This is a genomic window from Fibrobacter sp. UWB3, from assembly GCF_002210405.1.
In the GTDB taxonomy this organism is placed as follows: Bacteria; Fibrobacterota; Fibrobacteria; order Fibrobacterales; family Fibrobacteraceae; genus Fibrobacter.
The window spans coordinates 112,809-170,479 of the sequence record NZ_MWQJ01000004.1 but is presented as its reverse complement, the minus strand read 5'-3'; the positions used below and the strand labels follow the sequence as shown (position 1 = coordinate 170,479).

The 57,671-nt window shown below is 48.2% G+C and carries 42 protein-coding genes and 4 tRNA genes (2 of these 46 cut by a window edge); 12 read left to right on the top strand and 34 right to left on the bottom strand.

Annotation, left to right across the window (positions count from 1 at the left end; translation table 11 throughout):
• The 6 genes from nhaA to B7991_RS06420 all read right to left on the bottom strand — a co-directional run.
• A protein-coding gene (gene nhaA, locus B7991_RS06445) for a Na+/H+ antiporter NhaA (protein WP_254917870.1) crosses the window boundary here: on the bottom strand, positions 1-231 show its beginning. It extends 1,056 nt beyond the left edge of the window; 231 of the gene's 1,287 nt are visible here — the first part of the coding sequence; the start codon lies at positions 229-231; its stop codon lies off the left edge, out of view.
• Between the two features lie 125 nt (positions 232-356).
• Entirely contained in the window at positions 357-3,383 is a 3,027-nt protein-coding gene (locus B7991_RS06440; RefSeq protein WP_088630094.1) for a response regulator, read from the bottom strand.
• Between the two features lie 7 nt (positions 3,384-3,390).
• On the bottom strand, positions 3,391-7,173 hold the full coding sequence (locus tag B7991_RS06435) for an ATP-binding protein (RefSeq protein ID WP_088630093.1): 3,783 nt from the start codon (positions 7,171-7,173) through the stop codon (positions 3,391-3,393).
• Between the two features lie 192 nt (positions 7,174-7,365).
• Positions 7,366-8,532 carry a ribose-phosphate pyrophosphokinase gene (locus tag B7991_RS06430; protein WP_014545977.1) on the bottom strand — a complete coding sequence of 389 codons (1,167 nt, stop codon included), beginning with the start codon at positions 8,530-8,532 and terminating at the stop codon, positions 7,366-7,368.
• 265 nt (positions 8,533-8,797) lie between these two features.
• Positions 8,798-10,213 carry a phosphopyruvate hydratase gene (gene eno, locus B7991_RS06425; protein WP_088630092.1) on the bottom strand — a complete coding sequence of 472 codons (1,416 nt, stop codon included), beginning with the start codon at positions 10,211-10,213 and terminating at the stop codon, positions 8,798-8,800.
• Positions 10,214-10,490: 277 nt separating this feature from the next.
• Positions 10,491-11,810, bottom strand: coding sequence for a GntR family transcriptional regulator (locus B7991_RS06420; RefSeq protein WP_088630091.1), 1,320 nt, complete (start codon positions 11,808-11,810; stop codon positions 10,491-10,493).
• Between the two features lie 173 nt (positions 11,811-11,983).
• On the opposite strand from B7991_RS06420, the gene B7991_RS06415 reads away from it, so the two are divergent.
• Positions 11,984-13,090, top strand: coding sequence for a glycoside hydrolase family 26 protein (locus B7991_RS06415; RefSeq protein ID WP_254917869.1), 1,107 nt, complete (start codon positions 11,984-11,986; stop codon positions 13,088-13,090).
• A gap of 72 nt (positions 13,091-13,162) precedes the next feature.
• Here the strand turns inward: B7991_RS06415 and B7991_RS06410 are convergent, their stop codons facing one another.
• From B7991_RS06410 to B7991_RS06330, 17 genes are all read right to left on the bottom strand, one after another.
• Positions 13,163-14,290, bottom strand: a complete 1,128-nt coding sequence (locus tag B7991_RS06410) for an ATP-binding protein (protein ID WP_088630089.1) — start codon at positions 14,288-14,290, stop codon at positions 13,163-13,165.
• Positions 14,291-14,486: 196 nt separating this feature from the next.
• Positions 14,487-14,963 carry a 30S ribosomal protein S7 gene (gene rpsG / locus B7991_RS06405; RefSeq protein WP_073424720.1) on the bottom strand — a complete coding sequence of 159 codons (477 nt, stop codon included), beginning with the start codon at positions 14,961-14,963 and terminating at the stop codon, positions 14,487-14,489.
• Positions 14,964-14,974: 11 nt separating this feature from the next.
• On the bottom strand, positions 14,975-15,364 hold the full coding sequence (rpsL, locus tag B7991_RS06400) for a 30S ribosomal protein S12 (protein ID WP_015731968.1): 390 nt from the start codon (positions 15,362-15,364) through the stop codon (positions 14,975-14,977).
• A gap of 67 nt (positions 15,365-15,431) precedes the next feature.
• Positions 15,432-19,871 (bottom strand): DNA-directed RNA polymerase subunit beta', encoded by a 4,440-nt coding sequence (gene rpoC / locus B7991_RS06395; RefSeq protein WP_088630088.1) that lies wholly within the window; start codon positions 19,869-19,871, stop codon positions 15,432-15,434.
• Positions 19,872-19,873: 2 nt separating this feature from the next.
• Positions 19,874-24,163, bottom strand: a complete 4,290-nt coding sequence (gene rpoB, locus B7991_RS06390; RefSeq protein WP_088630087.1) for a DNA-directed RNA polymerase subunit beta — start codon at positions 24,161-24,163, stop codon at positions 19,874-19,876.
• Between the two features lie 105 nt (positions 24,164-24,268).
• Positions 24,269-24,643: a 50S ribosomal protein L7/L12 gene (gene rplL / locus B7991_RS06385; RefSeq protein WP_015731969.1), complete on the bottom strand. Its 375-nt coding sequence runs from the start codon at positions 24,641-24,643 to the stop codon at positions 24,269-24,271.
• Positions 24,644-24,694: 51 nt separating this feature from the next.
• Positions 24,695-25,228 carry a 50S ribosomal protein L10 gene (gene rplJ, locus B7991_RS06380; RefSeq protein WP_014545988.1) on the bottom strand — a complete coding sequence of 178 codons (534 nt, stop codon included), beginning with the start codon at positions 25,226-25,228 and terminating at the stop codon, positions 24,695-24,697.
• 8 nt (positions 25,229-25,236) lie between these two features.
• Positions 25,237-25,923, bottom strand: coding sequence for a 50S ribosomal protein L1 (rplA, locus tag B7991_RS06375; protein ID WP_014545989.1), 687 nt, complete (start codon positions 25,921-25,923; stop codon positions 25,237-25,239).
• Positions 25,924-25,963: 40 nt separating this feature from the next.
• On the bottom strand, positions 25,964-26,389 hold the full coding sequence (rplK, locus tag B7991_RS06370) for a 50S ribosomal protein L11 (RefSeq protein WP_014545990.1): 426 nt from the start codon (positions 26,387-26,389) through the stop codon (positions 25,964-25,966).
• Between the two features lie 32 nt (positions 26,390-26,421).
• On the bottom strand, positions 26,422-26,961 hold the full coding sequence (gene nusG, locus B7991_RS06365; protein WP_088630086.1) for a transcription termination/antitermination protein NusG: 540 nt from the start codon (positions 26,959-26,961) through the stop codon (positions 26,422-26,424).
• 3 nt (positions 26,962-26,964) lie between these two features.
• Positions 26,965-27,153, bottom strand: coding sequence for a preprotein translocase subunit SecE (gene secE, locus B7991_RS06360; RefSeq protein ID WP_014545992.1), 189 nt, complete (start codon positions 27,151-27,153; stop codon positions 26,965-26,967).
• A gap of 19 nt (positions 27,154-27,172) precedes the next feature.
• Positions 27,173-27,245, bottom strand: a tRNA-Trp gene (locus tag B7991_RS06355).
• 12 nt (positions 27,246-27,257) lie between these two features.
• Positions 27,258-27,410 carry a 50S ribosomal protein L33 gene (gene rpmG, locus B7991_RS06350; RefSeq protein WP_014545993.1) on the bottom strand — a complete coding sequence of 51 codons (153 nt, stop codon included), beginning with the start codon at positions 27,408-27,410 and terminating at the stop codon, positions 27,258-27,260.
• Between the two features lie 12 nt (positions 27,411-27,422).
• Positions 27,423-28,607 (bottom strand): elongation factor Tu, encoded by a 1,185-nt coding sequence (tuf, locus tag B7991_RS06345; RefSeq protein ID WP_085491737.1) that lies wholly within the window; start codon positions 28,605-28,607, stop codon positions 27,423-27,425.
• Positions 28,608-28,630: 23 nt separating this feature from the next.
• Positions 28,631-28,702, bottom strand: a tRNA-Thr gene (locus B7991_RS06340).
• A 42-nt stretch (positions 28,703-28,744) separates the two neighbouring features.
• Positions 28,745-28,827: transfer RNA gene (locus B7991_RS06335), tRNA-Tyr, on the bottom strand.
• A gap of 9 nt (positions 28,828-28,836) precedes the next feature.
• Positions 28,837-28,909, bottom strand: a tRNA-Thr gene (locus tag B7991_RS06330).
• A gap of 339 nt (positions 28,910-29,248) precedes the next feature.
• On the opposite strand from B7991_RS06330, the gene B7991_RS06325 reads away from it, so the two are divergent.
• The 4 genes from B7991_RS06325 to ahcY all read left to right on the top strand — a co-directional run bounded on the left by B7991_RS06325 (position 29,249) and on the right by ahcY (position 34,230).
• The gene (locus tag B7991_RS06325) at positions 29,249-29,662 is read left to right on the top strand and encodes a thioesterase family protein (protein WP_088630085.1); all 414 of its coding nucleotides are present in this window, start codon (positions 29,249-29,251) and stop codon (positions 29,660-29,662) included.
• Between the two features lie 18 nt (positions 29,663-29,680).
• Entirely contained in the window at positions 29,681-30,976 is a 1,296-nt protein-coding gene (locus B7991_RS06320) for a replication-associated recombination protein A (RefSeq protein ID WP_088630084.1), read from the top strand.
• Between the two features lie 43 nt (positions 30,977-31,019).
• Positions 31,020-32,645, top strand: a complete 1,626-nt coding sequence (locus tag B7991_RS06315) for a DUF4153 domain-containing protein (protein ID WP_176421769.1) — start codon at positions 31,020-31,022, stop codon at positions 32,643-32,645.
• 124 nt (positions 32,646-32,769) lie between these two features.
• Positions 32,770-34,230 (top strand): adenosylhomocysteinase, encoded by a 1,461-nt coding sequence (ahcY, locus tag B7991_RS06310; protein ID WP_088630082.1) that lies wholly within the window; start codon positions 32,770-32,772, stop codon positions 34,228-34,230.
• Positions 34,231-34,359: 129 nt separating this feature from the next.
• On the opposite strand, the gene B7991_RS06305 is transcribed toward ahcY, so the two are convergent.
• Genes B7991_RS06305 through B7991_RS06290 form a run of 4 tightly spaced genes read right to left on the bottom strand, consistent with a single transcriptional unit; the run spans position 34,360 to position 35,983 of the window.
• Positions 34,360-34,572, bottom strand: coding sequence for a hypothetical protein (locus tag B7991_RS06305; protein WP_085491741.1), 213 nt, complete (start codon positions 34,570-34,572; stop codon positions 34,360-34,362).
• Position 34,573: 1 nt separating this feature from the next.
• Complete coding sequence (locus tag B7991_RS06300) at positions 34,574-34,978, bottom strand: hypothetical protein (RefSeq protein WP_088630081.1); 405 nt, start codon at positions 34,976-34,978, stop codon at positions 34,574-34,576.
• Between the two features lies 1 nt (position 34,979).
• A complete protein-coding gene (locus B7991_RS06295) occupies positions 34,980-35,564 on the bottom strand; it encodes a hypothetical protein (RefSeq protein WP_088630080.1) in 585 nt (194 codons plus the stop codon).
• Positions 35,565-35,572: 8 nt separating this feature from the next.
• A complete protein-coding gene (locus B7991_RS06290) occupies positions 35,573-35,983 on the bottom strand; it encodes a hypothetical protein (RefSeq protein WP_088630079.1) in 411 nt (136 codons plus the stop codon).
• Between the two features lie 495 nt (positions 35,984-36,478).
• On the opposite strand from B7991_RS06290, the gene B7991_RS06285 reads away from it, so the two are divergent.
• The 3 genes from B7991_RS06285 to B7991_RS15105 are packed head-to-tail and all read left to right on the top strand — an operon-like array spanning position 36,479 to position 41,196.
• Entirely contained in the window at positions 36,479-37,522 is a 1,044-nt protein-coding gene (locus tag B7991_RS06285) for an ATP-binding protein (protein ID WP_088630078.1), read from the top strand.
• A complete protein-coding gene (locus B7991_RS06280) occupies positions 37,519-39,747 on the top strand; it encodes a S8 family peptidase (protein ID WP_088630077.1) in 2,229 nt (742 codons plus the stop codon). The genes B7991_RS06285 and B7991_RS06280 overlap by 4 nt, the downstream gene beginning before the upstream one ends.
• Positions 39,748-39,753: 6 nt before the next feature.
• Complete coding sequence (locus B7991_RS15105; RefSeq protein WP_176421768.1) at positions 39,754-41,196, top strand: SEC-C metal-binding domain-containing protein; 1,443 nt, start codon at positions 39,754-39,756, stop codon at positions 41,194-41,196.
• Between the two features lie 14 nt (positions 41,197-41,210).
• Here the strand turns inward: B7991_RS15105 and B7991_RS06270 are convergent, their stop codons facing one another.
• The 5 genes from B7991_RS06270 to B7991_RS06250 form a co-directional block, all read right to left on the bottom strand.
• The gene (locus tag B7991_RS06270; RefSeq protein ID WP_088630075.1) at positions 41,211-42,305 is read right to left on the bottom strand and encodes a hypothetical protein; all 1,095 of its coding nucleotides are present in this window, start codon (positions 42,303-42,305) and stop codon (positions 41,211-41,213) included.
• Positions 42,298-44,523: an AAA family ATPase gene (locus B7991_RS06265; RefSeq protein ID WP_088630074.1), complete on the bottom strand. Its 2,226-nt coding sequence runs from the start codon at positions 44,521-44,523 to the stop codon at positions 42,298-42,300. The genes B7991_RS06270 and B7991_RS06265 overlap by 8 nt, the downstream gene beginning before the upstream one ends.
• Before the next feature lie 30 nt (positions 44,524-44,553).
• The gene (locus B7991_RS06260; RefSeq protein WP_088630073.1) at positions 44,554-45,828 is read right to left on the bottom strand and encodes a restriction endonuclease subunit S; all 1,275 of its coding nucleotides are present in this window, start codon (positions 45,826-45,828) and stop codon (positions 44,554-44,556) included.
• 97 nt (positions 45,829-45,925) lie between these two features.
• Positions 45,926-47,575, bottom strand: coding sequence for a class I SAM-dependent DNA methyltransferase (locus tag B7991_RS06255; RefSeq protein WP_088630072.1), 1,650 nt, complete (start codon positions 47,573-47,575; stop codon positions 45,926-45,928).
• Positions 47,576-50,752 (bottom strand): type I restriction endonuclease subunit R, encoded by a 3,177-nt coding sequence (locus B7991_RS06250; protein WP_088630071.1) that lies wholly within the window; start codon positions 50,750-50,752, stop codon positions 47,576-47,578. It abuts the gene before it with no gap.
• A 224-nt stretch (positions 50,753-50,976) separates the two neighbouring features.
• Between B7991_RS06250 and B7991_RS14825 the strand changes: the two genes are divergently transcribed.
• Positions 50,977-51,141 carry a hypothetical protein gene (locus B7991_RS14825; RefSeq protein ID WP_176421767.1) on the top strand — a complete coding sequence of 55 codons (165 nt, stop codon included), beginning with the start codon at positions 50,977-50,979 and terminating at the stop codon, positions 51,139-51,141.
• 214 nt (positions 51,142-51,355) lie between these two features.
• Here the strand turns inward: B7991_RS14825 and B7991_RS06245 are convergent, their stop codons facing one another.
• Positions 51,356-53,068 (bottom strand): hypothetical protein, encoded by a 1,713-nt coding sequence (locus B7991_RS06245; RefSeq protein WP_088630070.1) that lies wholly within the window; start codon positions 53,066-53,068, stop codon positions 51,356-51,358.
• A 150-nt stretch (positions 53,069-53,218) separates the two neighbouring features.
• Between B7991_RS06245 and B7991_RS06240 the strand changes: the two genes are divergently transcribed.
• Positions 53,219-54,409, top strand: coding sequence for an SGNH/GDSL hydrolase family protein (locus B7991_RS06240; RefSeq protein ID WP_088630069.1), 1,191 nt, complete (start codon positions 53,219-53,221; stop codon positions 54,407-54,409).
• 83 nt (positions 54,410-54,492) lie between these two features.
• Complete coding sequence (locus B7991_RS06235; RefSeq protein WP_088630068.1) at positions 54,493-55,461, top strand: ImmA/IrrE family metallo-endopeptidase; 969 nt, start codon at positions 54,493-54,495, stop codon at positions 55,459-55,461.
• Positions 55,462-55,564: 103 nt separating this feature from the next.
• Here B7991_RS06235 and B7991_RS06230 read toward each other — a convergent pair whose 3' ends face one another.
• Positions 55,565-56,134: a hypothetical protein gene (locus tag B7991_RS06230; RefSeq protein ID WP_088630067.1), complete on the bottom strand. Its 570-nt coding sequence runs from the start codon at positions 56,132-56,134 to the stop codon at positions 55,565-55,567.
• A 29-nt stretch (positions 56,135-56,163) separates the two neighbouring features.
• Between B7991_RS06230 and murJ the strand changes: the two genes are divergently transcribed.
• Positions 56,164-57,671: the 5' portion of a murein biosynthesis integral membrane protein MurJ gene (gene murJ / locus B7991_RS06225; RefSeq protein ID WP_088630066.1), read on the top strand. It continues 85 nt past the right edge of the window; only the first 1,508 of its 1,593 coding nucleotides appear in the window; the start codon lies at positions 56,164-56,166; the stop codon falls past the right edge of the window.

Genomic DNA, 57,671 nt, shown 5'->3' with positions numbered 1-57,671 from the left:
CGTCATCAACGCATCGTTGATGAACCAGTGCAAGTCGCCAGTGCCCACCCAGCTGCCTATCGTCACCACGAACGGCAAATGCCAAAAGTGCTCGTACGATGACGGACTCAGGTTCGCCCAGATGAGAGCCGCAAGCGTCATAATGATAAGCACTATGCCGCCCGTCGTCTCCACCTTCATCAGGCGCTCGATTGGGGTGATAATCTTACGTACCGGGGTTTCCGGAAACATATCTTCAATTTTATCGCTGCTTGTTACTCGTGCTGACATATGTTTTCAATATAGATAACTTTTTACATTTTTTTGGAGCCGTACCGCCGTTGTAACAGATAAATAGGAATAAAACTACAAGTCCGTTACAAGAACATCGCAAGCACGTCCTTCAGTTTTTCAATACTGACCGGCTTTGCAATATGCTCGTTCATGCCCGCCTCGAAAGAAGCCTTGCGGTCTTCGTCAAATGCGTTAGCGGTCATGGCGATAATCGGGATTTCGGCAACATCCTTGTTTTCGAACGCGCGGATGCGCTTTGTCGCCTCGTAACCGTCCATCACCGGCATGCGAACGTCCATCAAAACGACGTCAAACGGCCTCGATTTTGCCTTTGCAAGCATTTTCACGGCAATATCGCCATCTTCCACCGCCGTCACGATAAAACCATTGTCCTGGAGGATTTCCATCGTGATTTCGCGGTTGAGGATATTGTCTTCGACAAGGAGAATTCTCTTTCCTGCAAATCCGGAGTTGGCAGTATCATTGCTTTCGTCGTTTTTCTTCGACTGCACGAGCTTGAACTCGAACGTCATCGTGACTTCGGTACCGACATTCAAGCGGCTCGCAATTTCAATCTGGCCACCCATCATCTCGACGGAGTTCTTCGTGATGGCAAGTCCAAGGCCCATGCCGCGGACATCTCTCGACACTGCAGATTCTCTCGTAAACGGTTCATAGACCGTCTTGAGGAACTCTTCGCTCATGCCGATACCGTTATCCTTGATGCGGAACTCGTAGGCCGCATAGCTAGACTTCGTGAGCGGAGTTTCCTTGACGCTCATCGAGACAGAGCCACCTTCCTTCGTAAACTTGATCGCGTTCGAAAGCACCTTGAGGAGCACCTGGCGCAAGCGTTCCTTGTCGCAAACGACTTCGTCATCATTGATGCCGACGCAATCCAGCTCAAACTTGAGGTCCTTCGCCTGCAAGTCATTGCGGATATCGCGTTCCACCTCATGAACGACTTCAAACAAGTGCATCGGAGCTTCCTTGAGGTCGAACTTGCCCGATTCAATACGGCTCATGTCGAGAATGTCGTTGATAATCGAAAGCAGGCGATCGGAGCTCTGGTCAATTTTCACAAGGCAATCCTTGACGCGTTCGCTATCCCCCAAATGCGCAGACGCAATCGAGGTAAGGCCGATAACGGCATTGAGCGGCGTACGGATTTCATGACTTATGCTATTGAGGAATTCCTTCTTGGCACTGTTTGCGGCCTGTGCTGCCGAGAGCGCCTGTTTCAAAGCCTCAGCCTGCGTTTCGAGCTGTTCCTTCTGCTCCAGCTGCAAACGAGTGGATTCATCGACACTGATAAAGCCCGCCACGATCTGGTTCTGCGCATCAGGAGCCTTACCCGCCATCACAAACTTGAGCTGCCAATATTCAACCACACCATTGATAATCATGCGGTAGTTGACATAATAGGCGCCCTTCGCCGCAAGCTTTTCACTCACAACTTCGCTAGACGTCATTTCCATAAACATCTTGCGGTCATCGGGATGCACAAGCGTATTTGCAATCAGCTTTAAGCGGTCCTCAAAATTTCCAACTTTTTTCCAGTTCGGATTATCCGCCCAGTTATTCTTCTTGACGTAATAAAGATGATCTTCACGTGTAGAGGGATTGATAAAGCTCACGAGCGTAAAGTCTTCCGAAAGGCCCTTGATTACCGAAAGTCTTTCACGTTCGGCTTCGATAGCGACCTTTTCGTCGTTCACGTCTTCAACACCAATAAGCACATAGCCATCGCCCTTACCATCAGCAAGGCCAATCAGCGTATGACGCAGCCACACCCAGTTGCCATTGATGAACCAGCGCATGTCCACCACTTTTCTAGACTCATTCGGGCCCATCATCTCCAGGAAAGCGTCCTTGTTGAACACGCTATGGCAAAGTTCCAAATCATCCTTGTGGATTTTCGTGAGCTCATCATTGTTCATGATGTCGTACAGCGAAACGTTACAGTCAAACCGGCTGAGGATTTCCTTGTACAGATCGTTCATGGCACTCGGGTAAACAACATACGATCCCGATTCCGGATTCACGTAGTAAATGTGAATAAAGTTCTTGGACAAAAGACCGAGAAGTTTCATCTGCATGTAGCGCACCTTGCCCACTTCGTCTTGTTTCATACGTTCAGTCTCGTTCACAATGCTTCGGATGGCCACACGGCGGAGCAACACAAAATAAGCCGCAAAAAACACGAGCACTACAATGCCAAAGCAAAGAAGGATAAAGCGGACTTTATGGATTGCCGACATCGCCACCTTTTCAGGAGACGAAATCACAATACTCCAGTGATTCACTGCCAAAGGCTTGTAATAGAAACAGTTCGATTCTTCCCAGTAGTTTTCGAAGCAGGCTTCACCAGAAGCGCCAGCAAGGACGCTATCCACAAGGGCAGAGAACAAGCCCTTTTCATTATCCATCTCGTTCTTGTAATCATGGACGCTCTTCAGCGAATCGTGCTTGGTATCTGCAATCAGGCGGCCATCGTCGCGATTGATGACGTACACGTACATTTTACGGTCATAGCGCTTGTCCTTGCGCAAGTATTGATGGATCAAGCCCAAACTGAAATTCCAGTAGGCCACAGCAACCGTATGACCATGACTTTTAATCGGCACAAAATGGTACAAGAGCTTTTCTTCTTGCTTATCGCTTTCAAGGCGCACCGTCACATGCGGATTCGGCGTTGCCTCCTGTTCAAAGGACAACTTCATTTTCGAGGAACTCGTTACCACGCCATCTGGCAAAATCACCGTATCGCCCGGCAAGAGAATGCTGATTTTCTGGTCGCGCAAAAACGGCTGCATTTCACCCAATTTCGGCTGCAGGCTATCCACAGAATAATCGCCACGGTCCCCCAAGGCATCCGCCACAAACTGGAGCGCTCCACCGTAATGCAGGTTATTCATTATAAATTCGTTCGACGCCACCTCGGCATATTCACGAAGTCTATTGAAGCAACCGTCTTCAACGATTTTCAAAACCTTTTGGCAGATAAACAAAAAAACAAAAGCCGTCACCACAAAAAGAATTACAGCAAAAACAAGGTGATCCTTATGCATCACCTTGTCATTATGGGTACCATCAATATTTTTCAGCATTCAGTCATCACTTCTTGAGGAATCTTGACAAAATATACTTCATTTTGTCAATGTCAATAGGTTTCGAAATGTGTTCATCCATGCCTGCATCAAGGGCCGCCTTGCGGTCTTCTTCAAAGGCATTTGCCGTCATGGCGACAATCGGTATGCGGGACTGATAACCTGCCGGAAGCATGCGGATTGCACGCGTTGCCGCAAAGCCATCCATTATAGGCATCTGCACATCCATGAGCACAAGATCGTACTGCCCGGGCTTTGCATTTTGCATAAGTTCCACAGCCTGTTTTCCATTTTCCGCCGTAAACACAATAAATCCGTTGTCGTCAAGAATATCGCATGCAATCTGGCGGTTCATTTCGTTATCTTCGACAAGCAAAATCTTTTTGCCCTTGAAGCTGAAATCACCGATCTGCATTTGGGAACCGACACTCTTTTTGCCATGCAACTTGAAGTCGATACTCAAGACAACTTCAGTACCTTTATTCTCTTCGCTAAAGATCTGAATGCTGCCGCCCATCATCTCGACAATGTTCTTCGTGATGGACATTCCAAGGCCAGTTCCTTGAATACCGCTCACCGTCGAAGAATTGGCGCGCGTAAACGGCTCGTAAATCGTCTTCAGGAATTTTTCGCTCATGCCCATGCCGTTATCGCGAATACGGATTTCAAATCGAGCCGAATTCGGCTTTTCCGATTCCCGTTCGTCCACCACCATTGTAACCGAGCCGCCCTCTTGCGTGTACTTGATAGCATTCGAAAGGACATTCAAAATCACCTGATTCAGTCGCAGCTTGTCGCACACGATTCCTGAATCATAGATATTCATATTCACATCAAACGAGAGTTTCTTCGTATCGACGTCGGCCTGCACAATGTCCTTGAGGGCGTTGATAATTTCAATCAGGTCTTCGTCTTTTTCCGAAAGCACAACCTTGCCCGATTCGATACGGCTCATGTCGAGCACATCGTTAATGAGCGAGAGCAAATGATTGGAACTCTGGCCAAGCTTGCGCAAGTAATCGAGAACCACTTCCTTTTCATCAATGTGTGCCATGGCAAGGCCCGTAAAGCCCACGATTGCATTCATCGGCGTACGGATATCATGGCTCATGTTCGAGAGGAACGTCGTCTTTGCACGATCCGAAGACTGCGCCATCGAAAGCGCCTTTTGCAACATGATCTGCTGCTTTTCAAGCAAGTCGTTCTGCTCGGCAATCTTTGCATCCAGTTCCAGTTTTTCAACCTGGTCATCGCTCAACAGCAAGAACGAAAGCACAAACGAGACAACCTCGCCATCGTCATTGCGTTCGATAGTCGTGAACTTTGCACGCAGCCATTCACCGCTTGCGATCTTGAATTCCAGTTCGCGCTGGTCGGTCCCCTTCAAGAACTTTTGCACATAGAACAGGTTCGACAGCTTCAGCCAATCCTGCTGGAATTCGTCTGAGACAATACTGCTGATTTGCTTGATTTCGGAAGAGTACGAACTGTACAGCGGGCGTTTCTCGACCCACGAGACATTCGAAGATTTAATGGTGCGGAACGAATTGTCTTCGACATTCACAAAGTAGATGGACACGTAATCATCGTACAGGATGTCGTTCACAAAGTCCTTGAGGATGAGGTCGTCCTTTTCGGCAAAGCCAAGCGCAACAGCCTTCGGCTTATCGAATTCATCGCCCACCTTCACGAACTTCATTTCGCAATAGTGCGGCCTGCCATCGACATTCCCGCGATACGTCGTGATAAAAGTCTTCTGCCGAACAAGTTGCTTTTTAATATTGTCAAGCGTTCCGGCCTCGTGCATCATCTGCCGATCACGTTCCCAAACAACACCATCGACATATTCTTCAAAGGCCTTGGAATACGAAACACCCGAACGGAAACGACGACCAAACAGCGACTCCGATTCCTTGTTCATCGAATACGGCGTAATCGCATCCTTTTCAAGATCAATGTAATAAACAGAAGAATATTCCGACGCCAAGACATCAATGATTTCCAGGTCCTGTTCAATCTTCTTCTGATGCATACGCACCGTGCGGATCTGTTCATCCTTGTCGGCAAAGCCAATCACAAAAGCTTTTTGCCCCTTGTTGACGGCAACGACCTTGCATTCGCAGAACTTGTCCAAATAGCTCACAAACTCAAAACTCGTGACGCCCTTCTTTTGCAAGAGCGAATTGAGACTTTTGGCCGAAAGTTTTTTCAGCACGGCATCCTGATATTCAGGAGCGACAACTTTATTGACGATATGATTAATCGCACCACTATAAGTAAATTCACCCAGAGAATCGCCAAGCATCTTCTGGATGTTCGCGTTCAGCTTGTGCGCTGTCACCAGGTCGTATTCCAGGTCGCAATAGAAAATACACGAGTAGTCCGACGCCAAGAGCGAAGTCACAGCGGCATCTTCGTCCATGCGCTTTCTGCGGTTGATTTCGTTTTCAGCAAAACTCGCGACGAGCTTGAGTACAGCAAAATTCTTCTGCGATTCCTTGGGGTTGTCTAAAACAAGGAAACTGTAACGCTGTTCATTCGAAGCAATCGTCGAAACGCTTATGCTCTTGATATCTAGAACCGGCAACGAGCTGTACAGCCTTTCCCAGACACCGTATTCATCATCCTGCGATTCGAGATAGACGGCGTCCATATCGCCCACGGATTCAATCCACGGATTGATCATCTCCAATGGAATATGCTGGAGCCCCGCCTTGTTGGGCCTCACGCCCTTGCGGCACCATTCATACGTGCTACTGAGGAATTCCCTTTCCTTGTCGCATTCCAGGATATACGCCCTGTCGGCATCGTAATAAGAGGCAAGCGTTGCAAGCAGTTCTTCGATAGCGTCCTTGGAACGATTTTCCTTATAGAGAACATCGATGCAGTCGCGAATTGCGGCATCCTGTTTCTGCTGTTCCGAGACGTTATAAGCGACCAACATCGCCTGGTATTCATTCAGGATTTCGTTCTTAGAAACGTAGCAGACAAAACGGCTGTAATGCCAGCCGATATGCGGCGAATAAAAACGGCAAGTGTATTCAGGGATGGAATCACCTTTCTTGACCTGGTCAATGAGCGACTTTGCCGAGAGGTGCTGCACAAAAGCCTTACGGTAATCCTTATCTACGAGCTGGTCTGCAATCTTCTCGATAATCGCATCGTAATGCGGGAAGTCTTCGCCAAACGAATCGCTCACATCGACGGACTTGCCTTCAATAATCTGGATAAAGGGGCGAGAGACTTTGCCCTCGGAAAGGTTAACCTTGAAATAGCTATACGCCTTGTCGAGAATCGCCTTTCCATAAAGTTTTTCGTTGAGGGCACTCTGCAAGCGTTCGCGCTTTGTATCAAGATCCATCGTCTTGATTTCGTCACGCAACTCTTCTTCGGTGGTCTTCTGGATTAGCGCAAGCTCAGTGATATCCTTGTGCCAGCCTTCAAGCCTCACACCTTTCTTATAGTGAAAATTACGGGTTCCACCACAACGGACAAAACGGACACGGCCATCGGGAGCATGCCAAGGGTACTGAATTTCAGGCGCCTCGCCTGCACTCATCTTGTCGACATACGCCTTGACTTCGGCAAAATGCTCCGGGTCGATATTATCAAACCAGGCATGGAAAATATCCTCGGCAGAGACACCCTCTTCAAGCCCAAGCAACTTGAGCATGGTCGGATTCGCAGTCATACGTGGAGCGCAGCCGTCATCAATTTCGACAGCCCAAAGCCCTATGCCTACCCCGTCCAAAATATTTGTCGTCAACGGTATCGAGTGTTCATCAGCCATAAATTGCTTCCCATATCCTATCTTATAAAAATAATACGTTTTATTATTAAAATTTCAAATCAGTGAAAATATTTATGTCAAGCTAAACAACACTTTCTCCGGACATTTAAACCACTTTTCCAGAAAAAAGTTCAAAAACAAAAATCCGGATGTCTTGCGGCATCCGGACTTTTTTTCCATATACAGACTCTATTAGAAGAATGCAGGCGGCCAACGCGGGTTCTTCGAGGACATATCGATCTTGTAGAAGTCCTTCTCGAAGCGGCCATCGTCCATGCCGTACATCTGCATCACGTGGCGAGCAATCCACTTGCCGAGCTTGAGCACGGTGAGCTTCTTACGGAGACGGCCCTGGCAGTCACGGTTCATGATATCCGGGAGCGTAGAGGTCGTGAGGATTTCGTCGATAGCCGGGCTGTTGAGCTTTTCGCGGGCTTCGGCACTGGTGTGGAAGTGCGTGACACCGAAGCAGACGCGGTTCGGGTTACCCTTCTTGATGTGTTCGCAGCACTGCACGATCGTCGTACCGGTACGGACCATGTCGTCGAACACGATCACGTCCTTGCCTTCGATTTCTTCGATGCTGATATCAGAGAGTTCCGGGTTGAAGGTCATGCTGATTTCACGTTCGCCAGTACGGACCTTGTCCATAACGACGCGCTTGCATTCCGGGAGCTGGAGAGCGTCGAACACGGCGTTCATGAACGGGCGTGCGCCCTTGTCCGGGGAGACGATCACGAGGTTGTTGCCGTCCTTACCGGTCTGAACAAAGTTGCTGTTCTTGATGTAGTGGGCGTAAACGTCCGTCGGGATCAAGTTGTGGAAGTTGCCTTCGAAAATTTCGTTGAAGAGGTTCTGCACCTTGATGCTGTGGTTGTGGCAAGTGACAACGGCATCGACACCAGCAGTCTTCAAAAGCTGAGCGTAAAGGAGGCTCGTGAATGCCTGGCCGTCGAACTTCTTGAGGTCGATGTCCGGGCGATCCTTTTCGAGTTCACCGATGCGGTGCGGGCCGCGATCCTGGGCGCTGTAGAAGAGGTCCGGTTCAACCAAGACGACCTGTTCTGCACCGTTGTCCTTGGCGGCGCGAGCGAGGATGCAGTTACGCATGGCGTAGTCGTTACGGCTACGTTCATGGTTAGAAACAGAGCAAATCAAGACAATCTTGCCTTCCAGGCGCTTGCCGATATGTTCCAAGTCGTCCATATCCAGCATGTAGCGGGGGCAGAATTCGGAGTTGGCGAAAGTCTTCAGGGAGACCACGTCGGAGATATCTTCACGGAGGCCGATGTACTGAGCCATGTCGATGGCAAACGGATCATCGGTAAAGTTGCCGGTCACGATAAAACGATCTGACATTTTCCTAGCCTTGATTTAAGGGTTGTTTTTTGTGTTATTGCCAAATATAGTTAGAATCTATCCACGTTTCAAGTTTAAGGGCGAGAAATTTGCCAAATGCAAAAAAGCCCCGGCTTAACGCCGAGGCTCTTTTTAGATACTTTGTTCTAAAAAGACGGTCGCAGTCGCGACGTTCGCCTTACTTAGCGTTGCGCTACTTCGTAGCGCAGTCCTAAGCGGCTCGGTCATGCCGGCAAGCAAGCTTGCCGTCGCGACTCTCGCCTGATTAGGCCTTCTTGCAGCCCTTCTTGCAAGCAGCCTTCTTAGCCGGAGCCTTGGCACCCTTGCGCGGATCGCCAGCGTAGACAGCAGCCTTGCCGAGTTCTTCTTCGATGCGGAGGAGGCGGTTGTACTTGCAGACGCGGTCCGTACGAGAGAGGGAACCAGTCTTGATCTGGCCAGCGGCAGTACCGACGGCGAGGTCAGCAATGAAGGTGTCTTCGGTTTCGCCAGAACGGTGAGAAACGATCGGAGCATAGCCTTCAACCTGAGCGCGCTTGATAGCAGCGAGGGTTTCAGAAACAGAACCGACCTGGTTCACCTTGATAAGGATAGCGTTAGCGATGCCAGCCTTGATGCCTTCGTCGAAGATGGTCGGGTTGGTAACGAACAGGTCGTCACCAACGAGGTTGATCTTGCCACCGAGCTTGTCGGTAAGAACCTTCCAACCTGCCCAGTCAGCTTCATCGAGACCGTCTTCAATGGAGAAGATGGAGTACTTGTCGATGAGCTTTTCATAGAGCTTGACCATTTCAGCAGACTTGAGGGTCTTCTTGGTGCTCTTCTTGAAGGTGTAGGTAACAGCCTTGGAGCCTTCCTTTTCAGTTTCCTTGTCGCAGAATTCGGAAGAAGCAACGTCAAGAGCGATCTTGATGTCCTTGCCGAAAACGTAACCAGCGTTTTCAGTAGCGGTCTTCAAAGCAGCGAGAGCCTTTTCGAGGGTCATCACGTCCTTGATTTCGTAACCGAACTTGTTCTTAGCCGGCTTGATAGCAACGCCAGGAGCAAAGCCACCTTCGTCACCAACCGTCGTGTCGAAACCACCCTTCTTGAGGACAGCCTTAAGAGCGTGGAAGATTTCGGTCACCATCTGGAGACCCTTGGAGAAAGTCTTAGCGCCAACCGGAGCGATCATGAATTCCTGGAAGTCGATCGGAGCGGAAGAGTGAGCACCACCGTTGATCACGTTGCACATCGGGCACGGGAGGGTGAGCTTTTCAGTGCCATGGAGCTTAGCGATGTACTGGTAAAGCGGAAGGCCAGCATCCTTAGCAGCAGCAACGCAGACAGCCATGGAAACGCCGAGGATAGCGTTTGCACCGAGCGTGTTCTTGAGCATGCGGTTGCCGTCGAGTTCGATCATAGCGTCATCAACTTCAGTCTGCTTGGACGGATCCATGCCAACGATCTTCTTAGCGATCTTGGTGTTGACGTTCTTCACGGCAGTGAGAGTGCCCTTGCCGAGATAGGTCTTCTTGTCGCCATCGCGGAGTTCGCAAGCTTCGCGTTCACCAGTGGAAGCACCACTCGGAACAGCTGCGTGACCAACGATACCGTTGTCAAGAGTGACATCGACTTCGAGAGACGGATTGCCACGGGAATCCAAAATCTGACGAGCCCAAACTTTAGCGATTTTAGCCATTTTATTAACCTTCTGTTAAAGTGAAAATTTTTTGTGCTTTAAATATAAAAAAGTGGTTAGTGATTCGTGGTTAGTGGTTAGAAAAAAATGTGAAGATTTAGTTATTAGAGGTTAGTAGGACGCTGGTTGGTAATTCTCACGAGCGCTCCCAAATCAATCCACAACAAAGCCTCTCGGGAAAAACTCCCTTTCTGCAATAGGAATTTTTCAACCTCTGCATCCAACGAGTCCTGCAAATCCAGTGCAGATTCTTGAGCAAAAGTTTGTGCCACAAAAATTACTTTTCTACAACATGCCCCGAGAGTTCACGGAAATCGCCTGTTTTATACAAGGTAATTCCAGGCGAAACCAAGTGAAACACGGACTGTTCTGCAAGCGTTTCCACATTGAACTCAAAGGAATCCAGACGATTGCGGTAGCTGTCCGTAGAATTGTCGAACGAAACCATGTAAGGCGGGTGCGGAATCTTGCCCTGGTTCGCAAGCAAAATCAGCTCGACACCGACCCTGTCATTAGAAACAACCCACGCATCCACAGGCGGGATTTTTTTCACGAGCGACATTAAAATTTGTCTATAACGGGCATGCGCACGCGGTTCCTGCATAAAGTCATAAGGGCTCGCATGCGAGGCATCAGTCGCTTCGAACACCTCAAGCCCCACATTCTTGAGACCTTTCAAGCGGTCCCTCGACCACATGCTCATGTGATACGGAGAAACAAAGGCTATCCGCGTCAAGCCTTTTTTCTTCAGAAAACGCCCGACAATGCGTCCCGGGAACTCACCAAAAGCGAGGTTAAAAAAAGCAAACCGCTTTTCTTTTTTCAACGCACGCGGAATGTCGTACAGCGGGTGCTCCCACCACACAGCCACAGGGAAACGCGTTGTCGCAAGTTTTGCAAATAGTTTATTGATATCGAATACGAGCATCGTCGAGACAACGGCTCCAAAGCAGCCTCGGCATTCTTCCAGCTTGATGCGGTTGCCGTTCGCATCCAAAAATGCGCCCTCTTCTTCGTAATAGCCAAGCGCCTTTACGTTCAAGTTATTGCGATGCGCTTCCACATACACTTTTTGCATAAACGAAAGTTCGCGTTCGCCAAGACAATTAAAATCCCCGTTAGGGTTGCAGCGCATAATCAGGAGAATTTCTTTTGTCTTAGAAACCGCCAACCGGGCATCGACAAAATAATAACGCCCTTGCCCCCTGCGTTCCAAAATTCCCTTTGCATGCAATGATTCCAGTGTACGCCGCATGGTCCCCAACGTCGTCGCATAAGACTGACACATATCCTTGATTGATGGAAGCGGGCGATTAACCGAAATCTTTCCCGACTTCCAGTCCTCCAGCAGCAATCGCTCTACGCGTTCCGTTTCGAGTTCATGCGCAGGCACCTCGATTTTAGGTTTCGCCCCCCAAAAGTAGCCGTTGCCATGTTCTGCATAAATCTTCCCCTGAGACGCTAGCTTCTTGTATGCACGGAAAACGGTAAACGTCGACGCCCCCGAAGATGCAGCCACCTCGCGCACGGACGGGAGCCGGTCCCCATCCTTATAGCCAACAGATTCAATCCACTTGCAAAAATCTTCGATTGTCATAAAAACTCACCCGCCTCTTTTATAACACTAGATACACTATAACACGAACATACAAAAATTTCAGCTACAGGGAACGCCTAGTAACCTAATTTAAGTAAGGAAACAAAATACAATCTTTGAATATCGAGGCTACTATGTTCAAATCACTACTCTTCACATTAGGGATCTTGCCTATGACTGCTTTAGCATTCCAAGTCGGCGCCTGGGTCGGTGGCCCCGGCCAATACCCGCAGCCCACCCAAGAAAACGTGCAAGCATTCCAGGATTTGCAGGGCACGCATGTTGACCTCATCAGCTACTTTGCGCTTTTCGACATGAACGACTGGAACGCAACCGAGGAATTCGCAAATGTTGCGAAAGACAACGGCTCCACGCTTGTGGTGACCTGGATGGCAAACGGCTACAACGCCCAAGACCTGGTGGACGGAAAAGCCGACGAATACATCCGTGACTATGCCAAGGGCGTTAAAGGCTACGGCGAAGAAATCTGGCTCAGGCCGCTCCACGAAGCAAACGGCGACTGGTACGACTGGGGCGTAGGCAAGGCTGGCGCCGGCAACACCGATGCAAACGTCGCCGAAGCATTCCGCCATATCGTGAAAATTTTCAAAGAAGAAGGCGTAACGAACGTCAAATGGGTATGGACCACCAACGCCTCAAACGCAGGAAAGGGTTCCACGCTTACTGGCAACTACCCTGGCGACGAATACGTGGACTACATCTCCATCGACGGCTACAACTGGGGCAAATGCCAGAGCTGGTCTAGCTGGCAGACGTTCTCGCAGGTGTTCAAAAAATCCTACGACGCACTCGCCAAGATCAACAAGCCGCTCTTTATCGCTGAAATTTCCAGCTCCGAGCTCGGCGGTAACAAGGCCGAATGGATTACCGACATGTTCGAGCACTTTGCAACAGACTTCTCCCGCGTATTTGCGGTGATGTGGTTCAGCCAGAGCAAGGAAGATAACGAAGGCGACTGGGCGCTCAACACCTCGCAGGCCGCAGTTGATGCATGGAAGGCGGGCATTGCAAAGATGAAAGCCATCGACAACACAGCACTCAAGCCGACCGGAAGGGCATCCAACAGTTCCTTTCGCCTGCAAGACGGCAAGCTCTACATGCAGACCGGCAAAGCATTAAAGGCAAGCGTCGTGCAGTTTGACTACCAGGGCCGCGTCCTGTGGCAGAGCCCGGTGCAGCACTTTTCCGCGGGCGTACACGCTATCGACGCTCCCAAGGCAAACGCACAAAGCATTTACAAGTTATCCGTGAAGCGCTAAACAAAACTTATTCATAAAACTCCTTGGACAACCCCCATTCTAGCTCCTTCAAAACGCTAGAGTGGGGATTTTTTATCCCCAGCTGAGCCATATCGTCATAAACTTATCGTAGACTTCATAAACACCTTGGCTATTCGTAACAATCTGCTTTTCGAGCAAGGCAGTTAACGCCTTTTGGACACTACTTGCAGAAAGGCTGTATTTCTTTAAGAACTGACGGCCTGTAATTTGCGAAACACGCCCTTCTTTTCCGATTGCAATGAGGAGCATTTTTTGCGGGGGCGTCAAAAGGAACAGCATATTCTTGTATATCTCTGAATTTTCCTCAACGATATCCTCTACTGTTTCTTCCAATCGAGCAACATTAAAAGAACAGCCTTTTTCTGTAATGGAATAGGCATAATTCATGATTTTCTGGATGTACCACGTCACACCGCCAAATCGCGCATAAGCCTCATGAATTGAATCGTCATCAATCTTTCGTCCATTCTTTTCAAAGTGGTACTTTATAAATTCAGAATACTTACCTTCGGGAATTACATCCAAGTTCATAATGGACACACTTTGGTAAAAAGGACGCGCCGCCGATACAAAAATTTCGCCCATCATTGTCCGTTCAGAACCCGCAAAGACAAAATTCGCATTATGGCAATTCTGTATATAAGTGCGTAAAGTCGCTTCAATATTCTTTTCCGGATAGCTCGAAATAGACTGGAACTCGTCTATAGCAATCAAGCACGGCTTATCAGCATTTTCAATATACGCAAAAATTTCTTCCAATGTAATTGCAGGAGTTTGGACATCGCCAAGTTCGACATTCCACGATGGCAATCCTTGCACGTCAAAAGAAATCCCAGCCCGCAAGGATTTTACGGCATCAACAAAAGATTCAATAGCCTTCTTGCCGCGTGGCTTTAACGCATTCACAATCTGGCGTCCCATCTCATAGACGAAATCGCCAAGATTCTTGGTCGCGTAAATATCAATTATAAAGGTGTTATAACTACGGACGATTTTCGGTTGCGCAAAGCAGTGCCTAATGAGCCCAGTCTTTCCCATGCGGCGTGAAGATATCAACGCCACATTATTGCCATTCGTAAGCAAACGTGTGAGTTTCTTAGTTTCTTCTTCACGGTCACAGAAATACTCTGCACTCAAATAACCAGATGTCAAAAAAGGATTGATTACGGCATTATCCATAGCGAAACCTCGTCTATACCGTAAATATACAATTTTTATCCAAAAAGGATTATCTTTTTTGGATAATCCTAATCGGATAATGAAGATTCCCGCTCGGAGGCGGGGATGACAACACTCGGCATTCCGCATAAATGCAGAAAAGGCTCCGCATAAGCGGAGCCCTTCTCTAGGATAATTCTGTGCTTGCGCGCAGGAATTAGAAACGGAAGTGAGCGAAAGCCTTGTTGGCTTCGGCCATCTTGTGCGTATCGTTCTTCTTGCGGACTGCGTTGCCTTCGCTGTTCTTAGCGGCAACGAGTTCTGCTGCAAGACGTTCTGCCATGTTGGCTTCGTTGCGGTTACGAGCTGCATCGAGGAGCCAGCGGAGAGCGAGAGCCTTGGCGCGATCCGGAGCAACTTCCATCGGGACCTGGTAGTTTGCACCACCAACGCGACGGGACTTGACTTCGACACGCGGCTTGATGTTTTCAAGGCAGAGTTCGAACTTTTCGAGCGGAGTTTCCTTACCTTCAACCTTCTTGTCGAGGAGGTCAAGAGCGGTATAGACGATCTGTTCAGCGATGGTCTTCTTACCCTGCTTGAGAACGACACCGACGAGTTCGGTAACGAGGGTGGACTTGAAACGCGGATCCGGGAGGATGGAGCGATGGAGAGCCTTTCTTCTTCTAGACATAGATTACTTCCTTACTTCTTGGCCGGAGCGGCACCTTTCTTCTTAACACCGTACTTGGAGCGGCCGTTCTGACGGCCGTTGACTGCCTGAGTATCGAGCGTACCACGGATGATGTGGTAGCGAACACCCGGAACGTCCTTCACACGACCACCGCGGATGAGCACGATGGAGTGTTCCTGGAGGTTGTGGCCTTCACCCGGGATGTAAGCGGTAACTTCCATCTTGTTGGAGAGGCGCACACGGGCAATCTTACGAAGAGCGGAGTTCGGCTTCTTCGGGGTGCTGGTGTAAACACGGGTGCAAACGCCGCGCTTCTGGGGGCAGGACTTCAAAGCTACGGAAGCGGTCCTGTTGCTGATCTGTTCACGTCCGTTACGGACGAGCTGTTGAATAGTTGGCACTGTTTAATCTCCTAGATTTTGGAGTGCAAATATAGTTTTATTTCCAAATATTTCAAGTACTTAGCTGTTAATTATCCGAATCTTCCTCGTCAGAAGAGCCGATTTCGTTATCCAGGAGCTGGATTCCGGAACCAGAGTCGTAATTTTCAGCCTGTACATTCTGCAAACGAGAGCGTTCTTCCATTTCGTCGGCATCGGCATCGATCACTTGGACGTTCCTCAAGTGACGGGCACCAGTACCGCACGGAATAAGTCGACCCATAATCACGTTTTCCTTAAGACCCATGAGCGGATCCACGCAGCCTTCGATGGAGGCGCGGGTAAGGATTTTTTGGGTTTCCTGGAAGGAAGCTGCAGAAATGAAGCTGTCCGTTGCCAAGGAAGCCTTAGTGATACCAAGGAGCATCGGTTGATACTTAGCTTCAGCCTTACCGAGAGCGCGCAGACGTTCGTTTTCGGTACGGAGACGGGTCTTGGAAATTTCTTCGCCCGGCAAGAGATCCGATTCACCCGGATCCAGAATGCGGACCTTACGCATCATCTGACGAACGATACATTCGATGTGCTTATCTGCAATAGCCACACCTTGCAGGCGGTAAACTGCCTGGATTTCGTTCACCAAGTGGCGCTGCACATCCTCGGGTCCGAGAACGTCGAGGATATCGTGCGGGTCCACACTGCCTTCGCTGATCTTCTGACCAGCACGGACACGGTCACCGTCATTGACCGCCAGATGGATACCACGCGGAACCAGCACTTTCACTTCGTTGCCATCCATCTGCTGAATAATAACTTCTTGGTTGTTGCGCACTTCGTTACCGTACTTGACGAGACCGTCAACCGGTGCGATGAATGCCTTGTTCTTCGGAACGCGAGCTTCGAAGAGTTCAGCGACGCGCGGAAGACCACCGGTAATATCGCGGGTCTTACCAGCTGCACGCGGAAGCTTTGCGATAACCTGACCGGAAGTAACGCGGTCACCCTGATGCACGGCGAGGATAGCGCCGTCAGGCAACATGAAGTGGCCAACCTTTTCGCCACGGTCGTCGTTGATGACGATGACCGGACGCAATTGGTTCTTACCGTGCTGCTTGTCGCTGATGACGATCCACGTTTCGACGTCGGTCATTTCATCGCGTTCAATACGGTAAGTTCTGTTTTCAATAAGATTGCTAAATGCGATCGTACCGGACACGTTCGTGATAATCGGGCTGTTATACGGATCCCATTCGAACATGCTTTCGCCCTTCTTGACGGTAGCATTGTTTTCGACGTGCAAGATTGCACCGTACGGAATCTGGTAACGACCCTTGTTAATGCCGGTCGTATCGAAAATAACGAGTTCGCCCATACGGGAGACGACAACCTTCTGGCCTTCGTGGTCGACTGTTTCGACCTGTTCGAGTTCGATGTGGCCATCGACTGCAGCCTTCTTGTCGCTTTCAACCGTCAAACGGGAGGAAGCACCACCGATATGGAACGTACGGAGGGTAAGCTGCGTACCCGGTTCACCGATGGACTGTGCAGCAAGCACACCAACAGCTTCGCCGAGGTCAACCGGACGACCGGAAGCAAGCATACGGCCGTAGCACTTAGCGCAGACACCGTTCTTGGAATTACAGGTGAGCACAGAGCGCATCTTGATGTGTTCAAGACCCGTAGCAGAGATCTTCGGGAGGTCGCGTTCGGTTACGAGTTCGCCAGCCTTGACGATCACTTCGCCCGTCACCGGGTGCTTGATGTCATCGACCGGGGCGCGACCGAGGAGACGTTCTTCAAGAGGAATGACAGTATCGTCACCGTCCTTGAATGCAGAAACTTCGATACCATCGGTAGTTCCGCAGTCCGGTTCGGTAATCACGAGGTCCTGGCCCACGTCCACGAGACGACGGGTAAGGTAACCAGCGTCAGCCGTCTTAAGAGCGGTATCAGCAAGACCCTTACGAGCACCGTGAGACGAAATGAAGTATTCCATCACGTTCAAGCCTTCACGGAAGCAGGACTTAATCGGGTTTTCAATAACTTCCTGACCACCGAGCTGCTTGATCGGCTTCTGCATCAAACCACGCATACCGGACAGCTGCTTAATCTGTTCACGGCTACCACGAGCGCCGGAGTCAGCCATCATGTAGACCGGGTTGAAACCGTCACGGTCGTGAGAGAGCAAATCCCACTGCTTGGCTGCGACATCGGACGTCGTCTTGGACCACACGTCAATCGTCTGGTTATAACGTTCGCCGTCAGTAATGACACCGTCTTCGTAAAGGGCGCGAATCTTGGAAACCTGTTCGGCAGCCTTGTCGAGCATTTCCTGCTTTTCCTTCGGGATCACCATTTCGGCGATAGCCACAGAGGAACCAGCGCGAGTAGCCCACTTGTAACCGTTAGCCTTGAGGTCGTCGAGGTAGTCGACGGTCACGCGGTTGCCGGTACGACGATAGAGGTCGTCGATGGACTTTGCAATCACCTTCTTGCCGAAGGTTTCGTTGGCGTAGCCAAGAGCGTTCGGGACAAATTCGTTGAAGATGATACGGCCGACAGTCGTCTTGATGACGTTGTCTTCCTTAAGGGTAAGGAACTTAATCTTTTCGCCAGCCTTGACCTGGACTTCGAGATTGCCATTGTCATCAGCCATTTCGCGGATGCAGGTGCAATCCTTTTCGAGAGCGCCCATATAGATCTTGCGACCTGCCGGGAGCTTGAGGTAAACATTGGCGTTCAAATCCACGACGTCGTTTTCGTAAGCACGAACGGCTTCGGCCGGGTCGTAGAAGTGCATGCCTTCACCCTTGCGGTTCGGACGCGGCTTGGTGAGATAGTACAGACCAAGCACGATGTCCTGGCCCGGCACAGCGATCGGCTGACCGGAAGCCGGGTGAAGAATGTTGTTCGAAGAAAGCATCAACACGCGGCATTCGAGCTGAGTTTCGAAGCTCAGCGGAAGATGGCAAGCCATCTGGTCACCGTCGAAGTCAGCGTTGAATGCTGTACAGACGAGCGGGTGGAGGCGAATCGCGTTACCTTCGATGAGCTTCGGATAGAATGCCTGGATACCCAGGCGGTGAAGCGTCGGAGCGCGGTTCAACATGACCGGGTGGTCTTCAATAATCTGTTCGAGAATGTCCCAAACTTCAGGACGTTCTGCGTCAACGTACTTCTTAGCAGACTTGAGCGTGTAGACAATGCCTTCTTCTTCCAAGCGCTGGATGATGAACGGCTTGTAAAGTTCAAGAGCCATGCGCTTCGGGAGACCGCACTGGTGCATGCGAAGTTCCGGTCCCACGACAATCACGGAACGGCCGGAATAGTCCACACGCTTACCGAGCAAGTTCATACGGAAGCGGCCCTGCTTACCCTTGAGGAGTTCAGCGAGGCTCTTGAGCGGACGTGCAGAACCTGCACGAGCGGTGCGGCGGCCGCTATCGAACAACTGGTCGACAGCTTCCTGGAGCATACGCTTTTCGTTGCAGAGAATCACGTTAGGGGCACGGATGTCAATCAACTTTTTCAAGCGGTTGTTGCGGTTGATGACACGGCGATAGAGTTCGTTCAAGTCGGAGGTAGCAAAGCGGCCACCTTCGAGCGGTACGAGCGGACGAAGATCAGGCGGGATAACCGGAAGAACGTCGAGGATCATCCAGGACGGCTGGTTAGCGAGCAAGCGTGCTTCGTTCGGATACTTGTGGCGGAATTCTTCGTAGGCGTCGGCAAGCACAAAGTCGGAGTGCTTGGCTTCGTAGTCTACCTTGAATTCGGCAACAGCTTCGGCAAGACCCTTGAGCCAGGCCTTGCTTGCGTCGCGGGCCGGATCCGGATTCTTGTAGTAGCTGCGGAAGCTTTCCATCTGGGACTTCTTGAAGGCTTCGACGACCTTGAGGCGCTTCACGGCGTCGTCCTGCTTAGTCTTGGACTTGGAAGTAGCCTGCAAGCGGAGTTCTTCGGAGAGCTTGGTCAAGTCGACGCGGTCGAGCAACTGCTTGATAGCAGATGCGCCCATCTTGGCTTCAAATTCACGGCCTTCGGCAACGAGGTCCTGATACTGAGCTTCGTCGATCAGGGAGTTCGGTTCGAGGTCGGTCGTACCCGGATCAATCACCACGTACTTTTCGTAGTAGATGATATGGTCGAGGTCCTTAGTATTGAGGTTGAGGAGTGCACCGATGACGCACGGCTGGTTACGGACGAACCAGGTGTGGGTCAGAGGGATAGCAAGTTCGATGTGGCCCATGCGTTCGCGACGGACCTTGGAGTGAGTCACTTCAACGCCGCAACGGTCGCAGATGACGCCCTTGTAGCGGATGCGCTTGAACTTACCGCAGTTGCATTCCCAGTTCTTAACCGGTCCAAAGATCTTTTCGCAGAAAAGACCATCCTTTTCAGGCTTGAAGGAACGGTAGTTAATCGTTTCCGGCTTTGTCACTTCGCCATAGGACCAGTAACGGATCAGGTCCGGAGAGGCGAGATGAATAGAAATGTCGCCAAACTGTTCAGTCATTTCTTCAGCCATAATTACTTGTCTCCAGTGGTCTCGATATCAAGACCCAAAGAATGAACTTCGCGAATCATAACATTGAAGGATTCAGGGATACCCGGCTTCGGAGTATTCTGACCCTTGACAATGGCGTCATAGACCTTGGAACGGCCCTGCACATCGTCAGACTTGACGGTGAGGAGTTCCTGCAACGTATAAGCGGCGCCGTAAGCTTCCATAGCCCACACTTCCATTTCACCGAAGCGCTGGCCACCGAACTGGCTCTTACCGCCAAGCGGCTGCTGCGTCACGAGAGCGTAGCTACCGATAGAACGTGCGTGGATCTTGTCGTCGACCAAGTGACCGAGCTTGAGGTAGTACATGTAACCGATGGTCACCGGGTTCAAGAGGGCTTCACCGGTCTTGCCGTCGTAAAGCTTGGCCTTACCGATAATCTTGTTGTTATCCGGATCCATTTCGTAGTTCACGATCGGGTTCTTCTGGTAAGCCTTTTCGAGTTCCTTGCAGATATCTTCGAACTTGGCACCGTCGAACACAGGAGTCGTCACCTTGAAGCCGAGAGTCTTTGCAGCCCAGCCCAAGTGAACTTCAAGCACCTGACCGATGTTCATACGAGAAGGCACGCCCAGCGGGTTCAGAAGAATCTGGAGCGGACGACCGTCTTCAGTGAACGGCATGTCTTCGACCGGAACGATTCTCGAGACGACACCCTTGTTACCGTGGCGACCTGCCATCTTGTCACCGATGGAGAGGCAGCGCTTCTTCGCGATGTAGACCTTGACGCTCTTGAGAACACCCGGCTTGAGTTCATCACCCTTCGTGACCTTGTCGATTTCCTTTTCCATCGTGCGGGTAAGGGTATCGAGGTTGTCGCGGGCAACGAGAACGAGAGAGAGCACCTTGTCCTGGAGGTCATCGTCATCCACAACGAATGTGGAGAGCGGAGAGACCTTCGTCACATCGATGAGTCTGAGGTTCTGTTCGTTATAAGTCTGACCTTCGCGGATGAGGAGTTCGTGAGTTTCGTTGTCCATGACCTTGCCAGCAGACTTGCCTGCGAGGAGGTCGAACAAGTGTTCACGGCATGCATCCTTGATGCGGTCGATCTGGCTCTGGAAATTCTGACGAATTTCTTCGATCGTTTCCTGATCCTTTTCCTTGCTCTTCTTGTCGGCCTTGTCCTTCTTGCTGAAGATACGGGTTTCGAGCACGACGCCCTTCATTCCCGGAGGAGCCTTGAGGGAAGAGTCACGCACATCGCCGGCCTTTTCGCCGAAGATGGCACGGAGCAAACGTTCTTCCGGAGTGAGTTCGGTTTCGCCCTTCGGGGTAACCTTACCGACGAGGATATCGTCCGGACCGACTTCAGCACCGACGCGGATCACGCCGTTTTCGTCGAGGTTGCGGAGAGCGTCTTCACCGACGTTCGGAATTTCACGAGTCAATTCTTCCGGACCGCGCTTGGTGTCGCGGACTTCCATTTCGTATTCTTCGATATGGATAGAAGTGAACGTGTCCTTGATGGCAAGTTCTTCGGAGATAATGACAGCGTCTTCGTAGTTATAACCGTTCCACGGGAGGAAGCCGATGAGGATGTTCTTACCGAGAGCGAGTTCGCCGTGGTCGGTAGAAACACCGTCAGCCAAGACGTCGCCGACCTTCACGAAGTCGCCAACGTTCACGATCGGCTTCTGGTTGATGCAGGAATCCTGGTTGGAACGTTCAAACTTGCGGAGCGTGTATTCGTCAATCGGATCCTTGCCGAGGAATTCATAGTTTTCGCCAAGGCCAGTGAGCGGTTCAAATACGCCGTTCACCATCTTGCCGCGCTGCACAGTGATGTTGCGAGCGTCAACAAACGTGACCTTACCGTCGTGCTTTGCACGGACAACCGTACCCGAGTCAAGAGCGGCACGGCGTTCGAGGCCAGTACCCACGACCGGAGCTTCGGCGCGGAGCAGAGGCACAGCCTGGCGCTGCATGTTAGAACCCATCAATGCACGGTTAGCGTCATCGTGTTCAAGGAACGGGATAAGGCCTGCTGCGACAGACACGATCTGCATCGGGGCCACGTCCATGAGGTCGATACGTTCGGTTTCATTGTCGCCAATAGCGATGGAGTCCTGCTTCATCAAGTGCGGGTATTCACTCTTGTCGCGGACGATGACATAGCCGTCCATGTCGCCCTTGAAGCGGTTGTTTTCGTCAAGTTCGGTAGAAGCCGGAGCGACCTTGAAGGAGTCTTCTTCGTCTGCAGTGAGGTAGCTGATGTAGTCGGAAACGATCTGTTCCACGACGTCGCCCACCTGCACGTAGTCCGGAGTGCCGTCGAAATCGTCGAGGGCAAAGCCGTTCTTGCTGTAAGAAACGTTACCGTCGGCATCCTTGAGCTGGAACACCTTGTTCACGAAGCCTTCGAACAATTCGCGCTGGCGGTTGTCGAGGTTCAAGCGGACAGTGTCGATTTCCTTCTGGGTGAGTTCAAGTTCCACGAAGAGGTGCGGATCATGAACGAAGCCCTTGAAGATGCCGAAATGCCACTTTTCTTCCGGGAAGTAGCACTTGTTGCCCTGAGCGTCCTTGAATTCAACGAGACCCACAATACGGTACGGAGTTTCGATGAAGCCGAAGTGGTTCACCACGGCGTAAGATGCGAGGGAGTTGATAAGACCGATGTTCGGACCTTCCGGAGTTTCAATCGGGCAGAGACGGCCATAGTGCGTGTAGTGAACGTCACGGACTTCGAAGCCTGCACGTTCACGGGTAAGACCACCAGGACCGAGAGCGGAGAGACGACGCTTGTGAGTAAGTTCAGAAAGCGGGTTCATCTGGTCCATGAACTGGGACAACTGGCTCTGGCCAAAGAATGCCTGGACGACAGTAGAGACCATGCGAGTATTCACGAGTTCGCGCGGAGTCGTCTGTTCTTCTTCGGAATGGAGAGAAAGGTTTTCGCGGATGACGCGAGACATACGGGAGAGGCCGACGGAAATCTGACCGGCAAGGAGTTCGCCCACGGAACGTGTACGACGGTTGCCCAAGTGGTCGATATCGTCAAGAGTATAGCCTTCGTCGCCGTTGAAGAGGCCGACCATGTATTCGATGATAGCGAGGAAGTCAGTCTTGCTCATCGTCATCTGGGTCACAGACGGCATCTTGAATTCGTTGACGCGGTCGAAGCGTTCAGCAACTTCCTTAACCTTGGCAAGAATAGCAGCGGTGTAAACCTTTGCGTTCAAGCGGTAACGACCAACTTCGCCAAGATCGTACTTGTGCGGGTCGTTGAGGAAGAGTTCGTCGAAGTAGCGTTCGGCGGTCTGGAGGTTCGGAGCTTCTTCCTGCTGCTGGTGGGTCACGGAGTAAACAGCCTTGAGGGCGTCTTCGCGGGACTTCGTCTTATCGGCAGCGAGCGTGTAGTGGATGAGGAGGTTGTCTTCTTCCTTGGAAAGCACGGTGATCTTTTCGACACTGCTTTCGCGGAGGCGTTCGAGCTTCTTGTCGTCGATGACAGTGTTAGCTTCGAGGATGATTTCACCCGTTTCTTCGTCAACGACATCATTGAAGATGATGCGGTTGATGAGGGTGCAGACACCTTCCTTGTCAAAGTCATTGAATGCGGCATCGTCGAGAACGATTTCGTCAGTCTTCTTGTAGAAGAGGTTCAGGATGTCCTGAGTCGTTTCGAAGCCGATGCAGCGAAGCATAGCGGTAGCGGCGATCTTCTTTTTGCGGTCGATGATGAGGTAAAGTATGTCGCCTTCGGTGTTGAATTCAACCCATGCGCCGCGGTGCGGAATAATACGGCTCTTGTAGTCGGAGCGGCCGTTGGGTTGCATTTCTTCGTCAAAGCTCACACCAGGAGAACGGTGCAACTGCGAAACGACGACGCGTTCGGCGCCGTTAATGATAAACGTTCCGTTCTCGGTCATGATAGGAAGTTCGCAAACCAAGACATCGTTCTTGATTTCTTCCTTGAGCTTGCTTTCTTCTCCGTCCTTTTCGAACACCTGGAGGGAGAGAGTTGCAAAAAGTTCCATGGAATACGTGAGACCGCGCTCACGGCATTCGGGGATGCTGTATTTCGGGATGCCGAAATAATATCCTTCATACTTCAAGGAATACAGATCCTTGTCATCGGTGATCGGGAAGATATCGCGGAACACGCGTTCAAGCCCGACGTTCATCCTTTTTTCTTGCGGAATGTCCTTTTGAAGGAATTGCTCGTACGAAGCCTTCTGGACTTCGATCAGGTACGGGAGTTCCAGGTGGAACTTGTTGGAGGAATAAGACTTTCGCTCCGTCGTCATTAGAAATACCTCATCCGGTGAAGAGCCTAATAATAGTCAAAAAACACCAAAAGCCCGCACTGTTGTGCAGGCAATTGGTAAGGAAGAATTAATGCAGCAAAAGCATTACTTAAGGGTAACCTTTGCTCCGAGTTCTTCGAGTTTCTTCTTGAGAGCTTCGGCGTCAGCCTTCGGTGCAGCTTCCTTGATGACGCTGTTGGCAGTTTCGACGACCTTCTTAGCTTCAGCGAGGCCGAGACCCGTGATAGCGCGAACTTCCTTGAGGATAGCCATCTTCTTGGCCGGATCGATTTCGGCGAGGATGACGTCGAATTCGGTCTTTTCTTCAGCAGGAGCTGCAGCAGCTGCAGCCATAACTACAGCGCCACCGGCAGCGGCTTCGATGCCGTGGGTTTCTTTAAGGTAGTCAGCCAAAGCCTTGGCTTCGAGAAGGGTAAGACCAACGATTTGATCGCCCAATGCCTTGATATCAGTTGCCATGATGTGTTTCTCCGATTATTCCGTTTAAAATTTTTGGTTTGTGGTTTGTTGTTAAGCTTCCGCTGCAGCAGGGGCTGCTTCGGAACCCGATTCTTTTTCCAGTTTTTCCTGGAGGGTCTTGAGCTGACCGGCGATCGTGGAGCCAGGTCCGAGAGCGATAGAGACGATCATTGCGATCATGCCCTTACGATCCGGAATCTTGGAGAGGTTCACGACTTCGGAGCCCGGCATTGCCTTGCCATCAAGGTAAATGCTCTTGGCAACCAAGAAATCAGGGTTTGCTTTGTGGAATGCTTCAATTTCGCGAGCCGGCAGGAGCGGGTCTTCTTCGAAACCGACCATCACAGACGTTGCGCCAGTGAGGGAATCGTTGAGACCTTCAACCTTGAGTGCTTCGAGAACGCGCTTGAGAAGAGTGTTCTTCACAGCGTGGTACTTGACACCCTTAGCAGCGAGGGCCTTGCGGAGGGCATTGTCCTTGTCGACAGTGATGCCCTGGAAATTGAGCAGATAGACGGCGGTAGCGCCCTTGAAGGACTCGACGAGCGCGTCCACGGTCTGTTGTTTTTTAACTACAGCTTTCATGGTTTCTCCTAGCGCGTCAGTGCCATATCAAGTTTGATGCCCGGGGCCATCGTAGCCGTCAATGTGAGGCTCTTGATGTAAGTGCCCTTAGAAGATTGAGGCTTGTTCTTCACAACAGAGTCGATGACAGACTTCGTGTTTTCAACGAGCTGATCGGCAGTGAAGGAAAGCTTGCCAACCGGAGCGTGGACGTTAGCGCCCTTGTCAACGCGGTAGGAAATCTTACCGGCCTTGAGTTCCTTGACGGTCTGAGCGACGTTAACAGTCACCGTACCAGCCTTGGGGCTCGGCATCATACCACGAGGACCGAGGACACGTGCGACCTTACTAATCACCGGCATCATGTCGGGAGTAGCAACGACGGCGTCGAAATCCAGCCAGCCTTCCTGAATCTTCTGAACCAAGTCGGCACCACCAGCGTAGTCAGCACCTGCGGCTTTGGCAACTTCAAGGTTGTTGTCCTTGCAGAACACCAAGACGCGGACCTGACGACCGGTACCATGCGGAAGCACGACAGTGCCACGAACCACTTGGTCGGAATGTTTTGGGTCCACACCGAGATTGAAGTGTACTTCGACCGTCTGGTCGAACTTCAATTCGGACTTTTTGAGTATTTCGATTGCTTCCTTCAAATCGTACGCCTTGGTGCGATCGAAAGATTCAGCAATCTTTTTGTATTTTTTTCCTCTGAACATGAAATTTTCCTGTCAGATACGTAACGGTGAATTACCTGCCTCAGTCAACCACTTCAATACCCATGGAACGAGCAGTGCCCGCAACCATGCGCTTGGCGGCTTCGAGGTCGATTGTGTTTAGATCCGGCATCTTCTTTTGGGCGATTTCCGTGATCTGGGCTTGAGTGATCTTGCCAACTTTCTTACGGTTGGGTTCACCAGAGCCGCTCTGCACGCCAGTAGCCTTCTTGATGAGGGCCGGAACCGGCGAGACCTTCGTGATGAAGGTGAAGCTCTTGTCAGCGTAGACCGTGATGACGACCGGCACAATCATGCCCTTGTCATTCTGGGTCTTAGCGTTAAACTGTTTGCAGAACTCCATGATGTTCACGCCCTTCTGACCAAGGGCAGGACCTACCGGAGGAGCTGGGTTAGCTGCGCCACCGGGAATCTGGAGCTTAATATAACCTGTGATTTTCTTTGCCACTGTATTATCTCCGTTTCAAAGACCGTAATCAATTATGCGTCGGCGGATTCAACCTGGTTAAAGGCGAGTTCGACTGGCGTAGAACGACCAAAAACGGAAACCATGACCTTGATCTTGGCTTCCATAATTTCATCTACGACGCCCACAAAGCCCTTGAACGGACCTTCCTTGATGCAGACATTTTCGCCAATTGTATACGGAATTTGGATCTCGCCTTCGATGGAGTTTTCAGGATCAACACCCAGAAGACGATCGACCTCGCTCTGACGAAGCGGAATAGGTACTCGAGAAGCGCGAGTCATTCCGCCGAAATGGGTGACACCATTGATGGTGGACACCAGGTGCTGGGTGAGCTCGTCCAGCTCCATTTCAATAATGATATATGCAGGAAACAAATTTTGGACGCTTACCCGACGCTTACCGCGAACGTTGGAAACAACTTCGCGAGTAGGCACGATAATACGTCCAAATTTATCTTGAACGCCTTCGCGCTCAATCATTTGCTCAAGGCGTTTCTTGATATTGTTTTCTTGACCGGTAAAGGTGTGAACGGCATACCACTGCATGGACATACACTAACCTCTACCCATGATGAAATTGACAATCCAAGAGAGCACAAAGTCGAGCCCTGCAATATAGAATCCCATGATAACGCTGAAAAGCATTACAACAAGAGTAGAACCTTTAAGCTCTTCCCAAGTGGGCCAAGTAACCTGTTTCAGTTCTTGGACAGATTCTGATACATATTGCTGAACCTTACGCATTTTTTCTCCGGGAAGTGAGCAGGTCGAGAGGGACTCGAACCCCCAACCAACGGTTTTGGAGACCGTGACTCTACCAATTGAGCTATCGACCTATTCGGACTTCCTTACTTGGATTCCTTGTGAACAGTATGCTTGCGGCAGAAGCGGCAGTACTTCTTGTATTCCACGCGGGAAGGATGAAGACGCTTGTTCTTGTCGCAATCATAGTTGCGCTGATTGCATTCTGTGCATTCAAGCACGATGAGTTCTCTAGGCATTTTTAATCCTGATTACTTGATGATTTCGGTTACAGAACCTGCACCAACCGTGCGGCCACCTTCACGGATAGCGAAGCGGAGCTGCTTTTCCATAGCGATCGGAGCGATGAGGTTCACGTGAATCGTGACCGTGTCACCCGGAGTAACCATTTCGACACCTTCCGGGAGCTGGATCGTACCAGTAACGTCGGTGGTGCGGAAGTAGAACTGCGGACGGTAGCCATTCATGAACGGCGTGTGACGGCCACCTTCGTCCTTCGTGAGAACGTAGATTTCAGCCTTAAATTCGGTGTGCGGAGTGACAGACTTCGGAGCTGCGAGCACCATGCCACGGACGATGTCCTTCTTTTCAGCGCCACGGAGGAGGAGGCCAACGTTATCACCGGCCTGAGCGTCATCGAGGAGCTTACGGAACATTTCAACACCGGTAATGACGTATTCGGTGGTTTCACCGAGACCGATACGTTCGACCTTGTCGTTCAAGCGAACGACACCGCGTTCGATACGGCCAGTAGCGACAGTGCCGCGGCCAGTAATCGTGAACACGTCTTCGATCGGCATGAGGAACGGCTTGTCGGTATCGCGCTGCGGGAGCGGGATGTAGGTGTCGCAAGCGTCCATGAGTTCCATGATCTTGTCCTGGTATTCCGGATCGCCTTCAAGAGCCTTGAGAGCGGAACCGCGGATGATCGGGGTGTTGTCACCGTCAAAGTCATACTTGGACAGAAGTTCGCGGACTTCCATTTCGACGAGGTCGAGAATTTCGGCATCGTCAACCATGTCGCACTTGTTCATGAACACGACGATCTTCGGCACGCCAACCTGGTGTGCAAGAAGGATGTGTTCGCGAGTCTGCGGCATCGGGCCGTCAGTAGCAGCAACGACGAGGATAGCGCCGTCCATCTGAGCAGCACCAGTCACCATGTTCTTCACATAGTCAGCATGCCCCGGGCAGTCGACGTGTGCGTAGTGACGGTTAGCGGTGGTGTATTCGACGTGAGAAGTATTGATCGTGATACCACGAGCCTTTTCTTCCGGAGCGTTGTCGATTTCATCGAAACGCTTTGCAGCGGCGAGACCCTTAGCAGCGAGAGTCGTGCAGATTGCTGCAGTAAGAGTGGTTTTACCGTGGTCAACGTGACCGATGGTGCCGATGTTGCAATGCGGCTTACTTCTGTCAAAATGTTCTTTTGCCATTATTCTATCTCCATTTTAGTGAGAGCCCAGATCGGGAGTCGGACCCGAGACCTCTTCCTTACCAAGGAAGTGCTCTACCACTGAGCTACCTGGGCATAAGCCCTACGATGCCTTAGACACCGTAGGGCTGATTGTCGTGGGCCGTCGTGGTTTCGAACCACGGTAGGCGTAAGCCAACGGATTTACAGTCCGTCCCCTTTAACCACTCGGGCAACGACCCATTATGTAAAGCCAAAGATAGGAATCGAACCTACGACCGGCTGATTACAAATCAGCTGCTCTACCAGCTGAGCTACTTTGGCGCTTCTCGCCTCAGTTCACTTGAGGAACTAAAGCGTGGCAAATTTAATAAGATTTACCTGGTCTTGTCAACAAGAATTGCGTTTTTTCTTGAAAAAAAATGAAATTTTTCAAAATACACGTAAACAAACTAGCGTAAAGAGTGTTAGTTGAGTGTTGATAGATTTTTAAGTGAAAAAATGAGCACTAATTTTTGGAAATTTTTCTATATTTGTCTCGTAAATTACACTAACACAAGGAGATGCCTGCTCGGCGGCAGGCATGACAGAGTACAATAAGCAAACCCTTTTAGCTTTTCTAATTTGTTGTTCGAACTTAATCCACCCCCTATATAATTACACATGGAAAACAATTTTTCTTTCAAGACCCGCATTCAAGTCCGCTATGCAGAAACAGACGCCATGGGCGTCGTACACCACGCCACCTACCCCATTTGGTTTGAACAGGCCCGCGTGGACTTTTTCCGCGCTGTAGGCGCCCCCTACGACGAAGTGGAACGCGAAGGGTTCGCAAGCCCGGTTCTCGAACTCAACGTGCAATACAAGCGCCCGTGCCGTTTTGGCGACTTTGTCGATGTTGAAACAAAGCTCGTACACGATGGACGCTGCAAGTACAAATTCCTCTACCAGGTGACCTTGAACGGCGAACTCTGCACAACCGGTTATTCCGTACACGTATTCACGAAGGGCGGAGTCCCGACACGCGAAAAGCCCGAATGCATCAAGAAAGTCGAAGACAAGATCTTTAGCGATTAATTTTTATATAGTATAACCATGGACGCCCCTTTAGCAGAACGCCTACGCCCGCAAAACCTGGACGAGTTTCTCGGACAGAACAAGATTCTTGGACAGCAGAGCCTGTTGCGCAAGAGTCTTGAAAACGACTCTATCCCCAGCATGATTTTCTGGGGACCTCCGGGTTGCGGAAAGACGAGCCTTGCCCACGTCATCAAGCAGCATACCAAGAAGCGTTTTGTCGCGCTCTCGGCAGTTGCAAGCGGCGTGAAGGAAGTCAAGGAAGTTCTCGCAGACGCTCGCCAGATGAAGCACGCGTTCATGGACACGATACTCTTCATCGACGAAATCCACCGCTTTAACAAAGGCCAGCAAGATGCATTGCTTGGCGCCGTGGAAGACGGCACAGTGACGCTCATTGGCGCCACAACGGAAAACCCGGGTTTCGAGGTGAACGGGGCTTTGCTCAGCCGTTGCCAGCTGATCCTTTTTGCGCCATTAAGCAAAGAAGATTTACGCACTTTGATTTTCAGCGCATTGCGCGACCACCCACGCGGTTTACAGCTCAAGGATGTTGAAGTCGAAGACGCCGTTGTAGATAAGCTCATTGCACAGTCCGAAGGCGATGCAAGATTCTTGCTAAACCAGCTTGAATGGATTGGCAAGAACCTCGGCGACAATAAGAAAATTGACGAGAAGCTTCTCGAAGAATTCCAGTACAAGAAGCCCCTGCGCTACGACAAAAGCGGAGAAGAGCATTACAACCTGATTTCGGCATTGCACAAGTCCGTGCGCGGTTCCGACCCGGATGCTGCTCTTTACTGGCTCCACAGAATGTTACAGGGCGGCGAAGACCCGCGATTCATTTTGCGCCGTCTGATGCGCATGAGCATGGAAGATGTAGGCCTTGCAGACCCGAACGCACTTTTGCTTGCGACAAGCGCTCGCGAAGCATACGATTTTATGGGCATCCCGGAAGGCTTGATCGCACTCGACGAGCTCGCCATTTACTTGGCGCTTGCACCCAAGAGCAACAGCGTTGAACTTGCGGGAATGAAGGCCGATTCCATCGTGAAGCAGACCGGTACGCTCCCCGTGCCACGCGCCTACCGCAATTCCGTGACCCGCGTCGGGAAACAGCTCGGCTACGGGAACGGCTACGAGTACGACCACGACAGCCCGGGCGGATATTCTGCACAGGAGCACTTGCCCACGCAACTTGTCGGCACGACGATTTACGAACCCAAGCCGTATGGACGCGAAAAGGCGCTCGGTGAAAAACTCGCGCAGTTGAAGCAACTTAAAAAGGAACGCAACGAGCGAGAAGGAAAGTAAGGGAGATGCCCGCTCAGTGGCGGGCATGACAAGAGGAGGGAAAATGGACTTAGCGACAATCAAGAAATACCCGAGTCAAATCTCGACAGCATTCAAGCGATTTCCGCTTGCATCGGCGATGGCGTTATTCACGTTTATCGCGCTGGTCACCGATACTGAATTTGCACAATTCGGCAACGACCATTTCACGCGACTATTTGTATGGCTCGCCATCTACCCCATCGCGGCCATGCTCACGGCCCTTGCGACATCGCTCATCCAGGAATCCCGAAAAAGCGCAAACGCGCGCCCACAAGCTATCGCGAGTGGCGCATGGTTCTTGCTATCCATTGCACTTGTTGCAGGCTTGCCACTTGACGACGATCCCTTTTACTTTGGATGTACCGTCACCCTCGTTTACCTAATCGCCACCTTTGCAGTTTTTCTCGGACCGTTCTGGAAGCAGCCTAACGAAAACGGCTTCTGGAACTTTTTGCAAAAGAACATCAAATCAGCCATTATTGCCATTCTCGTCTCGGCAATTTTGCTCGGCGCCATTGAAGGGTTCGTCTTTGGCTTTGCTGAACTGTTCGATTCCGACCCCGGCGAAACCATCTACCTTTACATTTTCTATTTCTGTGCCAGCGTTGTCGCCCCCATTCTTTATTTTTCGGGCATTCCGTCCATTGACGAATGCGTTGAAGAACCGCCCGCCCTCAATAAGTTCGCATCAAGCACCATTCGGTTCCTGTTCATTCCGGTGCTCGCCATCGGCATCCTCCTCTTTTACGCCTATATTATCAAGTTCATTGTCTTGTGGGACATGCCCGACGAAGGAACCGTATCTGCATTCGTCTCGGGATTTATCATTTACTTGATAGCGCTCATTATTGCCATGCATCCGATGCGGCTCTCGACCGAGCAAACCACAGAAAAGAAGCTCCTGAAAATCTTCCCCGCCGCATGCATCCCGCTCGTCGTCCTGATGTCCATCGACGTCATGCACATATTCATCCAAGAAAGCCTCTCGCCAGAAATCATCTGGGTCATCACGATCAACATCTACTTCTATATCATCATTGCCATCCTGCTGAAAGAAAAAATCCAGCGCAAATCAAGGTACATCGCCATCGTTTTCTGCGCACTGTTCTTCATCACTACCATCAGCCCGTTAAACGCACACAACATTGCCGATCTCGTAGGGACAACCGAAATCGAAAACGCCCCCACCCAACAAAGCAACACCAAGACAACGCCGATCGAAGAAGACACAACCGCAAAATTCGACTCCTTCGAAGCGGACATATCAAATTCCGACATCATTTCGTTCATCATTCCTAAAGGCGCCAAGGAAGTCGCCATCTTGGACCATTATTTTGACAAAAGCGAATTTGAATACAAGGGCGACACGATTACCTTCCGGATTACGCTCTCGGAAGATGACGGAAATGCCGACTCTACAAAAACCGAAAGTGCCACGGATTCAAGTGCCGCGACCCCCAACGCCGCGGATTCCGCAAAAATAAAAAGCAGGGTTTACAGTTTCTACACGACAAAGCAAGAGCTGAACGATTCGCTCGAATCCATCGCCTCGGACCACGCCGCCATCGGGATCAAAGAACTGCATACGGGCCAATGGTCCAAAACAGGGCGCTCGCTCCGCATCAAGGGACTGTTGTTTACAGAGTAAATTGGCCGTTAGGGTCATTGCGCGACCGATTTAGCTTGACTAAATCTATGCATATAACTATATTTACGCATAAATAAGATTGATAAAATTGCGCGGACGCAAAACCACGCCAAAAGGAAACATTATGGAATACAAAATTAAGGATATCAACCTTGCGATCGAAGGCCGCAAGGAACTCGACCTCGCCGAAACCGAAATGCCGGGCCTTATGGCTCTCCGCAAGGAATATGCAGGCAAGAAGCCGCTCGCGGGTGCGCGCATCATGGGTAGCCTCCACATGACGGTGCAGACCGCTATTTTGATTGAAACGCTCGTGGACCTCGGTGCAGACGTGCGCTGGGTTTCCTGCAACATCTTCAGCACGCAGGACAACGCCGCAGCAGCAGTCGTTGTTGGCAAGAACGGCAGCGTCAGCAATCCGCAGGGCGTGCCTGTGTTCGCCTGGAAGGGTGAATCCTTGGAAGAATACTGGGAAAACACCGCCCGCGCCCTCGTATGGCCGGACGGCAAGACCGCAGACCTCATCGTCGATGACGGTGGCGACGCCACCATGCTCGTGACCTGCGGCGCCGAATTCGAAGATGCCGGCAAGGTGCCTGAATTCAACCCGGAAACCGACAGCGAAGAATGGGGCGTGTTCCTCGCCACCTGCCGCAAGATTTTCGAAAAGGATCCGAAACAGTGGACCCGCGCCCGCGAAGCATTGAAGGGCGTTTCCGAAGAAACCACTACCGGCGTGCATCGTTTGTACCAGATGGCACAGGCTAAGCGCCTCAAGTTCCCGGCCATCAACGTGAACGATTCCGTGACCAAGTCCAAGTTCGACAACCTCTACGGCTGCCGCCACTCCCTCATCGACGGCATCAACCGCGCCACCGACGTGATGATGGCTGGCAAAGTCGCAGTCGTCTGCGGCTACGGCGACGTGGGTAAGGGCTGCGCCCAGTCCCTCCGCGGCCAGGGCGCTCGCGTGATCATCACCGAAATCGACCCGATTTGCGCACTCCAGGCCGCCATGGAAGGCTACGAAGTCAAGACCCTCGACGAAGTCGTCAGCTACGCAGACATCTTCGTGACCACCACCGGCAACACCGGCATTATCTCCGCCGCCCAGATGGAAAAGATGAAGAACCGCGCCATCGTCGGTAACATCGGCCACTTCGACAACGAAATCGACATGGCTGGCCTCAAGAAGATTCCGGGCATCAAGCGTAACGAAATCAAGCCGCAGTACGACGAATGGATTTTCCCCGACGGTCACAGCATCCTCGTACTCGCCGAAGGCCGCCTCCTCAACCTCGGCTGCGCTACCGGTCACCCGAGCTTCGTGATGAGCGCAAGCTTCACGAACCAGACCATCGCACAGATTGACCTCTGGCTCAACGCTCAGGGCAAGCAGACTGTCGCCGGCATCAAGTACGAAAGCGGCGTTGTGTACACGCTCCCGAAGATCCTCGACGAAAAGGTCGCACGTCTCCACCTCGAAAAACTCGGTGTTCACCTCACCCGTCTCACGCAGGCTCAGGCCGACTACATCGGCGTGCCGGTCGAAGGCCCGTACAAGGCTGATCACTACCGCTACTAATCGCGGACGGCAAGTGCCGCGAGACGCAAAAGCGAGAAGCGCCGCGCGTTAACGAGATGCGCGTCAAACGTGACTCAAGATGTGCGGCACTTTATACAAAACGGGGCTCCATAAGGAGCCCTATTTTTATTAACGATTCCAGCCGGAATGCCCATCACCATAGACGACACCACCACCGCCATCATCATAGCCACCCAACGACGAAGTGCTTTTCACGCCCAACCAACCGCGCATACGCTTGATGCGCGCAGAAGAAGGAGTCTGGGACGAAGCGGCAGAGGCTTGCTCCGAGGAAGCGGCTTTATCGGCCGGGGATTGTTTATTGGTTAGAGAATCGGGCATATTACTTTTCCGCATTAACAATAGAAAATTTTCCAAGTTCTGCTACGAGCTCCAAGGAATCTTTCCTATAAATGTTCAGCCGAATTTCGGACGGACCATTCAACATCAAAGCAATACTCATCGGAATCTGCAAATTTGACGCTCCGTCCTTCTTTATTTCAAGAGTCAATTCAGGAGTGTGAACCACGCCATTATCGACTTCAACCTTGACAGTATAAAAACCCGCATCAATAGCGCGATCCACCTTTAGCGCAAAATAGACTCCGAAAAACAGCGGGTTATTCCATCGATTTTCCTGCGGAATGTTATTTTCAATAACATCCGTACCAAACACGCCAACAAGCATGAACTTGCCCGTGTTTTCCTGGCGAATCTGTTCGCACAATACAAAAGACTTTACTTGCATTCTAAACCTCCATCAAAGCAGGTTGAGCAAAGGAAGACAACTCAGCTTTTTCGTTGCTTGCAGCATTATTAATCGCCATGATCCCGGCCGCTTTAAAAACGTCAGTATTCAAATAAAATGACCTTACCGATGAATCCACCGCCTTTATTTTGTCCACGGTCTTTTTAAGAATTGCAGCTCGCGCGTATGATTCGTCAAAACCTGCCTCAGCCACAAGAGTTAACTCGGGCAATATCGAAACAAACCTAGATAAAGCAATTGCCGCAGCAGATACTTGAGTCCCCTGTTTCCAGCGATTAATCGTATGCGGAGCCAATCCCAAAGCACGCTCCAAACGACTGTCGGAATAGCCACACTCGTTCACTTTTTTCAACAAGGTTGGGACGCTCTCCTTTGCCCGTTCTAGGATTCTACTCTGCACAACCTTTTTCGATTCGGAATCCAGCAATATATCCGACATGCAATCCTTGCAATGACATATGGAAATTTCTTGTTGCACAGGTTCCGCTAGCGGAACAATCAGGGTCCGAAAATCCTTCTTGATTTCAATATTTTCTGAATCGCACACAGGACATTTTGTAATCATAAAAACCTCTATAACATAGGGAAACGGTTATCTAATTTCAAGGACTTGATAAACATTATCGTGATAATCTTTTCCGCCTTTTGATTCACCTTTTCGCATAAAGCCAAATAGTAATGTTGATCATCGTAAGGAATACTATAAGCATACACCGGAGTGCCGATTACGCCGACCTCAGGCCTGCGCAAAGGTTTTACTCCTAGACATTCAGGAACATCCTTTATTTGCAACAGCCATCGGCAAATATCCTCGCGGGGATTGATGATATTTAACCGGTAACTTACTTCTTCCGTAGGGGCCTTGGCATACAATTGTATTAAGGCACGCTTCTTTTTGCAGTAACTCAGTAACTGTAGCCATATTTCAACAGGGTCCTTCGGAGGCGAAGAAAAGGCAACGATTTCATCGTTTTGCGCTTCCATACGCCCCCTATTTACACATTATGTGTAAAAATATAAATTTTTGACAACAAAAAGACAACCCCAAAGGGGATAAAAGCCTCCAAAACCGCATTGTCCAGAGAAATTGACGAAGCGCCCACCTCAAGGCAAATAATTCAACAAGCATATACATCCTTTCCGCCTACAAGCAAAAAAAAAGCGGAGTAAATCGTTCACTGACAAATATAATTTCAATCAAATGTCAAAAGATGACAAATTGAAATCAAAGCTCATTTTTGGAACCAACTTTGCAGTTGCCGAGTTTTCCTCGGTAGCAGAACTGTTTCCAAAATGGAAATAGTTGAAAAATCTACTATAAGCTAAATTGTGCAGTTGTTAACTGCAAATTTTTTTTCAAATCTTCCGCAGCTGTTCGGAATTTCCGAACAGCTCAAATCAAATTTAAACATCCTGTCCCAAAACGCTTGTATTTTGTCCCGTAATTATTTATATTACGGAACAAGGTAGGTCAAGTCCATGAAAAAGAAGAATGTCATCAATCTGATTCGCTATTACGCCGAGAAAAACGATCCCGCTTTCCGCGAGGAGGCATACGAAATTGCTCGGGATTTTGACGCTAGTGGCGATTTTCAGCTTTCGGAATACATCATGGCCCTTATGTCCAGCGCGAACGCCTTTGTGCCGCAAATGCACGAAGACCAGATGACTTTTTTCCGCAAGGTCGCCCCTTCGCACGATTCGCTGCCGCTCCCTACGCCCATTGAGAAGGACATTATCGGAATCATCAACGCCATCCAGCGGAACATGGGAATCAATAAGTTCCTGTTCCAGGGCGCACCCGGAACAGGCAAGACCGAATCCGTACGGCAAATCGCCCGCATTCTGGAGCGCGACCTGTTCTGCGTCGATTTCGACACCATCATCGACAGCAAACTCGGCCAGACGCAAAAGAACATTGCCGCACTGTTCGACGAACTGAACCATTTTGCGCACCCCGAAAAAATTCTCGTCCTATTCGACGAGATAGACGCCATCGCCCTCGACAGAACCAACTCTCACGACCTTCGCGAAATGGGCCGCGCCACGTCGGCCATTCTCAAGGGCTTTGACAACCTCAACGAACAAATCACCATCATCGCCACGACAAACCTTTTCAAGCATTTTGACAAGGCTCTCTCCCGCCGTTTCGATTCCATTGTCGATTTCAACAGATACACGCAAGAAGACCTGCAGGAAATCGCGGAGTCTATTCTAAATAGTTTCTTGACCAAATTCAAGATTGCCGGACGAAACACGAGGCTTTTCTTCAAGATTATCAGCAAGAACGGAAGCCTCCCCAATCCAGGTGAACTCAAGAACATCATCAAGACAGCCGTCGCATTCAGCGATGCAAGCGTTGAGTGCGATTACCTTAGACGCTTGTACGAAAAATTCATCGGCCACATTCCGAGCGACCTGCAACAACTGCAAGAGCAAGGTTTCACCGTCCGCGAAATCGAAATACTTTCTGGCGTTTCAAAGAGCCAAGTAGCCAGAGCTTTACAAGGAGATAAAAAATGAATGATGTTCTCCTTTTAAAAGGGCGATTTGAACAAAAATCCCGCCCGCAAGGTTCTCCTATTAGGCAACTTCCTAGCAAAGCCGCCGAGCACGGAGTATCTGCAACACATATTCACGATTTGGTTTTCCAATTGAAAGATGTCAAGACATTTTGGGAAGACCACACACTTATTCAAAACATCTTAATCAATGTTCATTACGACAGAATTATAGCTAAAAGCAATCGAGTTCAAACACTCTTTGAACAAAAATGTAGCGAACGCATTGTTGGCGCTCGATTTACCCCAACTAGTCCTAAAAAACATATCATTACCTATTGTTTTGCTAGAAACGCTATTGACAAAGCTATCGAAACACTAAAAAAATGCGAAGAGATAGTCTCCGAACAATACGATGGCGAAATTCTCAAACAACATATTGATGAAATAAACGAACAAAAGATTAATTTTGAAGGTATTGCAAGATCTACTTTCGTTTCTAGCATTGTAGATTGTTACTATGTTGAGAAATTCGCGATCAGAAGAACTCCCGTTGATGTAAAAGATAGAACCATTATCTCTCTTTATCAAACCAAAGAGGATACCATCGAGCTTCTCAAAAAAATAAAAATCAATATAACGGAAGACCGCATTCTTGATGGAACAACGCTGCTTCTAAGTCCTAGCGATATTCAAAAGATTAACAACAATGCACCATACCTTATAGCGATGGCTGTATCAGACTTGGCAAAATTTACCAAGAATGATTTCATCTCCGAAGGCAAAAAAAAGAGAACTATAGAGCCACCCCAAAACGAGCCTGTTATTGGAGTTATAGACACTCTATTTGACACAAAAGTGTATTTTTCCGATTGGGTTGAATTTGAAAATAGATTTTCGCTAGACATTCCCGTATCGCAAAAGGATTTTGAGCATGGGACACAAGTTTCTTCCATCATTGTTGATGGGCCTTCTCTCAACCCCAACTTAGATGACGGGTGCGGTCATTTTCGGGTCAAACATTTTGGCGTAATGGGCGAAAATAAGGGAAGTACATTTACCATTTTGAAAACCATTCGCGATATTGTTAGCGAGAATAGACAAATAAAAGTATGGAATCTGTCACTAGGTACAGTTCAAGAAGTATTGGAGGATTACATTTCTCCAGAAGCCGCCGTGCTTGATAAAATTCAATCGGATTATGACGTGACATTTGTCATTGCGGGAACGAATAAACGGCCTTCAGATAAAAATGGGCCGAAACGAATTGGAGCTCCTGCAGACTCCATCAATTCCATAGTTGTTAATTCCGTCAACCTTGACAAAAAGCCTTCGTCTTATACAAGGTGTGGCCCTGTACTATCTTTCTTTAATAAGCCGGATTTCAGCTACTACGGTGGAGATTACAAGCAGAGACTTATTGCCTATGGACCAGAAGGCGAAAATGGCGTTTACGGGACATCATTTGCCGCTCCGTGGATTTCTCGTAAATTAGCTTATCTCATCCATATACTTGGATTAAAAAGAGAAGTCGCTAAGGCTTTATTGATAGACTCTGCTGCAGGTTGGATGAAAAAGGAGATCCCCTCCGAAGAAATTGGCTTCGGAATTATACCGATTAAAATTAATGACATTGTTCAAAGCAAAGATGACGAGATTCGCTTCATCTTAATGGGAGTTTCCGAAAAATTTGACACGTACAATTACAACATTCCTGTTCCAGTTACTCCCGATGCAATGCACCCTTTTGCTGCGAGAGCGACATTGTGCTATTTCCCCAAATGTGATAGAAACCAAGGTGTTGATTACACTAACACCGAGATTAGCATGCAATTCGGAAGAATGAAGGAAAAAAGCATCAAATCCATCAATGGTAATGCTCAGGATACAGAAAAGCCGGCCATATTCAAGGATCTTTCCGAAGAAAGCGTTCGTGCAGACTACCGCAAATGGGACAATGTTAAGTACGTTGCTGAAAAAGGCTTTGGCACACTCCGACCTCACGATGCCTACAGCGATGACGGCCTATGGGGTATCAGCCTAAAAACCAAAAACAGGCTAAATCCACAAGATGGCATCGGCTTGCATTTCGGCATAGTAGTTACTCTAAAAGAGATTTATGGGCAAAACCGACTTGACGAATTCAGGCAACGCTGCTTAATGCGCGGTTGGCTTGTAAATCCCGTAAATGTTGAAAATCTTGTTGAAGTCCGCAATAAGGCCGAAGAAGACATCGTGTGGGAGTAAATGCTCATGGAAGAAAAAGAAGGCTTCAATGACTCCGAACGAAAACTTATAGCACTGGCAAAAAAATCCTTTTTGCCTTTATGGACACATCCAAATGTTTTTCGTGATCAAGATAAAAGAGGAAGCATCGTTTCCGACGGAAAAGAAATTGTCGATCTACTTGTAATCTTTGGAGACTACATAATTCTTTTTTCGGATAAAGACTGCAAGTTTCCAGAAGCAAAAGATATTTCAATTATATGGCAACGATGGGTCAACAGAAGCATTATAGGCTCAATAAAACAACTTATGGGAGCAGAACGCTGGTTAAAAAAATACCCAGAAAGAGTTTTCAAAGATAAGGCATGCAGCGAGCCAGTATCGTTTAAAATCACAGAAAAAACAAAAATTATCCGAATTGCCGTTTGTCACTCAAATGCCGATATTTGTTCAAGATATCGTTCAGGAATTCCTTTCATTGGTTTTGATACAAGTATAAATCCGCCAACATCCAAGCCATTTTGGCTGGGTAAAATGGGAGAAGAGGGAAAATACGTTCACATATTTGATGAATTTTCTTTTGAAGCGATACTAGATAAATTGGATACAATAGATGATTTTACAAAATATCTAGAATACAAGGAAAAAATTATAAACAAAGGGATTCAAATTAGGGCAGACTCCGAACTAGACCTTCTTGCGAACTTCTTTAAAAATTTCAACGAAAAAAAACAAGAGCATCTATATACAATCCAAAAAAATCAAGTTAATGTTCCCTCTAACGAGTGGCTATCTCTATATGATGACTACGGCTACGTGCAAGGAAAAAAATTAGATAATCAATACAATATAATTGATACAATAATAAACAAATTTTCCCACTGCATACGCAACAAATCATTAGTAGATAGTTCTCCCGAAGGACTGAACAACTCTGAATTAGCATTGCGAGCCCTAGCTGGAGAATGCCGACTTAGCAGAAGATGCATGTCACAAGCCATTGTTGATTATTGGCTCCAAAAAAGATACGATTACACAAGAAGAATCCCTTCCGAGAGTTTTCAAAAAATTCATTTCGTCTTTACATCTCCATCATTAAAAAAAGATGAGTCCTTCGAAGATTATCAAGAAAGACGAATAGATGCATTAATGCGAATTTGTTTAATAGAACGATATACACATCAAGACAATAAACCAGTTATCGGTTTGGCAACAAACCCTCCCTGCGATAAGCAAGGCTGCGAAGATTTAATTTACATTCCTGTCAATTTACAAAATGTTGACCCAGAAATGTGGAATCTCGCTAAAGAATATGTCAATGAGTATAAAAAAAATGAAGATTATAAAAAACGTAAGCTACAACGTTTTTCTTCATATGAATTTCCTTTTGTTCCTAAAAAATTAGGACGAAATGATCCATGCCCCTGTGGTTCTGGGAAAAAATATAAGAAATGTTGCGGGGCAAATTAATCATAAAATTTACGTCATTTTAAATTTCCATCAAGTTGTTTCTTTAGGTCTTCTTTCATTTTTTTCAGCGGGTACTGTTTTCCATCAGGAACATCATGCATCCCCAAAATTTGCTTTTCTAATTGTTTTGAAATGACATCAAAGAAATAATTCATTTGCGATTCATCTATTTTTTTCGCATTTATCGCAGACTCAAATAATTTGGCAAAAAATTTTCGTTCAGGATCGCTGTAATTTTTGTAACGATTTAAAAAATCCAACAAATCAAGTCTATGCATATTGTAGATTTCTTCTAGATGCAATACTTTTTTTGATTTATCCACCTTATCATTATTCGAAACAATTGCTAACTTTATTTTATTTTCATCCAATTTACCCTCAAAGAATTCATTCACATCAATATTTGTTCCATTTATTTTTGCACGGAAAACTCCATTATCCCCAAAGTCTTCATCATAGGGATACACCATAGACTTCGCCTCGTCTTTATCAGATTTACTGTTGTTACATGTATGGCAAGACGGAATAAAATTATATAGATTACAAGATAAATAGGGATAAATATCTTTTGGATAAAAATGGTCTATTTCGGGCCTTGTTAAACAATGATTTTTTTCATTTCGGACAGTAAAGATATACAGTCTATTGCAGTATGGGCATACATCTATTTTCAGTATTTCGCATAATTTATATGCATCCCATTTATTATCTTTTACATGTTTCCCATCAAAATCTTCATATCCAAAGGCTTCTAATAGATGAGTGGTCCTCTTTTTTATCATACCTTCTTTAGGAACATGCTTGTTTGCTCGTTTAATGCCCCTTAATTCCGCATCATGTTTCGCAATTAGATTTTCTAATAAAGTTCTACAGTTTCCCACCTTTTTTATTTCTTTTTCATCAAAAAATAAATACGGCTTTATTTGCTCAACAAAATCTTTAGTTTTGTCCAACTTTAACATTTGAATCAAATAGTCTTTTCTTGTTATTTTACGATTCCATTTACATTTCTTTTGTACTTGTTCAAGAAACCAGCTAAGATGCTTATCTTTTGCTGTTAACTGATGCGTATCTTTTCCGTCCAACAAAGAATAATCAATTTTAATCATAAGAAATATTAGATTCCTTAATCAAACTTTTCAAGACAACATCACCCATATTTTCAACAATAACTTTTACATCATCATCACCAAGAGTCTTCGTTCCATCATGCAAACATTTAATCACCATTTTCAATTTTTCTTCTGCAAATTCGCCTATAGGTGATTTCATAAAAAAAGAATCAAAAACCATCTCACCAATATTACCAGCAAAAGTTTTAAGTTTTTTTTCTTTTTGACATCCATCTTCTAAAAACATAATTTTATTTAGTGGTATATCTGACAACAAAAACGGAGAATGTGTTATAATTAAAACATTTATAAAATATTTGTCATATCTCAAAACATGAAGAAGTTCCAAGAGTCTATTTATGAATTGCCTTTGATATTCTGGATGGAAACAAATTTCAACTTCATCAAAAACTAAGTTTACCTGATTATACCTAGGATGATTTTTGTCATTTTCTGTTTCTGATTCGACGATTGAAAAAATATTTTCAAGATGATACGCATGAATAGACAAAGTTTGAAGCATCTGAATTTCTCCCGAGCTCAATCCTTTGTAAGGAATAAAGCTATCAGAAGCAATTTCATTGTCATTATTTTTGTTCAAATATAGCTCATACGAAAAAAAAGATGGTGGCAAGCATTCGTCTATTTTTGATGGATACAAAAACTTTACAAAGTCATCTTTTTTCTCCTTACTCACATCAAACGGAGAGAGATATTCTAAATATTTATCTTCTATATGAGGAAAATAAGTTCCCTGATCATCTACCTCAACATCAACGTTTCCTGTCAAAATATCATAATATGGACCCGTGAACCAATCGAATAGCTGTTGGAAATAATTTTCACCCGAAAAATCATGAGCATTATCATAAGAGGTGTCTGCAATTCTTAAAAAATGCATCGCTCTACGAATCTTTTTTGTGATATGAGATGTATCTAGTTTCAAAGTATATAAAAGCTCATCAAAATCCTTTTCATTCGTCACATTAAAAACTAAACATTTCTCTTTTAAAGAATCAATACGAACTGAAAGAGAATTAATATATTTCAAATACGCTGGATATTTATTAATTACATTTATAATTTTAATTACAACATACAAAAGTCCCAATTTAGACATATAACTATCATTTATTTTGACATAGAATGCATCTTGTATTTTTTCACAAAAAGATTTTTTCCCATCGCACAAATAGATTACTTTTTCTATAGCATCTTCATCTGTTTTAATTTTTCTACTATAAAAATCTTTATCCTCTTTTTTTAATGAATGTAATATTTTTTCTCTTACAAAATTTTTCTTATATGAAAATTTAAAAGAATTGTACTCATACGGAGAAAAAGGATTTTTTTCATCTATTTTTCCCAAACGACGTTGCTGTTTAAACCAAATCATCAAAGCCGTCAAACGATCTTTAGAAAGTTCAATCTCATTATGCAAATTCAATATCCCATTGCCTCTAAAAGGATTTAAAACGATTGGCCGAATATAACTATCATTTTTATGGAATAAGCTATTAATCCAAGATTTTTCAACCGTTCTTTTGGTAACACCCCGTATAGAAGCATCATAATAATATACATCGTTTATATAATTCGAAGCAATAAAAGATTGCATAGAATAATTAGAAACAATTGTATAGAAAAAATTTTTAACCAAATCTTTTAGGCGTTCATCATCAAAGCTTTCTACATTATCACCATATTCATATAAGTTAAAATAGTAGTTTTTCCCACCAGATAATGATTTAAAAAAAACAAAGTCTCCTTTTATCTCTAATACAAATTTATTGTCGTTAATTGAAAAATAAAGATTCACATATAAATATGGAATAAAAAATAATTCATCGGCTCCCGGTCTATTCTTCCCTCTTTCAAACATAAAAGAAAAATTATTTATAGCAGCATACATCAGGTCTAACAAAGAACTTTTACCACTTCCGTTTTTTCCTACAATTGCCTGAATACTAATTCTCTCGCCAAAAAAATTATCTGCATCAAGTCGTTGACTAATAGAGGTTTCTTCTAATGAGTCATATTGATTGTGACGAAAAAAATCATTAAAGAAAAATTTCTTTCCAAAATTCTCTAATGAGTGATGTTTATCAAACTCTTCATAATCAAACTTTGTTATTAGATTCTTATATAGCGCCCCATGTTTTTCCCAAACTTTTCTAGGAACTGCTATTTCAAGGCAATTTATACTAAAACTCATATTTTCCTTTTATTAAAAAAAAATCTATTTTCACCCTACCACTACTTGGCCGTTCATTAGGAGCGGGAGGAGTTTGTCGCGGAGAGCAGTGAGGCGAGAGATTTCTTTCACCTTGTTAAATTGAACATCAAAGATGGGCGCCATCTTTTCTTCAAAGGTGGTAATCAACTTTTTCGGCGGATAAAGAATTGCAAATCGTCCCAATTCATCTTTTGAAACTTCTTTAAATGTGGTTCCGGTTCCCAGATTTTGGATTTGCGGAATATGTTGTTGAATTGTGTAATAAAGGTATTTAGAATATGTCATATCGTTAGGAACCATATTTTTGAATCCCTGATTTGTACACAAATCACATTGAGCGATAGACAGAAGCCCTATCGGAGCTCTGCTTGACATTACAACCGTTCCCTTTGGAACCATTGTCGTGCTGCAAGAATCATAGCCGGCTTGGGTTATGTTCCTTGCACCTTGATAAACGAATTTACAATTTTGATCAGACAAATCTTTGGGCGTTATCCAAACAATTTCACCGCCGTAATTTCCTTCTTCAGTCGTTGAAGGCGTTGAACCATTGAATATTTTGGCAATATCGCAAATTTGCTTTACTTCCCATCCCTCTGGTATTTCCCTTTTGAGGGTGGGGTTGTAGGTCATGGGGCCGCCGGTGCTTTTGTAGGGGTGGCCGTTTTTGTCGGGGAAGTCAAATTGAACAAACCAGTAGTCGTATAGGCGTTTTGCCATTGCTTCGAGTTTCTGGTTCATCTTTTTGTTCAGGGCGATTTTTCTATCAATAAAAGAAAAAAAGTTTCCGATTTTTTCCTGTTCTTTGATTGACGGCAATAAAATTGGAATTGAATTTACAGTGTCATTGGAAAGAGTGTATCGTTGACCGCTTCCGCTTGCATTGTTTTCAAAATACTTTTGAATATAAGACGAATGCATAAAAGCATTCAAATACTTGCCATTTAATTTCCGTTCATCAGGTGTAATTAAAGCATTATGATATCCAAGAACAACATCATCAAAATCATCCGCTATATAAGTCGGAATGCCAATATCATCACGAGTTTCGCTATCCTTCGTGAACGCCACCTGACCTTTTTTTATGGAAAGAGCTTCTATTTCCTTATCACTCGCAGTAGCTTCCATAAACGAATCATGCAGATCTTGTGTAATTGCCCAATTGTGGTAAACATCAACAAAATTGCAAAGCCGAACACTTTTCTGTCCAAGTTTGCTTTTTTTATCAACGCCGCTAATTTCTACTCGGGCGACATCACTCAATTTTACTTTTGTTAATTCCATAATCAATTCTCACCTAGATTCTTCGACTCAACTTCGTTTCGCTCAGGATGACACATGATCTGTGGATCCTATCGCTACGCTCCAGGATGACGCAGCCTTAATTGAATTTCAGATTGCTCAACTGTTTCTGTATTTCCTTTTCCAGTTTGTGGCTTTCGGCGAACATGGCGGCGAGTTCTTCGGTGTCGGCTTTCATCTGGGCGTTGAATTCGTCGGCGGTGATATCTACGTAGTCTATCTTGATGTCGAAATACTGGCCGGCGCTCAGGCTGTAGCCTTTTTCCTTGACTTCGCTGTAGGTCACGACCACGCTGAAGTCTTCGACGGCTTTGGCCTTGCGGAAGGTGGTCACGATTTTCTCGATTTCGTCGTCTTCGAGGCGGACTTTCTTGAGGCCATTCGCGTCCTTGTATTCCTTGCCGAGTTTGCTTGCGTCAACGAGTGTGACTTTGTCGTTGTCAGTCTTTTTGCGGGTCTTGTCGAAGAAGAGCACGCTCACGTTGGTGCCAGTGTTCGCGAATACGTTGCTCGGCATGCTGACCACGCCATAGACGATGTGTTCGTCAACGATGCGTTCGAGGATTTTGTGCTCGATGCCGGATTTCGCGGTGATGAACCCGGTGGGGATAACGATGGCGCCCTTGCCGCCTGCCTTGATGCTGTTCACCACGTGCTGGATAAAGCAGGTGTAGATGGCCATGCTCTCCTTTTTCTTGTTCGGGACTTTCGGCACGCCTGCCCAAAAACGGGCATTCCATTTCTTTTCGATGTCGTCGCGGGTGTCGCAGAAATCCATCTTGAACGGCGGATTGCTCACAACATAATCGAACTGCTTGAGGCTCTTGCCATCGTCGCTCTTGTGGTAGGGTTCCAGGAGGGTGTCGCCCTGCACGGCGTGATCAAGGCTCGAAACGAGTCCGTTCAACAGCAAGTTCAATTTGAGCATCTTGTTACTGCGCTGCGAGATGTCTTGTGCAAAGATGGTGCAGCGGTCTTCGCCAATCTGGTGGCTGAGCGCCATGAGCAAGGTGCCGGTGCCTGCGCTGGGGTCGTAGCATTCTACGTTGTGCAGGTCGGCGTTGTCGCCCACCAAGAGGCGGGCCATGATTTTTGCGATGGCCTTGGGGGTGTAATATTCGGCGTACTTGCCGCCGCCTGCGGTGTTGTAGTCCTTGAGCAGATATTCAAAGATGTCCGAGAAAAAGTCGTAGTGTTCGGCGAAGGCGTCTTCAAAGCTGAAGTTCACGAGCTTATCGACAAGGGCGCGGGCGAAGTTTGCACGCTGGGCGTCGTCGGTCACGAAGATGGTGAGCTTTTCGAAGATGGGGATTTTCGTTTCTTGCGCGGTCTTGGTGTAGAATACGTCCAGGTTGTCCTTTGCGATGGCGACCATGGTCTCGTCAAAAATCACGTCGAAATCGCCCTTGGCCTGCTTGTTCCAGAGGTTTGCAATCAGGTAGTCGGGCTTGAACACCGGGACTTCGGGCGGCAAGAAGAGGCTCACCTTTTCGCGGTCGGCCTTGGAGAGTTTCGCATATTCCTCTTCCCACTTTTCGGACTTCTTGAGAGCCTTCAAACAAGGGTCATTGATTTTCTTGAGTTCGTAGCCGAACTTGTCGGCCATAAACTTGTACAGAAACACCTGGGTAATAATCTTGTATTCGTTGCCGTCATTGCCCATGCCGTACGTTTGGCAAGTGGCCTTGAGAGAGTCGATAAGGGCAATGGTCTTGTCTTTGATGTTCATTTAATTTCCGTAGTAGGCGTTATACTGGTTAATGTACTGCTTGGCGATGCGCTGCTGGATAAACAGGTAATCAGGCATTTCGGGCTTGATTTGCGGGAAGTGCGCGAGTCCGTCTGCGATTTCTTTCATCACAGTCTTGCCGAAGTAGGCATCCTGCTTGAGGATGTCGTTGCGGTCGAAAACCTTCGCGTCAATCGTTCCCTTGATAGTCAAGAGAGCCTGCACGATTTCTTCGTCGAACTTCGAGATGATCGGAGCCTGGTGCTTGGGTTCGCGGGCCTTGTTCTCTTCGCGGATGCGCTTGTGGACGTAGACAAATTTCGTGTCGCCGTTGTACTTGCGCAAAAGGGCTTCGTTTGATTTGCGGAGTTCTTCAAGGCGTTTCAGAATATCGTTCATCGCCTGGTTCTGCTCGTTATAAACGGCAAGATTTTCCGGAGTAAAGCCATGCTTATCAAAGATGCGCTTGAATTCCTGTTCCAATTCAACAAATACGGGGTCTTCGTGATCGAAGTTATCCAGGAACCCGCGGAGTGCGCGCTTGTATTTTTCACGCAGTTCCGTGCCATTGTCGATGATTTTCAGTTCTTCAGTGCCGATGCAGCTAAAGTTGAACTCGATGTTCATCATGGCTTCGTTCACGGCAAACTGAGTCGCTTCGCTATTGGTCCATGCCTCTTTCTGGTTAATCATCGCAATGCGGTGATTCACTTCCGAAAGCATGAGCGGCAACTTTTCGATGTTCAGCTTTTCAAAGTCCTTTTTAAGGGCATCGTCACCGAAGGTGCGCACAAGGTTCATCGCATCTTTCGCGAGTTCCAAAGCCTTGCGCAGTTCAATCAAAACCTTCTTGTCTTCAAGGCTAGAAATTTCGGTAGAGAAAACTTCCGCATTGTCGGTGGTGTAACTGAACAAAGCCTGGCGAGCCACCTTCATGTGGTTGATAAGGGCGTCCTTATCTTCCATGACTTGGTTGTACATGTCGGGCAAGTTATCGTCTGGGTCAGCATCTGCATCGTTGTAGCGGTTCAGTTCCTGCAAATACGCGGCATTGGTCTCGTCGAAATTCTTCTTGATGTCGGCAAAGTCGATCAAGAATCCGCGTTTCATGTTCTTGTACGGGCGATTCACGCGCGTAATTGCCTGCAACAAATTATGATCTTCGATTTTGCGACCGAAATACAATCGCTTGAGGCGCGGTGCATCAAAGCCCGTCAGCAACATGTTGTAAACAATCAGAATATCAATCGTGTAGTTCTTCTTGAAATCGTTGATAATCTGCTTGCGGGTTTCCTTGTCGTCGCTATCGAAGAGAATCAGGCCCGCTTTCAAGTTGATTTTCTGGATGCGGTTTTCATTGAGTTCGTCCTGAATCTCATTGAAGAACTTGTACAAGTTTCGTGCCTGCTCCGAAGATTCAGCAATAATCATGCCGCCAAGGTCGTTGTCGCCCTGCATGGCACGGAACTTCGCCAAATCGTTGATGATGTAGCGGAGCAACGCCTTAACGTATGTGGGGTGCCGAATAATCATGTCCTTCGAGACAGAACCCTTCTCCACCAGTTTCTGCACGCTTTCGTAAGCATCGTTCAGTTTTTTGCGGTAACTGGTTTCGATATCTTCGCGGATAATCTTTAGCGTATAGCCGTCTTGAATGGAACGGTCATAATAATACGTGTGGAAGTAATCGCCAAAGACCTTGCAGCTCGCCTTTTCGCTCCCGATGAGCGGCGTGCCGGTAAGTGCAATCTTGATGGCGTTCTTGTCGGCATTGAAGAGGTTCGAAAGGAAACATCCGCCCGGTTTGTAGCCGCGATGCGCTTCGTCCATAATGAACACGCGTTGCAAATTCGTGGCGTAATTCGGGATTTCCACTTTCTCGGTGTCATTTTCAAACTTCTGGATGTTCACCACGGTAATTTCATCGACACCGGCGTTGCCCTGCAAGGCCTGCTGCGTGCGGAACTGTTCCATGAGTTCCGTGCGGGAATTTGCCGTTGTCACCTTGAGGCCGCGGTTGCTCAATTCTTCGGTTGCCTGCTCCAGCAAATCCAGGCGGTCCACAATAAAGTAGAATTTGGCAACCTTGTTCTGCTTGGCGTAATAGTCCTTGAGGACTTTGCTCAAGTGGAAAGAAAGCGCCGTCTTGCCCGAACCCTGCGTATGCCACACAATGCCGGATGTCGCACCCGCTGCCAGTTTTTCACGGATAATCATGGCCGCAAAAAATTGCTGGTAACGCATGATGTGCTTTTCGTGGCGGCTCTCGATTTGGCCATCCTTCTCTTTTTCGACATGCAAGTAAGCGATGCCGTACTTGAGCAAAAAGAGCAAACGCTCCGGGCTCACCATAGAAGTAAGCACGCGGTTCGTGGGCGTGTTGATATCGAGATTCGTCTTGTATTCCGGATTCTCTTTCAAGACCGGAACATTGAAATCCATCAGCACTCTCTTTTCGAGATCCGCAGGAATCGGCAAATAAGGATAATTGGCGTGGAACGGCGCAATGGCCGCACGCTTAGGGTTCTCTTCCCTGAAGCAGTTGAAACGCGCTTCGTTTTTCGCAGCTGTGCAATAGAATACGCCTTCAATCGGGACAACACCGCCCTTGGCATCGTACTCCATGTTGTTGGAGAAAATCATCAACTGCGTGATGTTGATAAAACGGCGGAACTTTTTCTTCGGGAAGCGTTCGTCATTCATCCGCTTGCTTTCGGCCACCATGCCGCCTACGTTGTTCGGCTTCTTGACCTCGATAAACACGAGCGGAAGCCCATTGATGAACAACGTAATATCGGGGCGAAAACTTTCATCGCCATTCTTGCAAGTGAATTCCGCCGTACAATGATAAGTGTTATTTTCCGGATGTTCAAAATCAATCAAGCGAAGCGGAGAATAGCTAGTAAGTCGCTTGTAGAACTGCTGACCCAAATCATCGTCATCCAGTTCCTTTTGAATATCCGAAAGAACGCTCTGCGCAGAAACAGTTGCAGCCGGATTCAGCTTCTTGAACTGTTCCGCAAAAATGTCCACAAGGATGTTCGTCTCTGGGTCGTAGGGAATCGCCGGCGTTGCGCCAGACTCTGAAATTTTTCCCAAATACGTATAGCCAATGCGAGCCAAATGCTGAATCGCAGTCAGTTGAACGCGCGTCGCTTCCGTAAAAAGATTAGGCATATATCATCCCATCAACAAAACTTGTATGTATATACTTACCAAACAAGAATATAAGTTTTTACAGTGTCAATAAAACGACATTCAACGAAAAAACGCCCACTTTTAAGCAATTTTAAAAAACACAGACGCACCCCTTGACAAATACTGCACAAAAGTATAGTTTTAAATAGTCTTTGATAAAACATCTGCGTTTGAAAAAGCATGTACGCAGAAAGGAGAAAATAATGTACAATACCGCCAATGGCACCGTCACCGATGCTGAAGCCGCCGAAATCGATTCCCTCAACAACGAAATTTGGAAAAACTTTTGGAACATCCCCCGAGAAAAGCGAACCAAAGCCGATTGGGAAAAGTTGCTTGATATCCAGATATTGGTGAAAAAGCAGTAAAAAAATTCTCCGGCTCCCTCCAAAGCCAGAGAATGAAATGTTGTACCCAGTGCCGGCGCATCCCGCGCGCAATCCCGTCACGAATCTCGCGAGCATTCTCGCCGCCGCATTGTCCTTTGCGTTGCAGCACTCGCTGCATCTCGCGGCATTTTCCGCGACGCATCTCGATGCATTATCCTTAGCATTGCAGCACTCGCCGCATCTTGCGAGCATTTTACTCTACATATTTCTTAATCAGTTTCACCATCAGTTTAGCGAGTCGTTCCACTTTGTGGTCACCCACCGTTGCCTTGATATGCGATTCGCCAATGCCGCTGTCATCCGTGAGGAACACGTACGTGCCGCCTGTTGCAAGGTCAAAGAATCTCAGCATAAATTCAGTATCCTTGTCAACACCGCTTGCCGCCACAGGAATCAATTTGATGCCGTTTAAAGCAAAAAGCGTGATGGACTTCTGGAGACTTTCGATAACGTCATCCTCATGGTGCGCGGGAGCATCGAGAATCAGGAACGCAACGCGCGCACGGGCTGACTCATCCCAAGAAAGCTTTTTCAGCGCGGTTTCAAGCGCAGAGTGCACTGCTTCAGGATAATCGCCGCCATCATCAGCATCCTGCTCAGCAACGAAATCTCGAGTCACGGAAACATTCTTGGAGAAGTCATGATGTCGAGTGAGGTAATCATCGCCCTTGTCGCGGTAGAACACGGCAGCCGTACGCAGCGGGATATTGCTTTCCGAGCTCGCGTGGTCAATGATATAGCTAAGATCCGATTTGAGGAACTTAATCTCGTCTTTCATTGAACCTGTCGCATCTACGATAAATGCAACATCGGCACTGGCTTTGGGGCGTTTCACGTTCTTGTGCATAACAACGTTCATGTTGAGTCTTTCATCGCCTCTAGAAGTAATTTGGATTTGCTCCTTGATTAGCGCCCCATCGACAACCAACATGAGATCCCTTGCTCTGACTTCATCGAACTCGCCGTCCATCAGGCCAATCCAACAATAGGCACGCCCGGCATTATCTGTCTTTGTGACAAATTCAACTTTTCTGCCATTGAGGAGAATCACGGAAACATTTGCAGCGCCTCTGCCATTTTGGTCAACCACTTTAACGGCTACAAGTTTCTTCGGGAAGAACTGCCAATAATCGGTTTTGTCGCTGAAGTTTTCGTCATTGATGACATCGTCCCAGAAATACCAATGTTCCAAATCGTTCCACTCGCCAGCGGTGAGGAGTCCCGACCTGCGTTCATTGGATTCGCCGTAGTGTCTTCCGGTTCTTCTAGGAGCAGGTTCGTCACTACTCCATTCACTACTTCCGTCGCTATCCGACATCAGATAAACTTCACTTGTCGAGGCTTCGGCAAATTTACGGCTTGCTCTCGGTGCAGACTTTGCTTTTACCGTTGATTTTTTGGCGGCACTTCTTGATTCTGAAATTCGCGAAGCACTCCCGGCCATCAGCCCGGCCAATGCATCACCGATTCCGCCAGAGCCTGCAACACCTTCGTTAAACCCAGCGGCGACTTTTCCGCGCCGGCCACCGAGAGTTGTTTTTTCCGTCGAGCGTATACCTTCTACTTTTTTAAGAACTTTATCTATATCCTTTGCGAATTTAGCATCCGTCGGATACGTCGAGGTTTTTGATGATGAAGCCATCAACTTCAGCGCACCGCCCGCAGGAGCCGCTCGCTTGGCCTTTACCATCGCCTTTTCTTTGCGACTAGATTCAGACAATCTGGAACCGTCAATAGTCATCATAGTCGTTAAGGCAACTTCTGATTCACTTGCGAGAGAGACTTTGTCTTCTTTGGACTTTTCGACTTTTGTCTTTTCCGTTTCTTCTGTTTTGTTAGCTTCGCCACAGTTCATGCAGAACAATGCACATGCGACTACTGCGATTAAATAGAATTTGTTTTTCATGATGTCCTCCTTTTTTCTTTCAAACTAGCACATTCATTTTTGCGAAACCAACAAATCAGCTTCGAATCTGGATAAATGTTTTTTACGTTCTGCAACGAAAAAATTTTTTCATAAAACTATGATGCACCGCTATTTACTATAATTTGGAATATGCCAGAAAAATTTTCAAAATGGGTCGCATGCTGGGGCAACGCCACATCCATCACCGACCGCAAAGAAGCGACTTACGCTAAAGACTTGACACTCCGCTATCCGATTCGCGCCTGCTTTTCAGGGAGCAAGTTGCGTTTTCATTTTTCAAATCTCACGGGTACGGAACCTGTGACGATTTCCGAGGCATATGTCGCGCATTCCCAGGCAATCTCCGCGCAGTCCACTGCCAGCGAAACAAGTGCCGCGCAGTTCGAGTACGCGCCAACACCGATTACGTTCGGCGGCAAGCCATCTGCAAGCATCCCCGCGGGCGAAGAAATCTTGAGCGACGAAATCGCATTTGACGTGACTGCAGGCGAATCATTCGATGTGAGCCTTTACTTTGCAGATTTCACACAAATGAACGCAGGCACAGCTATCACGGGCCCGCTTTCTGGCGGCAAGTACAGCTACGGCAATTTTGCAAAGTCATCAACACTCCCCGATGATCTCACGCGCAAAACGAACTGGATTTATTTCCTCAACACGATTGACATTTTCACCGAAGAAAAGAACTTTGCGCTTGTCTGCTTTGGCGATTCCATCACGGCACAGGATTGGCCCGATTACCTTACGCTCCGTTGCGCACGCGAAGGGTTCAACAATGTCGCCATCATTCGTCGCGCTGTGAGCGGCACACGCATCCTCCGCGAATACAGCTGTATCACCTACGCGGCTTACGGTCTCAAAGGCGCCACGCGCTTCCCGATTGAAATGAATGTCGCAGGCGCCCGCACGGTCATTGTACAACACGGCATCAACGATATCATCCACCCTGTCGGCGTCGAAGTCAACAAGTTCCGTCCATGGAGCGACATGCCCACCGCAGACGATCTCATCAACGGTGTACGTTCGCTCTACATCACGCACGCGCGCAAGCTCGGTCTCAAGATTTACAGCGGCACGCTCCTCCCGATTTACGGCTGGCGCACCTACAACGAAAATCGCGACATCATCCGTACGGCATTCAACGAATGGCTCCGTACCGCACCAGATTTCGACGGTTGCGTAGACTTTGACAAGGCTGTGCGTGGTCACGATGATCCGAAAGCATTTGCCGCCGGATTCGACTCGGGCGATCACTTGCACCCGAGCGCCAAGGCATACGAAGCCATGGCCGAATGCGTCCCCGAAGAATTATTGAAATAAATTTGACACCTAGCGCGTTAATTATTTATTTTAAAAACATGAGCTTGAAAGATTCCATTAAGCAACTTCAAAAAAGGGAGCACATGACGCAAGACGAACTCTTGCGTCGTCTCGGCTGTTCCCGTAGTAGCCTTATGGATCACGCGACAACCGAAGCGCAAGCCGCATTCCAGCTCGCTTTCGGGAACAATTCCGGACGCATCTCCGAAGCCCCGTCATTCAAGAACGAAGAAGAACTCGAAAAAATTTTAACGTGGGTTCGCAAATTCCCGATCCGCGCATTGCAAAAGAAGGGCCACATTCCCGAGGACGTCAAAGATGCAGACCTCGTTCGCGCCGTGTTCAAGTTCATGCAAATCGGAAGCATCGCCGGATTCGAAAACTATTACGGCGCCACATTGCAATCTGCAAATCCGCAGACATATGCCGCCTGGATCCGCCTTGGCGAACTTCAAGTCAAGCGCTTGGCAACAGAATTCACGCCGGACCGCAACGCCATTATTTCTAACCTGAAATTTTTGCGGACAAATACATTTTTCCACAACAAGAATATCCGCAGCATCGCTCGCGAAGCACTCCGCGCTTGCGGTATCGAGCTCATCGAAGTAGAACCGTTCCTCACGGCACCCACGCCCATTTGCGCATTCTTCTGGAGAGGCTCACGCCCCGTCATCCAATTCCCGACAACGAAGATGGAAGATTCCAAATTCCTGGAAGCGTTGTTCCACGCGGTCGGGCACTTGCTTTTGCACCCCAAGCACACCTCGTGCCTGCAACTCGGTGCACTCTCGCAACCAAAAGTTTCAGAAATACTCGCGGCACGCCCTGAAGAAATTATCGAAATTGAAGCCGACCGTTTCGCGCAAGACATCCTCCTCACCGAAGCCGAGGAATGCGAACTCATCTGCTGCGGCCGCTTTAATGAACGCCGCTGCATCCAGCATTTTTCCGGCGTATTCCATGTGCGCCCGGGCATCCTTGTCGAGCGTTTACAGCAACAGGGCAAGCTCAACCGCCGCACGCTTTTAAACGATTTCAAAATCGCGGTATAAAAACGCGCGCATCTCGTATAAAAAGGAGAAGCCCGCTCGGAGGCGGGCTTGACAACAAAAAGTCGCGCGCGTCTCGTAAAACGCTCGCGGGCTCTTTTACAAATTAATAGTTCACACCGAAGAACAGGTTCCAGCTCTTGAAGCTCTTCTTAAAGTCTACCTTCGTAGCAAGGATGTTGAAACCAAAACCGGCTTCAAGCTGAACGGCAGAATTGTGGAAGAAGTTCAAACCGACTTCACCGCCCAAGCACATACCGAAAGCACCAATCCAGTCATCAAAGAATGCGTCTACTTGGAAACCAAGACCAATACCGGCACCAATAAACGGAGACATGACTTCATCAAGTGGAGAATAACGTCCACCGAGAAGCATATTGCCTTCAAGTTCCCAATCCGTGCCAAATTCGGCATGCCAGTTCGAAATCGCCGTAATAGCGCCATGAGTCGTCATTTCCCAAATGTGACCATAGCGGATAAGCGGGAAAGCCGTGACCTTGTCCTTTTCAGGATTCTTCACGTCGTCTTTATAGTTACTCCAGAAAGAAAGGCCAAACGCAGCCGTCTGGAAACTATAGACCGGACGTTGGAGTTTCTTCTCCGGTTCAACAGTATCATAGTTCTGGGCAAATGCCGCAAGGGCGAGGAAAGTAATGAGTACTAATATCTTTTTCATGGTAAGAAATATATAAATTTTCAATCAACATGAATAAAGCCGCTATTATTGTTGCCGTTTCGATGCTCCTGAGCCGCGTACTCGGGATTTTCCGTGAAATGCTCCTCGCCCACGCCGCCGGCGTGTCGCTCGAAAAAAACGCTCTCGACCTCGCTTTCATGATTCCGGACATCCTGAATCACGTGGTCAGCACCGGATTTTTGTCGATTATCTTCATTCCGATTTTCACAGGCTACAAAGTCGCAGGTGACGAGAAGGCGGGCTGGAAGTTCTTCAGCAACGTGCTCAACACGTTCGGACTTGCACTTTTGATTCTCGTGATTCCGGCGTTCATCTGGATGAAAGAACTCATCTCGCTCTTGACAGTCGATGGCGTGACGCCCGAGCTCTTGGAACGCGCAACATACTACGGACGCATTATTCTGCCGGGGCAGATTTTCATCTTTGTCGGTAGCATCCTCGTTGCCGTCCAGCACACTCGCAAGCAGTTCCTGATTCCCTCCCTCACGGGCCTTATCTACAACATCGCCATTGTGGGCGGCGGTGCCGCAGGCCTTTGGCTCAGCAACCACACAGGCAACGATTACGGTCTCTCGGGATTTGCCTGGGGCGTTCCGGTCGGCGCATTCATCGGATTTTTCGCACTCCAGATTTTTGGCGCCAAGCGCGGCGGTGTCCATTATGAATTTATCATTGAACCGAAGCATCCGGATATCGCACGTTACTTCAAGATGATGCTCCCGATGTCTCTTGGCGTGGGCTCCATGTTCGGCCTTGAATTTATCATCCGTAGCTTTGGTGCAAACTTTGGTACAAGTGGCATTTCGAGCCTCAACTACGCCTACCGCGTCATGTACACGCTCGTCGCTGTCTTTGGCTTCTCGGTCAGCGTCACGAGCTACCCCGACATGGCGCGTCTCGTCAAGGAAGGCGACTTCCCGCAGCTCAACCGCAAAATATGGAAAAGCCTCTCGCGCATGTTCTGCATCTTGATTCCGGCAGTCGTCGCCGTGTGGGCTTTGAGCTTCCCGGCCGTGCGCATCCTCTTTGAACGTGGCGCATTCCACCGCGAAACGACCGAAGCGATTTCTGAAATTCTCCGCTGGTACTTGCCCGTAAGCCTTGGACTTTGCCTGCAGGCAGTTCTCGTCCGCAGCTTCTACGCTTGCGAACGCATGTGGGTCCCGACACTTTTGAACACCGGCATTTTTGCAGCGACCATCCCGGCCTACATTTTGCTTGGCGCCCCCGAAGTGGGTCTTGGCATCAAGAGCGTCCCGATTATCGGCGCTACAGGCGCCATACTGCAAGTGATTTCGATGATTTTCATGTGGGCTAAAAAGAACGGCACCGACGGCATGAAAGAGGCCATTTTCAACATGGCACGCGCACTCGTCGCATTCGGCATCATGATTGCAGCCGCCGTAGGCCTTGATCACATTTCGGGAGATTTCGTCCGCAACGCAAGCTTTGTAACACTCGTCGTTTACGCCTGCGCCGCAGGGATTGCGCTCTTTACACTCACGCTCATCATCCA

Bases quoted from the DNA above. Each gene is read 5' to 3' on its own strand.
- B7991_RS06440 (WP_088630094.1), bottom strand. From the start codon at position 3,383: ATGCTGAAAAATATTGATGGTACCCATAATGACAAGGTGATGCATAAG.
- B7991_RS06435 (WP_088630093.1), bottom strand. From the start codon at position 7,173: ATGGCTGATGAACACTCGATACCGTTGACGACAAATATTTTGGACGGG.
- B7991_RS06430 (WP_014545977.1), bottom strand. From the start codon at position 8,532: ATGTCAGATCGTTTTATCGTGACCGGCAACTTTACCGATGATCCGTTT.
- eno (WP_088630092.1), bottom strand. From the start codon at position 10,213: ATGGCTAAAATCGCTAAAGTTTGGGCTCGTCAGATTTTGGATTCCCGT.
- B7991_RS06420 (WP_088630091.1), bottom strand. From the start codon at position 11,810: ATGACAATCGAAGATTTTTGCAAGTGGATTGAATCTGTTGGCTATAAG.
- B7991_RS06415 (WP_254917869.1), top strand. From the start codon at position 11,984: ATGACTGCTTTAGCATTCCAAGTCGGCGCCTGGGTCGGTGGCCCCGGC.
- B7991_RS06410 (WP_088630089.1), bottom strand. From the start codon at position 14,290: ATGGATAATGCCGTAATCAATCCTTTTTTGACATCTGGTTATTTGAGT.
- rpsG (WP_073424720.1), bottom strand. From the start codon at position 14,963: ATGTCTAGAAGAAGAAAGGCTCTCCATCGCTCCATCCTCCCGGATCCG.
- rpoC (WP_088630088.1), bottom strand. From the start codon at position 19,871: ATGGCTGAAGAAATGACTGAACAGTTTGGCGACATTTCTATTCATCTC.
- rpoB (WP_088630087.1), bottom strand. From the start codon at position 24,163: ATGACGACGGAGCGAAAGTCTTATTCCTCCAACAAGTTCCACCTGGAA.
- rplL (WP_015731969.1), bottom strand. From the start codon at position 24,643: ATGGCAACTGATATCAAGGCATTGGGCGATCAAATCGTTGGTCTTACC.
- rplJ (WP_014545988.1), bottom strand. From the start codon at position 25,228: ATGAAAGCTGTAGTTAAAAAACAACAGACCGTGGACGCGCTCGTCGAG.
- rplA (WP_014545989.1), bottom strand. From the start codon at position 25,923: ATGTTCAGAGGAAAAAAATACAAAAAGATTGCTGAATCTTTCGATCGC.
- nusG (WP_088630086.1), bottom strand. From the start codon at position 26,961: ATGTCCATGCAGTGGTATGCCGTTCACACCTTTACCGGTCAAGAAAAC.
- secE (WP_014545992.1), bottom strand. From the start codon at position 27,153: ATGCGTAAGGTTCAGCAATATGTATCAGAATCTGTCCAAGAACTGAAA.
- rpmG (WP_014545993.1), bottom strand. From the start codon at position 27,410: ATGCCTAGAGAACTCATCGTGCTTGAATGCACAGAATGCAATCAGCGC.
- tuf (WP_085491737.1), bottom strand. From the start codon at position 28,607: ATGGCAAAAGAACATTTTGACAGAAGTAAGCCGCATTGCAACATCGGC.
- B7991_RS06325 (WP_088630085.1), top strand. From the start codon at position 29,249: ATGGAAAACAATTTTTCTTTCAAGACCCGCATTCAAGTCCGCTATGCA.
- B7991_RS06320 (WP_088630084.1), top strand. From the start codon at position 29,681: ATGGACGCCCCTTTAGCAGAACGCCTACGCCCGCAAAACCTGGACGAG.
- B7991_RS06315 (WP_176421769.1), top strand. From the start codon at position 31,020: ATGGACTTAGCGACAATCAAGAAATACCCGAGTCAAATCTCGACAGCA.
- ahcY (WP_088630082.1), top strand. From the start codon at position 32,770: ATGGAATACAAAATTAAGGATATCAACCTTGCGATCGAAGGCCGCAAG.
- B7991_RS06305 (WP_085491741.1), bottom strand. From the start codon at position 34,572: ATGCCCGATTCTCTAACCAATAAACAATCCCCGGCCGATAAAGCCGCT.
- B7991_RS06300 (WP_088630081.1), bottom strand. From the start codon at position 34,978: ATGCAAGTAAAGTCTTTTGTATTGTGCGAACAGATTCGCCAGGAAAAC.
- B7991_RS06295 (WP_088630080.1), bottom strand. From the start codon at position 35,564: ATGATTACAAAATGTCCTGTGTGCGATTCAGAAAATATTGAAATCAAG.
- B7991_RS06290 (WP_088630079.1), bottom strand. From the start codon at position 35,983: ATGGAAGCGCAAAACGATGAAATCGTTGCCTTTTCTTCGCCTCCGAAG.
- B7991_RS06285 (WP_088630078.1), top strand. From the start codon at position 36,479: ATGAAAAAGAAGAATGTCATCAATCTGATTCGCTATTACGCCGAGAAA.
- B7991_RS06280 (WP_088630077.1), top strand. From the start codon at position 37,519: ATGAATGATGTTCTCCTTTTAAAAGGGCGATTTGAACAAAAATCCCGC.
- B7991_RS15105 (WP_176421768.1), top strand. From the start codon at position 39,754: ATGGAAGAAAAAGAAGGCTTCAATGACTCCGAACGAAAACTTATAGCA.
- B7991_RS06270 (WP_088630075.1), bottom strand. From the start codon at position 42,305: ATGATTAAAATTGATTATTCTTTGTTGGACGGAAAAGATACGCATCAG.
- B7991_RS06265 (WP_088630074.1), bottom strand. From the start codon at position 44,523: ATGAGTTTTAGTATAAATTGCCTTGAAATAGCAGTTCCTAGAAAAGTT.
- B7991_RS06260 (WP_088630073.1), bottom strand. From the start codon at position 45,828: ATGGAATTAACAAAAGTAAAATTGAGTGATGTCGCCCGAGTAGAAATT.
- B7991_RS06255 (WP_088630072.1), bottom strand. From the start codon at position 47,575: ATGAACATCAAAGACAAGACCATTGCCCTTATCGACTCTCTCAAGGCC.
- B7991_RS06250 (WP_088630071.1), bottom strand. From the start codon at position 50,752: ATGCCTAATCTTTTTACGGAAGCGACGCGCGTTCAACTGACTGCGATT.
- B7991_RS14825 (WP_176421767.1), top strand. From the start codon at position 50,977: ATGTACAATACCGCCAATGGCACCGTCACCGATGCTGAAGCCGCCGAA.
- B7991_RS06245 (WP_088630070.1), bottom strand. From the start codon at position 53,068: ATGAAAAACAAATTCTATTTAATCGCAGTAGTCGCATGTGCATTGTTC.
- B7991_RS06240 (WP_088630069.1), top strand. From the start codon at position 53,219: ATGCCAGAAAAATTTTCAAAATGGGTCGCATGCTGGGGCAACGCCACA.
- B7991_RS06235 (WP_088630068.1), top strand. From the start codon at position 54,493: ATGACGCAAGACGAACTCTTGCGTCGTCTCGGCTGTTCCCGTAGTAGC.
- B7991_RS06230 (WP_088630067.1), bottom strand. From the start codon at position 56,134: ATGAAAAAGATATTAGTACTCATTACTTTCCTCGCCCTTGCGGCATTT.